This is a genomic window from Methylobacterium sp. JK268 (genome assembly GCF_054052225.1).
Window position 1 is genome coordinate 1 of record NZ_JBSVZN010000016.1, and the last position, 55,745, is coordinate 55,745.

The following is a 55,745-nucleotide window of genomic DNA, read 5'->3' on the forward strand; positions in this document are numbered from 1 at the left end:
CTCACCAGCGGTTGCAGCCAGAGGGGGCGCGGGAGCCGTCCGCCACGCGCGGGGACCGGCGGCCGCCGGTCCCCGCGCAGCCCTCATCACATCATCCAAAAGGGCCGGCTTCCAGATACAAGGGGGCGGTTCCGGATGTGGCTCCTTCGGAAGCGCCCCCTCACCTTCGGGCCGATCGCTGCGCGATCGGTGCGCCGCCTCGTCTCGCCCCCGGCAAGGGGGGCTCGACCCTCTCCCCGCACGCGGGGAAAGGGCATGCACCCGATCCGATATGGACGTCCGCAAGCCAGCAGGGGGGAGAGGGTCACCCGTGCATCGCTCCCGCCGTCGCCCTCGTCCTCGTCTACCGCTCGGCGATCCTCGGCGGCGACACGGCGCCCGCGACGGCGCTCGCGGCGGCCCTGCACGCGCGGGGGCTCGCCCCGGTGATCGTCGCGGTGTCGAGCCTGAAGGATCCGGAAGCCGTCGCCGCCCTGCGCGAAGTCGTCGCCGCGCAGAACCCCGCCGTGATCGTGGCGGCCACCGCCTTCTCGGCGCGGGAGGATGCGGGCTTCGTCCTCGACGCCGCCGGCTGTCCGGTCATCCAGGCCGTCACGGTCGGGGCGCCGCGGGCCGCCTGGGCCGCGTCGTCCCGCGGGCTCGGGGCGGCGGACCTCGCCATGCAGGTCGCGCTGCCGGAATTCGACGGGCGGCTCTCCGGCTTCCCGATCGCCTTCAAGGAGGCGCTGCCCGAGATCGACGGCTTCGCCGAGCGCCGGGCGGTGCCCGATTTCGCCGGCTGCGCCGCCGTGGCGGCCCGGGCCGCCGCCTGGGTCAGGCTCGGCCGCCTGCCGCGGGCGGAGCGCCGCCTCGCCCTCGTCCTCTCCGATTATCCCGTCCGCGGTGGGCGGGCGGGCTACGCCGTCGGGCTCGACACTCCCGCGAGCGCGGTCACCATCCTCGACCTCCTGGCGGCAGAGGGCTACGGGATCGGCCCGCGCCCGGCGCCCGAGGTGTTGATGCGGCGCCTCACCGAGGACGTGCCCGGCTTCGCGGTGTCCCTTGCCGCCTACCGGGTCTGGCACGACCGGCTGCCCCGGGCAGCGCGCGATGCGCTCGCGGCGGCCTGGGGCGCGCCGGAGGCGGATCCGGCCCTGCGCGACGCCGCTTTCCACTTTCGCGCCGCGCGCGTCGGGCAGGTGATGGTCGCGCTGCAGCCCGACCGCGGCCGGGCGGCCGGCGATGCGGGTGCCCGCAAGGCCGGCTACCACGACCCCGACGCGGTGCCGACGCACGCCTACCTCGCCTTCCATCTCGGCTTGCGGGCCGAGGCGGACGCGCTGATCCATCTCGGCACGCACGGCACCACGGAGTGGCTGCCCGGCAAGGCGGTCGCGCCCTCGACCCTGTGCTGGCCGGCGCTCGCAATCGGTCCGCTGCCGGTGATCTACCCCTTCATCGTCGATGATCCCGGCGAGGCCGCGCCGGCCAAGCGCCGGCTCGGCGCGGTGACGATCGGGCACCTCACGCCGGAGACCGCGGCGGCAGGACTCGACCCGGACGCCGCCGCGCTCCGCGACCTCGTCGAGGAATACGCCGCCGCGACCGTCCTCCACCCGCGGCGGGCCGGGTTGATCGCCCGCGGGATCCTGGAGCGGGCGGAGGAGGCGGGACTGCTCGCCCCCGCCGGCATCGACCGCGACACGCCGATGGAGGAGGCCCTCACAGCCCTCGACGCGCATCTGTGCGACCTCGCGGAGGTCACGATCCGCGACGGGCTGCACGTCTTCGGGCAGGCGCCCGAGGGCTACGCGGCCTGTGCCGCGGGCGAGCGCGCCGGGCTGCTCGCCGCCCTCGACGGGCGTTTCGTGCCCCCGGGGCCGGCGGGTTCGCCCTCGCGGGGCCGGCGCGACGTTCTGCCGACCGGGCGCAACCTCACCACCCTCGACCCACGCGCACTGCCGACCCGGGCGGCGGTGCTGCTCGGCGAGAAGGCGGCGGCCGAGGTGGTGCGGCGCTACCTTCAGGACGAGGGCGAGTATCCGGCCCGGATCGTCATGGACCTCTGGGCCTCGCCGACCCTGCGCACCGGCGGCGAAGACGTAGCGCATGCGCTCGCGCTGATGGGCGTGCGGCCGACCTGGGACCACGCCTCGACCCGGGTGACCGGCTTCGAGGTGCTGCCGCTCGCACTCCTCGACCGGCCGCGGATCGATGTGGCGGTGCGGGTCTCGGGCGCCTTCCGCGACACCTTCCCGGAGACGCTCGCGCTCATCGACCGGGCGACGCGCGCGGTGGCGGCGCGCGAGGAGGAGGACGCGGACAATCCCCTGGCGGCGGCCCGACGCCGGGGCGATGCGGTGGCACGGGTATTCGGGGCGGCACCGGGCCGCTACGGCGCCGGCGCGGCGGGCCTCGCCCTCGACGGCGCCTGGACGGACCGGGCGGAACTCGGCCGCACCTACCTGGCTGCGACCGCGCAGGCGGCCGGGCCGGAGACGGAGGATTTCGCGGCGCTGGTGGCGCGGGCCGACGCCTACCTCCACGCCTTCGACGTCGCCGAGCGCGACCTTCTCGACGGCGACGCGGCGGCGGACGCGATGGGCGGCTTCGCGGCGGCGGCGGATCTCGCGGGCGCCTCGCCCGCCCTCTACAGCCTGGATGTCAGCCGGCCGGAGGCGCCGCGGGCGCGCACGGCGACCGAGGACGTGGCGCGGCTGGTGCGCGGACGCCTCGCGCATCCGCGCTGGATCGCGGCGCAACTGCGGCACGGCTGGCGGGGCGCCCAGGAGCTGGCGCAGGGCCTCGACGCCCTCTTCGTGCTGGCCGCGACGACCGACGCGGTGAGCGACGCGGATCTCGACCGGCTCTACGGCGTCTGGGTCGGCGATGTCGGGACCTTCGAGCGGATCGAGGCGGCGAACCCGGCAGTGGCGCGGGCGCTCCTCGACCGGTTCGAGGACCTGCGGCGGCGCGGATTGTGGCGGAGCCGGCGCAACTCGCTGGCGGCGCTGGACGCGCGTACGGACGGGACCCGGGAGGCGGCGGAATGAACCCGGCGCCCCGCCGCGGCTGGTGCCCCGGTGTCGCCCGGCCGATGCCGACCGGCGACGGGTTGCTGGTGCGCGTCCACCCCGCGGCGGGTGTGCTGACGGCCGCGCAGGCGCAGGCGATCGCCGCGGGGGCGCGGGCCTTCGGCAACGGGCAGATCGACGTGACGGCGCGGGGAAACCTGCAGCTGCGCGGCGTCACGGCGGCGACGCATGCCCGGCTGGCGGCGCAGCTCGACGCGGCGGGGCTCGGCGACCGGCGGCCGGATGGCGGGCCGCAGCGGCTGACGCTCGCCTCGCCGCTGGCCGGGCTCGATGCCGGGCTGGCGGCGCTGATCGCGACGGTGGAGAGGGTGGGTCTCGCCGTCGCCGCGCTGCCGGCGAAGGCGCTGGTGGCCGTGGAGGCGGCGGGGTGCGGGATCGGGCCGGTCGAGGCGGATCTCTGGATCCGGCGCATCGAGGGGGAGACGCGGGCGGATCTTTCGGCGTTTGAAACGTGGCCGTTCGGCGAGGGATCCGGGCTTCGACCTCCCGAAGACACTGTTGCTTCCAAGGAAGGCGGGGGACCCCCTCTCCCGGGTGGGAGAGGAGTAGGGGTGAGGGTGGCTCGGCATCAGGATTGGACGCCGGCGGTTGAGCTGCCGGCGGCACGGTCCGGGCTTTCTGCTGAACCCGAGCCACCCTCACCCCTACCCCTCTCCCACTCGGGAGAGGGGATCCCGCGCCTCATCCTGTCGCCGGACGCCGGTGGCTCCGTGGTGGAGTCTCCCGGCGACTACGCGCTTGCCATCGCCACGGCGGACGGGCCGCTCTGGACCCGGCCGATCCCCGTCCAAAGCCTCGATGATGCGCTCGCCACGATCCTCTCGGGTTTCGCGCGCAGCGGCGCTCGCCGCCTGCGGGCACTGGCGCCCGAAACGCGCGACGCCCTCCTCGCGCAGGCTGGCCTCGTCGCAGGCGAAAAGCCGGCGGACGATCCCCCGCCGCCCACCCCGGGCCTCCATCCGCTCTCCGATGGCCGCATCGCCCTTTTGGCCGAGTTCCCCTTCGGCCGCTGCGATGCCGAGACTCTCCTGCGCCTCGCTGCCGCCGCTGCGCGCGACGGCGACGGGATGCTGCGGCCGGGCTCGTGGCGCGGCGCGATGCTGGTCGCGCCCGACGCCGAACGGGCCGGTCGCCTGCGCCGCGAGGCCGCCGTCCTCGGCCTGATCCTCGACCCGCACGACCCGCGCCGCGCCGTCGCGGCCTGCCCGGGCGCGCCGGCCTGCGCCTCGGGCGGCACGGCGGCACAGGCCGACGCGGCCCGGCTCGCCGCGCGCTGCCCGGACCTCGCGCGGCGCGGCGTCCGGGTCCACGTCTCGGGCTGCGCGAAGGGCTGCGCGCATCCGGCGCCCGCCGACCTCACCCTGGTCGGGCAGCCTGATGGGCGCTACGGGGTGGTGCTCGCGGGACACGCGGGCAATGAGACCGTCCGGACGCTCCCTTTCGAGGTGGTGCTTGAGCGGCTAAACAGCGCCCGGACCGACACCGACCTGATCGAAGCCTTCCGGGAGCCCGCATGAGCACGCGCCTCGACTATATTCGCGACGGCGCCGCGATCTACGCGCGCTCCTTCGCGATCATCCGGGCCGAATCCGACCTGTCGCGGTTCCGCGGCGCGGCCGAGCGGGTGGTCGTGCGGATGATCCACGCCTGCGGCATGACCGACCTGCCGGCGGACGTGGAGGCCTCGCCCAGCTTCGCCGAGGCCGGGGAGGCGGCCCTGCGGGCGGGCGCGCCGATCCTGTGCGACGCCCGGATGGTGGCGGACGGCGTGACGCGCGCCCGGCTGCCCGCCGGCAACGAGGTGGTCTGCACGCTCGCGGATCCGCGCGTGCCCGGCCTCGCGGCGGAACTCGGCACGACCCGCACCGCGGCCGCGATGGAATTGTGGCGTGCGCGCCTGCCGGGCGCCGTGGTGGCGGTGGGCAACGCGCCGACCGCCCTGTTCCGGCTGCTCGAACTCCTCGACGAGGGGGTGGCGCCGCCCGCCGCGGTGATCGGCGTGCCGGTGGGTTTCGTCGGCGCGGCGGAATCGAAGGAGGCCCTGGCGGCGGACGGACGGGTGCCGTTCCTGATCGTCCGCGGACGGCGCGGCGGCAGCGCCATGGCGGCCGCGGCGGTGAACGCGCTCGCGAGCGAGGCCGAGTGATGGACGCGCTGACGGCACTGGCCGCGGAGCCCGGCTGCGCCGGGGAGAGGCCGGTCACGCGCGTCACCGGCACGCTCTACGGCGTCGGGATGGGCCCGGGCGATCCGGACTACCTGACGGTTCGCGCCGTGCGGGTGCTGGAGCACGCCCACCACCTCGTGCATTTCTGCAAGGCGGGCCGGCGCGGGAATGCCCGCACCATCGCCGACGCGGTGGTGCGCGACCCCGCCCGCGAATGGGCGCTCGCCTATCCGTACACGACCGAGCTGCCGCCGGAGGACCCCGCCTACGTGACGGCGCTGGCGCGCTTCTACGACGAGGCCGCGGCCGAGATGGCGCGGGAGCTCGGGGCGGGCCGCGACGTGGCGATCCTGTCGGAGGGCGATCCGTTCTTCTACGGCTCCTTCATGCATCTCTGGCGGCGCCTCAAGGACCGGTTCCCGGTCGAGGTGGTGCCGGGCGTGACCGGCATGTCCGGGTGCTGGACCCGGGCCGGCACGCCGATCACCTGGGGCGACGACGTCCTGACGGTGCTGCCCGCGACGCTGCCCGGCGCCGTGCTGGCGCAGCGCCTCGCCGAGACGGACGCGGCGGTGATCATGAAGCTCGGCCGCCACCTGCCCAAGGTCCGCGCCGCCCTGTCGGAGGCCGGGCTCCTCGGCCGCGCCGTCTACGTCGAGCGCGGGACCATGGCGGGCGAGCGCATCCTGCCCCTCGCCGAGAAGCCCGACGACGCGGCGCCCTATTTCTCGATGGTGCTGATCCCGGGCGAGGGCCGGCGGCCATGACCCGCGGCCCGTCCGGGTCCGTCTGCGTCGTCGGCCTCGGCCCCGGCGATCCACGCTACCTGACCCCCGCCGCGCGGGCGGCGCTCGATCAGGCCGAGGATCTGATCGGCTACGGCCCCTATCTCGACCGCGTGCCCGAGCGGCCGGGCCTGGTGCGGCACGCCTCCGACAACCGCGTGGAGGTGGAGCGGGCGCGGCACGCCCTCGCGCTCGCCGCGGCCGGACGCCGGGTGGCCGTGGTGTCGGGCGGGGATCCGGGTGTCTTCGCCATGGCGGCGGCCGTCTTCGAGGCGCTGGAGGGCGGCGAGGCGTCCTGGCGCGCCCTGCCGATCACGGTCGAACCCGGCATCACCGCCATGCTCGCGGCGGCGTCCCGGGTCGGCGCGCCGCTCGGTGGCGATTTCTGCGCCCTCTCGCTCTCGGACAACCTGAAACCCTGGGAGGTCATCACCGCGCGGCTGGAGGCGGTGCTGCGGGCCGATCTCGTCGTCGCCCTCTACAACCCGATCTCGCGGGCCCGCCCGTGGCAGCTCGGGGCGGCCCTCGGGCTCGCCGCGGAGCACCGCGCCGCAGAGACGCCCGTCATCCTGGCCCGCGCGGTCGGGCGGCCCGACGAGGCCGTGCGCATCCTGCCCCTCGCCGAGGCCCGCGCGGCCCCGGCCGACATGGCGACGCTGGTCATCATCGGCGCCTCGGCGACGCGGCTCGTGCCCCGGGAGGGCGGCGCCCCCTTCGTCTACACGCCCCGCCGGGTGGAGGCAGGCCGATGAGCCCGCAGCCACGCGAGGGCCGCGTCGGGTGTCTCCACCGCCTCGGTCGCGGGCCGGGGCGGCTGCCGGATGATCACCACCGGCAGGCCGAGGGCGCGCGCCGCCGCGATCTTGCCGTGGGTGGCCTCCCCACCGGAATTCTTCGTCACCAGGATCTCGACGCGGTGCGCCGCCATCAGGGCGCGCTCGTCCGGTTCGGCGAAGGGGCCGCGCGCCGCGATCGCCGTGAGGTCGGGCACCGGCAGGGCGTCGCCCACGGGCTCGATGGTGCGGACCAGATAGGCGTGGTGCGGCGCCGCCGCGAAGGCGGCGAGTTCGAGCCGTCCCACCGTCAGGAACACGCGGCGCGGCGCGGCGCCGAGGGCGGGCACCGCCTCGGCGACGCTGTCGACCTCGCGCCAACGGTCGCCCGGAACCGGTGTCCAGGGCGGCCGACGCAGCCCGAGGAGCGACACCCCGGTTGCGGCACAGGCCGCGGCGGCGTTGCGGGAGATCACTCGCGCGAAGGGATGCGTCGCGTCGACGACCGCCTCCACGCCCTCCGCCTGCAACCAGGCGGCGAGCCCCTGCGCGCCGCCGAAGCCCCCGATGCGCGTCGGGATCGGCGCGGCGGCGGGCGACGCGGTGCGGCCGGCGAGGGACAGGGTGGGGCGGAGGCCCGGATCACCGGCGAGGCGCCGGGCGAGGGCTGTCGCCTCCGTGGTGCCGCCGAGAAGGAGGATGCGCATGGACGCCTTCTCTCCTGAGGCGGCGGCCCTGTCGATCCCGGCGCCCTGGCTCGCGATCGTGGGAATCGGCGAGGATGGCAGGGCGGGATTGTCGCCGGCGGCGCGCCGCGCCCTCGACGGCGCCGGCCTCGTGGTCGGCGGGCGGCGGCACCTCGCGCTCGCCGGGCCGCTCGCCGCCGAGACCCTCGCCTGGCCGAGCCCGATGCAGGACGCCTATCCGGCGATCCTGGCCCGAAGGGGCCGCCCGACCTGCGTGCTCGCCAGTGGCGATCCCTTCCATTACGGCGTCGGGGCGGATCTCGCCCAGCTGGTGCCCGCCGCCGAGATGACCTGCCACCCGCTTCCCTCCGCCTTCAGCCTCGCGGCGGCACGGCTCGGCTGGCCAGTGAACGACTGCGCCTGCCTCACCCTGCATGGCCGCGCCTTCGAGCGCGTGGTCCCGCACCTGCAGCCGGGGGCGCGGCTCCTCGTCCTGTCCTGGGACGGGACGACGCCGGCCCGCCTCGCCGCCCTGCTGGTCGAGCGCGGCTTTCCGGAGTCGCGCCTGACGGTGCTGGAAGCCATGGGCGGCCCCCGCGAGCGGCGCCGCGCCGGGCCGGCCGCCGGCTTCGCCGAGACCGACATCGACCCGCTCAACACCGTGGCGGTCGACATCGTGGCGGGCCCGGAGGCGCGGGCGATCCCGCTGGCGCCGGGCCTCGACGAATCGTGGTTCGAGACCGACGGGCAGATCACCAAGGCCGAGGTCCGGGCGATCACCCTGGCGGCGCTCCGCCCGCATCCGGGTCAGCGGCTCTGGGACGTGGGGGCCGGTTCGGGCTCGGTCGCCATCGAGTGGTGCCTGCGGCACCCGGCCAACCGGGCGCTCGCCATCGAGGCGCGGGAGGACAGGGCGGAGCGGATCGGCCGCAACGCCCGCGCCCTCGGCGTACCGGACCTCGCGGTGGTGCGGGGCCGCGCGCCCGGGTGCCTCACCGGCCTGCCGACGCCGGACGCCGCCTTCCTGGGAGGCGGCGTCTCGGAGCCGGACCTCCTGCCGGCCGTGTGGGAGGCGCTGTCGTCCGGGGGACGGCTCGTCGCCAACGCGGTGACGCTCGAGGGCGAGGCGGCCCTGATCGCGGCCCATCACCGCCTGGGCGGCACGCTGCGGCGGATCGCGATCGCCCGCGCGGAGCCCGTCGGGGCACTGCGCGGCTGGCGACCGGCGATGCCGGTCACGCAATGGGCGGTGACGAAGCCGTGAGGGTCGGGCCGTGCCCCGCTCGGACGGTCCCGGCCGGCCTGATCCTGCGCGGCGTGCCCGATCCGCGGGCGGAAGCGCCCGCGCCGGACGCCGATGCGGGTGATGCTGCGGCGGCGCGCGACCGGCGGCCGGTCGTCGCGGGCGTCGGGTTCCGGCACGCGACCGGGCCCGACGAGATCGCGGCCCTCGTCCGGGACGCGCTCGGCCGCGCCGACCTGCCGGCGACCCGGCTCGCCGCCCTCGCCACCGCCGAGGACCGGGCCGGCGACGACGCCCTGCTTGAGGCCGCCGCGTCGCTCGGCGTCCCGGTGATCGGGATCACGGTCGCGGATCTCCGGGAGGCGGGCCGGCGGGCCGTCACGCATTCGGCGCGGATCGCGACGCTGCGCGGCGTCGGCTCGCTCGCCGAGGCGGCGGCACTGGCCGCCGTGGGGCCGGAGGGGCGCCTCCTGCTCTCCCGCATCGCCAGCCCGGGCGCGACCTGCGCGCTCGCCGCCACGGGAGACCCCGCGTGACCATCCACTTCATCGGCGCGGGTCCGGGGGCGCCCGACCTCATCACGGTGCGGGGCCGAGACCTGATCGCACGCTGCCCGGTCTGCCTGTATGCCGGCTCGATCGTCGCGCCCGAGATCCTGTCCTGGTGCCCACCGGGCACGCGCCGCGTCGACACGGCGCCCCTCGACCTCGACGCGATCCTAGCCGAGATGCGGGCCGCACACGCGGCGGGCCAGGACGTCGCGCGGCTGCATTCGGGCGACCTCTCGGTCTACAGCGCCGTGGCCGAGCAGATCCGACGCCTCGACGCGCTGGGCATCCCGTCCACGCTCACTCCCGGCGTCCCGGCTTTCGCGGCCGCCGCGGCCGCCCTCGGCCGGGAACTGACCGTGCCGGAGGTGGCGCAGACGGTGGTGCTGACGCGCACGAGCGGCCGCGCCTCCGCCATGCCGGAGGCCGAGCGCCTCGACGCCTTCGCACGGACCGGAGCTACGCTGGCGATCCACCTCTCGATCCATGTCATCGATGGGGTGGCGGCGACGCTCGTCCCCCATTACGGGGCGGATTGCCCCGCCGCCGTGGTCTTCCGCGCCTCCTGGCCAGACGAGCGGATCCTGCGCGGAACGCTCGCCGATATCGCCGCGCAAGTCGCCGCGGCGGGGCTGGAGCGCACGGCACTGATCCTGGTCGGCCGGGCGCTCGGCGCGGGCGATTTCCGCGAGAGCGCCCTCTACGCGGCGGGCTACGATCGCCGCTTCCGGCCGCGGAGTCCGGATTCCGGGGGATGAGTCCGGCCGAGGCCGGCCCCTCGTCGCACCCGTCTCACGGATCGCGGAAGGTCGACCGGACGACCTCGGAGATGCGGGTGAGCCACTCCTCCGCCTCGCTCGCCCGCTCCTCGGCCGCGGCGAGCTGCTCCTGCAGTCCCTTGATGGTCGTGTTCGCGCGCAGCTGCACCTCCTGCAGCTGCCGCTCCGCCGCGAGGGCGCGGGCGGTGGCGGCCGCGATCTCCCCCTTCATTCGGTCGAAGATCTCCCGCGCCTGCATCTCCTGCTGCTGGCGAGCCGTCTCGACCTCGTGGATGTATTCCGACGTCGCCTGGATGCGGTCGATCAGCGACGACCACTCGTCGCTGCCGAACCGCCGGGCGAGCAGGGGCGAGGCGTCCGGGACCGTCGGCTTCGTCACCGCCTGCAGGAAGCTGGCGCTCTCACGCGTCTTCGAGGCGATCAGCATACGGACGGATTCCGCGCGCTCCTCGAACACCTGGATCGTCTCTTCCGTCTTCACGCCCGTCCGCTCCCCTGCGATTCTCCCCGCGGGGAGCAGGACCACCACACGATCGAGGCGATTCCCCGGCGGGGCCTGCCGGAGCCACCGCCCCGCCCTGGATCGGATCGTCGCCCGGCCGGGCGGCGTCCCGCGCCGTCCGGCGGAACCGGACCGGTCGCCGCGCGCCATCCGCGGCGGACGGGGTCGGCCGCGCCCGTCATGATTCCTCCCGTCCGATCTCCGACGCGAGGGGCGGCCGGCGGAAGCTCGTGGTGATGGTGTCGTGCAGACGCGACAACCAGGATTCGGCTTCGCTCGCCCGAGCCTCCGCCGCGCGCGCCCGCTCGTCGGACTTGGCAAGGCGGCGCTCCAGCGTCGTGATCTGCAGTTCGAGCGCCTTGATCTGCTCGGTCGAGCGGGTCGTGAGCTGCTCGACCTGCTGATCGAGTTCCGCCGCCCGCTCCTCCGCCATCCGGATCGCTTCGCTCGCCTCCTTGATGAGGTCGATGGCCGACGAAAAGTCCCGGGACGATTGCGGGTCGCCGGGCCGCGGCGGTTCCGGGAAATAGGAGACGTTGCCGCGCTTCGAGGCCGCGAGCTCGGCCTCGCGGGTGCCCACCTTGGGGAGGGCCGGCTCCGGCATGTCGTCCATATGGGTCATGTGCATCGGCTCCATCGGAGCGCCTCCCGTCCCGTTTCGTCCTTCGCGTGATGCGTCAGCCCTCGCGCTCCGGCGGCGTGAAGAGCCTGACGTTGCTCTCCTCCGCGCGCTCGGGCCGCGCCTCCTGGCCCGGCAGGCCGGCGAGGGCCACCGCCTCGGCGCCATGCAGGTTGCGGACCGCGCGCTTGAGCGCCTCGTGCTGCTTCTGGAGCGTCGTGCGGGTCTCGCGCGCGATATCGAGCGCCCCCTGCGCGAGCGCCCGCTCGGAGCGCTCAGCCTGGAGCTCCTCGATCAGGCGGCGATTGGCAGCCTGGAGTTCGGCCTTGTCCGCCTCGTGCCGCCGCCCGAGCTGGTCGAGGCGGTCGGCCAGGGACGCGGCCCGCGTCTGCGCCTGGTCGAGGGCGGCCTCCTTGGCGGCGAGCGCCTTCGCCAGCATGTCGGCGCGCGCATCGGCCTCGCTGCGGACGCGCTGAAGGTCGGTGAGGCGCTCGGTCTGACGCTGCAGCTCGGCCTGGAGCCCTTCCAGTCGACGTTCCAGCGTCGTCTTCTCGATCGAGGCCTCCTTGAGGCCGCGCTCGATCGTCCGTCCACTCTCCTCGCGCTCCCGCAGCTGGTTGCGCGCCTGAGCCAGGAGCTGCTCCAGGCTGCCGGCGCGGCCGAGCGCCGCGTCGAGCTTCATGGCGAGGTTGGCGCGATCGGCCCGGGTGGCCGCGAGTTCGGCCTCGAACTGCCCCTCCGTCCGTTCGCGGGCGGTCGTCTCGGCCGCGAGCTGCGTCTCCAGGTCCCGGTTCCGGTTGCGCAGGCCCTCCACCTGCTGGGTGAGGTCGCCCCCGCGGGCCTCCGCCTCGGCGAGCCGCATCGCCTGGTCCTCGACCAGGTTCTGCAAGCGGCGGGCGTCCTGCTCGGAGAGGTTGAGCCGCTCGCTCACCTCGGTGAGTTCGCGCTCGGCCCGGGTGAGGGCCTGGTCGGCGGCCTGCGCCTCGACGCGCAGCGACTTATTCTCCCCGGTCAGCGCCCGCACCTGCTCGGTCTCGGCGAAGAGCTGGCGCTCCAGGTTCTCCGCCGTCACGGCGCGGTCGCGGATGCGCAAACGCAGCTCGTCGTTCTCCGCGTCGCGCTCCCGCAGCTGCGCCTCCACGCGCTGCAGCTCCACATGCGCCGCCGTGAGTTCGTTGGTGCTCGTCGCCGCGCGGCCGGCGAGTTCGGTCATCTCGCGGCGCATGGCGCCCGCCTGCTCCTGCTCGCGCAGCAGGAGCACCTCCAGTTCCGCGATGCGGATCTTCGCCTTAGGCAGCTCGTCCGCGAGGTCGGCGAGCGGTTCGAGGATCAGCGAGAAATCGTCCTGCAGGCTCTTCAGGTCGTCGAGCCGCTCCATCATCTGACTGATGCGCACGCGCACGGTCTCGTTGCGCTGCCCGATGGCGTCGAAGGCGGACGAGGGCTTCGGCGGGGGCGGCGCCTCCGTCCGGGGCGGCGGGGCGGGCGGGCGCGGCGGGCCCTGGGCCTGCGACAGGTCCCGCGCCGGGGGCGCCTCCCGCGACCCTGCCGTCTGCCCCAACAGCTGCCTGATCGGCATCCACGCCATCCGGCCCTCTCCTCGTGCGCGATCCAAGGCTCGATTCATCGCCATCCCGGTCGCGGGCGCACTCTATGATCTTGTATCGAACGACACCAGAACCAGAACTCGGACAATCAATCGCGTCCACCGGCCGCGCCGTTAGCTGATCACTATCGGAATGAGTGGCTTCAAAGCACCGACACGATCTGCCTATAACTCAAAAGTTATCATTTTTTAACCCAAAAAATAAATCCAAACTGCAGAATGAATCACTCATCATAATTCCTACATAAATACGACATTGACTGGCGAGGAGATACGGCGGCGCACAACTTGTATAGCCTGGATCTGAGTTATCCCGCTATCTGATCTGTATGATATCGATCGGATCTGGCTGCGTCTCATCGAAGACGCCACAAGTGAAAACTCCAGTTGTGCACCCAAAGCTATCGAGATTGCAGCGATGTGGCAGTATCTCCGGAAGGCCGTCCGCCTGCGGCCAGTGACCATGAACGATGTACTTTGCGAATTGATGTTGCTGTGGCGCGAATGGAGTTCTCGCCCACAACATCGTCACGTCGTCCTGCTGTGCCGTTTCCGCCACATCGGGCTGGATCGATGCGTGGACGAAGATGCGATGCTCATCCTCGACGTAGCGCAACAGGCCGCGGCGGATGAACTCGATGTAGCTCGACGGGATCTCGCTCGCACGCGCGACGCCGAAGCTTCTCAGCGTCTCGGCGCCGCCGTGATACTCCAGGTTCCAGGCGGAGCCGGGATTCCCGTCCGCCGCGGCGACCAGCATCACGTCGTGATTGCCCCGCAGCGCCAGCAGCACCGGGTGCTCGATCAGGTGGTCCAGGACCTTCTTTGAATCGGGTCCGATATTCACGTAGTCCCCCAGCAGAACGACGCGGCGAGGAGTGCCCTGCGCATGCTCCCCGATGCGGTCGAGGACCAGCCGGAGGCCGTCGTAGCAGCCGTGGATATCGCCGACCGCGTAGGTGATCATCGACCGGGACGTGCTCCTGTCGGCGCGCGCCCCCGTCGGCCGGACGGCTCGCGCTTTCGGCAATCATGCGCCGCCCGGCGCGCGCCCGGCAATCCGTGCGGCGAGCGGAACCTGTTCACCGACGCGGCCGCCCCCGTAAAGGACAGTGACGGGCAAGTCTCCACCCGCCCGCTGCCACCGGACGACTGATGCGGGCACGGACGATCGACGGCGCCGGCCTGCGTAAATCCGCCGCGTGGCGAATTCGACTGTCGAAAGCCGGGGATGCTGGTGAATGCGTCGCCCGTTGCAAGCCGGCGACCCCACGTCTCACCCGCGCTGCGGGCAGCCGGCCTCGCTCAGGCCCGTGCGAAGGGCGCCCGCCCGACCAGGCCGCCGTCGCGGTCGAACACGATCACTTCGAGATCGATGCCGGCGCCGCGCAGGGGCGCGACCGCACTCGCCCAGGCATGCCGCGCCACGACATCGCCGAGCGGGAGATCCTCGGCCGCGGCGAGGCGCAGCACCTCCAGGGCCGTGTTGGCGCCCGCCGCCCGCGCGGCGAGGGCCGCGTCGCCCCCCGCCTCCCGCAAGCGCTCGGCGAGCCACGCCAGGTCGACCGGCCCGGCCCGGGAATGGAGGTCGAGGAGCCCCTGGCCGAGCTTCGTCATCTTGGCGATGCCTCCGGCCACGGTCACGCGCGGCACCGGGTGGCGGCGCAGGTACTTCAGCATCCCGCCCGCGAAGTCCCCCATGTCGATCAGCGCTTCCGGCGCGAGCCCGTGCAGGCGCTGCACGGCGGCCTCGGAGGTCGCCCCCGTGGCGCCGGCCACGTGGCCGAGCCCGCTCGCCCGGGCCACGTCGATGCCGCGGTGGATCGTGTCGATCCAAGCGGCGCAGGAATAGGGCACCACCACCCCGGTCGTGCCGAGCACCGAGAGCCCCCCGAGGATGCCGAGCCGCGGGTTCAGGGTCTTGCGCGCGATCTCGGCGCCGCCGGGGATCGCGATCTCCACCACCACGTCGGGGAGGGGCGTGTCGGCGTCGATCTCGGCGAGCGCAGCGAGGATCATGCGGCGCGGCATCGGGTTGATGGCGGGCTCGCCGACCGGCAGGGGCAGGCCGGGCCGCGTCACGGTGCCGACGCCGGGACCGGCGCGGAAGACCACGCCCGTGCCCCGCGCGCCCCGCGTCACAGTGGCGAGGACGAGCACGCCGTGGGTGACGTCCGGGTCGTCGCCCGCATCCTTGACGATCCCGGCCTGTGCGCCCTCCGCCAGCCGCTCGCTCACCGCCAGCGCGAAGGCGGGGCGCAGGCCCCCGGGAAGCGGGATCTCGACCGGATCCGGGAAGGCGCCGCCCCGCAGCGCCGCGTAGGCCGCCTTCGCGGCCGCGGCCGCGCAGGCGCCCGTGGTCCAGCCGCGCCGGAGGGGGCCGCTCGGTCGGGTCTCGTCCATGGCGCGTGGTATCATCCCGCTCCGCGCCGGGAAAATCGGCGTGCCGGAGAGGTTGCCCGTGAATCATCCCGCCGCCCGCGGCCTGCTCATCGCCGCCCCCCGGTCGGGGTCGGGCAAGACCACGGTGACGCTGGCGATCCTGCGGGCGCTCGCCCGGCGCGGCGTCGCGGTGGCGGGCGCCAAGTGCGGGCCGGACTACATCGACCCGGCCTTCCACGCCGCCGCCACCGGGCGGCCGAGCTTCAACCTCGACAGCTTCGCCATGGACGGGCCGCTGCTCGACGCCGTGGCGGGCCGGGCCGGCGAGGGGGCCGAGATCCTGATCGCGGAGGGGTCGATGGGCCTGTTCGACGGGGTCGTGGCCGAGGAGGGGCGCAGCGGCGCCAATGCCGACATCGCCGCGCGCTACGGATGGCCGGTGGTGCTGGTCCTCGACGTGTCCGGGGCGGCGCAATCGGCGGCGGCGGTGGCGCTCGGCTGCCGCCTGTTCGACCCGCGCCTCGCGGTGGCGGGCGTGATCCTCAACAAGGTGGCGAGCGACCGCCACCGCCGCCTCGTCGAGGCCGGGCTCGCCCGGGCGGGGCTCCGGGTGCTCGGCGCCCTGGCGCGCGACGCGGCCCTGGCGCTGCCCGAACGCCATCTCGGCCTCGTGCAGGCGGAGGAGACCGGCGACCTCGCGGCGCGCCTCGACCGCCTCGCGGACCTGGCGGAGCGTGCCCTCGACCTCGACGCGCTCTGCGCCGCGGCGGCAGGACGCGTCCCCGGCGCGTCCCCCGCCGCTTGGCCGAAGCCGCCCGGCCAGCGCGTCGCGCTCGCGCGCGACGCCGCCTTCTCCTTCGTCTACCCGCACATGGTGGCCGGCTGGCGGGCGGCCGGAGCCGAACTGGTTCCGTTCTCGCCGCTCGCCGACGAGCCGCCACCGAAGGGTTGCGACGCCTGCTGGCTGCCGGGCGGCTATCCGGAACTGCAGGCCGGCCGCCTCGCCGCGGCGCGCACCTTCCTGAACGGGCTGCGGGCCTTCGCCCGCGACCGGCCGGTCCACGGCGAGTGCGGCGGCTACATGGTGCTGGGCGAGGGGCTGGAGGATGCGGAGGGCGGGCGCCACGCCATGGCGGGGCTGCTGCCGGTCGCCACCTCCTACGCCCGGCGCAAGCTCCACCTCGGCTACCGCATCGCCACGCTGCTCGCCGACGGCCCCCTCGGGCCGGCCAGCCGCATCGTGGTCGGCCACGAGTTCCACTACGCGAGCGAGGTCACCGCGGCGCCGGACGCCGATGCGGCGCTCGCCAGGATCACGGACGGGGAGGGGAGGCCGCTCGGGCTCGCGGGGCACCGCGCGGGCCGCGTCAGCGGCAGCTTCTTCCACCTGATCGGACCCCGGTAGCGCCGATCCGGGACGGCCGTCCCCGGGGACCTCAGGCCCGCGCGGGTGCGGCGGTTCGCGAACGGCTCCGACCCGGATCCCCGATCACTCCGCGCTGCCGTTCGCATGGGTCGCGGGCCGGCTCAGGCGCGCGGCGGAGCGGACGATCGCCAGCACCTCGCGACGGAGCTGGTCGTCCTCGATCTGGACGTAGGCGCGCAGGACGTCGATCGCCCCCTGGGTGCTCAGGAAGCCGAACACGTTCTCGTCGCGGCTCTGGCCGTCGTTCGGATCCTCGAAGAACGCCGAGACCGGCACTTCGAGCAGCCGGGCGATCTCCCGCAGCCGTCCCGCCCCGACGCGGTTCTGCCCCTTCTCGTATTTCTGGACCTGCTGGAACGTGACTCCGACCGCGTTGCCGAGGGCGGTCTGGCTCAGGCCCTTCGCCTTGCGCAAAGCGGTGATGCGGATCCCGACGAGGCGATCGACCTCGGTTGTCTGCTTGGGCATGTGTCTCGACACTCTGATCTATACCCGCGCCGGATGCGGCGTCCTCCCCGGACCCGACCGCGCGATCCCACCCCTCCCGCACGGTGCCGGAGCAACCTCCGGCCGCGCACGGCCCCTGATTCCGCGCATCGACCACGACGACCCGCCGGACCGCGATGAACGATCGGACCCGTCCGACCGATCCCATCCCGCGTTCGAGCATGGCAGCGCTGCCGCTTGACGCGACCGGATGCCGCCACCGGCGTCGCCGCCGAGCCGAGCGCAAAGCTGCGCTCGATCGATCTGCCATGCAACCGCACCGGCGTCCACTCACAAACTAGGATTTCCCAAGAGGAATACAGAAGAAAGGATTACCGAGAAGCCGGACAAGCAACACCCGCATCCTTCCTGACCCGCTCGACGGCGCCGGAGGCCGCCTTGATCGAGGGCAGGAAATCGCATTCAGTCGGCATCGACACCGGGACGGCCGAGTCCGGCCGTTTCGGCAGCCAAGGAACTGTCGCATGTTCATCGCCATGAACCGCTTCAAGGTCTACAAGGACGCGGCGGCCGAGTTCGAGGAGGTCTGGCTCGGACGGGACAGCCACCTCGGCGAGATGCCCGGTTTCGTCGCCTTCCACCTGCTGCGCGGGCCGGAGGCGGAGGACCACGTCCTATACGCCTCGCACACGGTCTGGGAATCGCGGGCGGCCTTCGAGGCGTGGACGCGCTCGGAGCAATTCCGCAAGGCGCATAGCCGCGCGCCGAGCACCAAGCCCCTCTACCTGACCCACCCGCAATTCGAGGGTTTCGAGGCCGTCCAGTCGCTGGGTCGCGCGGCCGCGGCGGAGTAACCCCCCGGGACGCGCAGGCGGCGCGGCGGAATCCCGTCGCTCCGACCCGCCACGCCGGCGCCGGAACGCGGGCGGTCAGACCCGGCCGGCCCCGGCGTCCAGCCGCGGCAGGAAGACGGCGAGCAGGCCCACCGCCGGCAGGAAGGCGCAGAGACCGTAGACGAACTCGATCCCGGTGTGATCGGCGAGTTCCCCCAGCACGGCCGCCCCCAGGCCCCCCATCCCGAAGGCGAAGCCGAAGAACAGGCCGCCCACCAGCCCGACCCGGCCCGGCAGCAATTCCTGCGCGTAGACCAGGATGGCGGGCATCGCGGAGGCGAGGATCAGGCCGATCGGCACGGTGAGCACGACGGTCCAGAACAGGTTCGCGTGCGGCAGCGCGAGCGTGAAGGGCAGCACCCCGATGATCGAGCCCCAGATCACCACCTTGCGCCCGAAGCGGTCGCCGATCGGGCCGCCGATCACCGTGCCGACCGCCACCGCCCCCAGGAACACGAACAGGAAGACCTGCGACTGCTGCACCGACACCCCGAAGCGGTGCAGCAGGTAGAAGGTGAAGTACGACGACAGACTCGCCATGTAGAAGTACTTCGAGAAGATCAGCACCAGCAGGATCCCCACCGTCAGGACGATGCGGCCGCGCGAGAGCCCGGTGCCCGATCCGCCGCCGCCGCGTGCGCGCCGCACCGCGCCCGCCGCGAGACGGTCCCGGTACCAGCGGCCGACCAGGCCGAGGACCACGAACCCGGCGAGCGCGGCGACGGCGAAGACGGCGACGCTGCCCTGCCCGTGCGGGACGACGATGAAGGCCGCGAGCAGGGGGCCGGTCGCCGTCCCGGCATTGCCGCCGACCTGGAACACCGACTGGGCGAGGCCGAACCGCCCGCCGGAGGCGAGGCGGGCGACCCGCGACGCCTCCGGATGGAAGATCGCCGAGCCGGTGCCGACGAGGGACGCGGCGAGGAGGAGGGCGGGGTAGCTCGCCGCCTGCGACAGGAGGATCAGGCCCGCGAGCGACAGCAGCATCCCGGCGGCGAGGGAGAAGGGCTGCGGGCGCTTGTCCGTCGCGAGGCCCACGACCGGCTGGAGCAGCGACGAGGTCAGCTGGAAGGCGAGGGTCAGGAGACCGATCTGACCGAAATCGAGACGGTAGGCCGTCTTCAGCAGCGGGTAGATCGCCGGCAGCAGCGACTGGATCAGGTCGTTGAGGAAGTGCGACAGGCTCAACGAGCCGAGAACCGCGAGGGACGGCCCGGCCGGCCGCGTGGCCGCCCCGCTCGCTCCGCCCTCGCCCGCCCGCGCGTCCATGACCGCTCTCCCCGCCTCGCCGGGCCGTCCTTCTAGCATCGGATCGCCCGGCGGGGGCCGGGCCTGCCGCAGGCCGGGGTTGCGCGGGCGGGAGGGAAAGGGCCGGAGCCCGAAGGCGGTCCGGAGCTTGCTCTTGTCGCTAGGTCATGTGCAGGACGGGAGCGTTCCGTATCATCCCGGCACGGATAGCGCGCGAGACCGAGCCGAGGCGGGACCCCTTCCCCTCGAGGCTCAACACGGAATCAGCCACCGGTATGCAGCACGAACCCCACACCCCTCCGCGGACGAGAGCCGCGTCGGCCGCCGCGCCGCAGGCGATCTGGACCGGGCTGCTTCCCCGGCGCCATCGCGGGGTGCTGCGGACGGCGATCGGCGCCGGCGCGGCCCTGGCGAAGTTCCTGGCCATGCTCGGCACCATGATGACCGCTCAGGCGGTCTACCACGCCCTCGTGCTTCAGGCGGACGTCCCGGTCGACACGGCCGTCGGCGCCGGCCTTCTCCTCGGCCTGTTCGTGGTTCTGCCGAACGCCCTGCGCGGGGAGTACAGCGTCGAGTCCCACCTCGCGGGCGGCCCGCTCCTGCGCCGCAGCGTGAGCCTGTGGCTGGGCGCCTGGGCGCTCCTGCTGCTGGTCGGCTTCCTGACCAAGACGACCGGCGACGTCTCGCGCGCGGCCGCGGTGGCGGCCTTCGTGGCGGGGCTGCCGGTCCTCGTGGCGACGCGCGCGATGTCGGTCGCGGTCGTTCGGCGCCTCGTCACGCCGCGCTCCGGCACGGCGCGGCGGGTGCACCTGATCGGCTACGAGGACGACATCGCGAGCTTCTACGCCAACCAGGATGCCGGCACGCTCGGGCTGCGGGTGATCGGCGCGAGCTACCTGCGGCCGGTCCCCGGCGAGGGCGGTCCGGAGGCGCGCCAGCGGCAATTGCGCGAGGATCTCGACCTCGCGGTCTCGGTCGTGCGCTTCCTGCGGCCCGACGACATCTTCGTGCTGGTGCCCTGGGCGGAGGTGGAGGACGTGGAACTCTGCGTCGACGCCTTCCTGCGGGTTCCCGCCGCCCTGCACCTGCGGCCCGGGAAGGTGATGGACCGCTTCTCGGACCTGCGCCTGGAGCGGGTCGGCCGCCTCACGGGCCTCAATGTCGGCCGCGCGCCCCTGACACCGGTCGAGGTGGCGGTCAAGCGGGGGTTCGACCTCCTGGTCGCCGGGTTCGCCCTGGTGGTGCTGTCGCCGCTGCTCGCGATCATCGCGCTGCTGATCCGGCTCGACAGCCCCGGGCCCAGCCTGTTCCGGCAGAAGCGCTACGGCTTCAACCAGGAGGCGTTCTCCGTCTTCAAGTTCCGCACGATGCGGGCCGAGCCGGAGGGCACCTTCCGCCAGGCGACTCGCAACGACGCGCGGATCACCCGGATCGGGCGGATCCTGCGGCGGAGCAACCTCGACGAACTGCCCCAACTCCTCAACGTGATGCGGGGCGACATGTCCCTGGTCGGGCCGCGCCCGCACGCAGTGGCGCACGACCGCAGCTTCGAGGGGCGGATCGCCCTCTACGCGCGCCGCCACAACGTGCCGCCGGGCATCACCGGCTGGGCGCAGGTGAACGGCCTTCGCGGCGAGACGCAGACCGACATCGCGATGCAGCGGCGCGTCGAGTACGACCTCTACTACATCGACAACTGGTCGTTCTGGTTCGACCTCAAGATCCTGGCGATGACCCTCGTGGCCCCGAGCGCCTTCCGCAACGCGTATTGATGGGTCGCCGGACCAGATCCGCCCGGAAAATCGTCTGGACGGTCCCTCACCCCAGGAGCGGCAGGGGCGGCCGCGCGGCGGAGCCGGGGGGCTCCAGCAGGGGCCGCGCCCGCGTGAAGCTGCGCCGGCCCGCCCGCAGGCCGAAGAGGGGCGGGGCCAGGGTGGCGACGGCCTCGGCCGGGTCGCGCGCGTCCAGCACCACGAGGTCCGCCCGCCGCCCCGGTTCGATCCCGTAATCGGAGAGGCGCATCAGCCGCGCGGCCGATTCCGTCACGAGGTCGAGGCAGGACGCGAGGTCCTCGGGCGCGGCGAGCTGCGCCACGTTGGCGTAGAGGTTGGCGATGCGCAGGAGCGAGCCGTCGCCGAAAGGCGTGAACGGGTTGAGCACGTTGTTGGTGGCGATCGAGCAGGTGACGCCCGCCCGCGCCAGGCGGTGCGCCGGGCTCACGCCGCGCGGCACGTTGCGGTCGGCCTCGCGCCCCATCAGGAACAGGTCCGTCGCCGGAAGCACCGTCACGGCGACGCCCGCCCCGGCGAGCCGCCCCGCGGCCGCGGCGAGCGCGTCGGGCGCCAGCGCCGAGAGCTTGGTGACGTGGCCGATCGCAACCCTTCCGCCCCAGCCGGTCCGGTCGGTCCAGCGGCAGACCTCGTCGAGGCGCATCCCGGCCGGATCGAGGTCGAAGTCGAGGTGCAGGTCGATGTCCCGGTCGTAGCGCTGCGCCAGCGCGAAGATCCGGGCGATCTGCCCGTCGGGATCCGCATCCACGTAGGGAGCGCCCCCGACGAGGTCGGCGCCCTCCTCGAGGGCCGCCACCAGCACCGCGTCGCAGCCGGGATCGTCGAGGAGGCCCTCCTGCGGGAAGGCGCAGAGTTCGAGGTCGACCGCCCAGGCGTAGTCCGCCTTGAGACCCCCGAGCGCCCGGAAGCCGCGCAGCCCGATCCGCGGATCGACCTCGACATGGGTGCGGATCCGCGTCGTGCCCTGCGCGACCGCGTGCTCCAGTGCCCGGCGGGCGCGGTCGTAGACGTCCTCCTCGGTGAAATCCCGCTTGGCCCGCGCCACCGCGGCGATCGCCTCGCGCAGCGGGCCTCCGCAGGGGCACCGGCCGAGGAGGCAGGCCTTGTCGAGATGGAGATGCGTCTCGACGAAGCCCGGGATCACGAGGCGCCCGCCGAGATCCTCGCCGGGCTCGCCGGGGGCCAAGTGCGGCCCGACCGCGACGAAGCGGCCGTCGCGGATCGCGAGGTCGACCGGCTCGTCCCGTCCCGGCAGCCTCGCGTGGCGGAACAGGTGATCGAACGCCATCGGCTCAGGCGCCGAGGCTCGGGTCGAGCAGGCGCTCGGCGCTGTCATTCCAGACCTCGTGGCTGACGATCAGCCCGCCGCGCACCACGAAGCGATCGACGTAGCGGTTGCCCTCGAACGGCCGGCCATCCGGCCATTCCCCGTGCAGCGTGCCGAGGTTGTAGATCACGGTCTCCTCCGTCCCCGGCACGACGTCGTTGCGCAGGATCCGCTTCTTCACCCAGCGGTAGCGGCGCGCGTTGAAGGCGGTCGCGTCCCGCGGATGCGCGAAGACCCGTCCGCCCGTGAACACGATGCGCACGCCGGGCGCCATGAAGGCGGCGGCGGCCTCCGGGTCCGGACGCATCGAGGCGTCGAGGAAGGCGTCGACGACGCGAACGGCCTCTGCGGCGGGATCGGTTTCGGGCATGACGGGTCTCCGGCCAGGTGGGGAGATAGGCCAGTCCCGCGCCGCGCGAAGGGGCGGCCGCGCGCGTTGGGCCCGCCGCGGCAGCGGATCGTTAAGGATGACGGTCCTAGGCTGCGGCTCCCGTCCGGATGGGAGCAGCCCGTGTCCCTGCGTCTCCACCTCGCCGTCGGCTCCCTGGCCGTTCTGGGCTTCGTCACGGTGTGCGCGGTCTCGGCCGTCAACCTCGACCGCCTGCCGACGGCCGCGCCGGTGGCCCAGGTGGCGGTGGCGCGCGCACTCCCCGAGGAGCCCGTCGTCACCGGATCGATCGCCCCGGCCCCCGCGCCCATCCCCGCTCCGGCGAAGCCGCGCGCGCGGACCGCCAAGGTCGAGACGCGCGACCCCGCCTTCGATTCCGAGCGGCTGGTCCAGCTCCTCAACGCGGCCGCGGCCGGCACCGCCAAGCCCATCGGGCGCTGAGCGGAGACGCGCGGGCTCCGCGCCGCTCCCCGCGCTTGACTTGCCGCCCGCTGCGTGAATGGGTGCGCCGACCTGCGCCCGAGGGGCCGCGCCCGCGCGCGCCGCCTCTCGCGTCACCCGTACACGCCGGTAAAGAAGCCCAGAATGCATCGCTATCGTACCCACACCTGCGGCGCGCTCCGCCCGTCCGACGTCGGCGCGACGGTCCGGCTCTCCGGCTGGTGTCACCGCATCCGCGACCACGGCGGTGTGCTGTTCATCGACCTGCGCGACCATTACGGCGTGACGCAGTGCGTGATCGACGCGGATTCGCCGGCCTTCCGCACCGCCGAGACCCTGCGCTCCGAGTGGGTGGTGCGGATCGACGGGCGCGTGCGTCAGCGCCCCGCCGGCACCGAGAACGCGGACCTGCCGACCGGCGCGGTCGAGGTCTACATCACGGACCTGGAGGTGCTGGGCCCGGCGGTCGAATTGCCGATGCCGGTCTTCGGCGACCACGACTACCCGGAGGAGACGCGGCTGCGCTACCGCTTCCTCGACCTGCGCCGCGAGAAGCTCCACGCCAACATCATGAAGCGCGGGGCGATCATCGACTCCCTGCGCCGGCGCATGCGCGACGGCGGCTTCTTCGAGTTCCAGACGCCGATCCTGACCGCCTCCTCGCCGGAGGGCGCGCGCGACTTCCTGGTCCCGTCGCGGCTGCATCCGGGCAAGTTCTACGCGCTGCCGCAGGCCCCCCAGCAGTTCAAGCAGCTCACGATGATCGCGGGCTTCGACCGCTACTTCCAGATCGCGCCCTGCTTCCGCGACGAGGATGCCCGCGCCGACCGCTCGCCCGGCGAGTTCTACCAGCTCGACATCGAGATGAGCTTCGTCACGCAGGAGGACGTGTTTCAGGCGGTGGAGCCGGTGCTGCGCGGCGTGTTCGAGGAATTCGCCGAGGGCTGGCGGGTCACCAAGACCTTCCCGCGCATTCCCTACGCCGAAGCGATGCTGAAATACGGCGTCGACAAGCCGGACCTGCGCAACCCGCTGATCATCGTCGACGTCACCGAGGAATTCTCGGCCGAGGCGGTGACCTTCAACGCCTTCAAGAACGTGATCAAGGCCGGCGGCGTGGTGCGGGCGATTCCGGCGCCGGGCGCCGGCGCGCAGCCGCGCTCCTTCTTCGACAAGCTCAACGACTGGGCGCGGGGCGAGGGCGCGCCGGGGCTGGGCTACATCGTGTTCGAGGGGGAGGGCGGCGTGCTCTCCGGCCGCGGGCCGATCGCCAAGTTCGTGCCCGCCGAGGTCCAGGCGGCGATCGCCGCCAAGGCGGGCTTGAAGGCGGGCGACGCGGTGTTCTTCTCGGCGGGCACCGAGGCCAAGGCGGCGGGCCTCGCCGGCAAGGCCCGCATCCGCGTCGGGGACGACCTCGGGCTGTCCGACAAGGACCAGTTCGCCTTCTGCTGGATCACCGACTTCCCGATGTACGAGTGGAACGAGGACGAGAAGCGGATCGACTTCTCGCACAACCCGTTCTCGATGCCGAACTTCGACCACGACGGGTTCCTGGCTCTCGACCCGGCGGATGCGGACACGATCCTCGGCATCAAGGCGTTCCAGTACGACATCGTCTGCAACGGCATCGAGCTGTCCTCCGGCGCGATCCGCAACCATCGCCCGGACGTGATGGAGAAGGCCTTCGCCATCGCGGGCTATGGCCGGGACGTGCTGGAGCAGAAGTTCGGCGGCATGCTGAACGCGCTGCGGATGGGGGCGCCGCCCCACGGCGGCATCGCGCCGGGCGTGGACCGCATCGTCATGCTCCTCTGCCACGAGCCGAACATCCGCGAGGTGGTGCTGTTCCCGATGAACCAGCGCGCCGAGGACCTGATGATGGGCGCGCCCTCGGAGGTCACGACGAAGCAGCTGCGCGAGCTGCACATCCGCCTGAACCTGCCCGAGAAGTCGGCCTGAGGACGGTGGAGCGGGCGCCCCTCATCCGCGAGGTCCGCGACGGCGATGTCGCGGGCCTCGTGGCACTCTGGCACGCCGCCGGCGTGGCGCGGCCCTGGAACGACCCGGACACGGATATCGCCTTCGCGCGGGCGGCGCCGCACGCCACGATCCTGGTGGCGGAGCGGGACGGGGCGGTGGTCGGCTCCGCGATGGTCGGCGAGGACGGTCACCGGGGCTGGATGTACTACGTGGCCGTCTCGCCGGATCTCCAGGCATCGGGCATCGGTCGCGCCATCGTGCAGGCGGCCGAGATCTGGCTCGCCGCGCGCGGGATCTGGAAGGTGCAGCTGCTCGTGCGGGCCGACAACGCGCGGGCGGTGGGGTTCTACGAGCGGCTCGGCTACCGGGACGTCGGGACGACCTGCCTGCAGAAGGTGATCGCGCCGGCGGGCGATGGTGGCGCGCCGTAGAAGGCGGCCCTCGACTACCCTCCCCCCTCTGCGGGGGAGGGTGCCCCACGGAGTGGGGCGGGAGAGGGGAACCACGCTTCCTGTTAGAGCGGGACCATGGTGCGGGGCGCCGGACTCATCAGCGTCACGCCGGCCCCTCTCCGGGCCTACTCCGGAGGCCACCCTGTCCCACTCGGGCTAAAACATCCACACGTCGCCGGATGAAGCGCGGGTTTCTCCTCGCCCCGCGTGCCTTGCCTGTTCCCACAATCCGGTTTTCGGCGCGTCGGCTGGACGTGGCCGGGTGTCGCAACATTCCTCATGCTGAGGTGCCGCGGAAGCGGCCTCGAAGCACCACGGAACGGTCAATCCCAAGCGGCCTTGGCTTGGATCTGTGGTCAGGGGTGCTTCGAGGCCGCTTCCGCAGCACCTCAGCATGAGGAAGGGTGTGACTTCCAGGGGCGTTCAGTCCACGAAGCCACGACTGAGACGTCTGACCCTGCAAACTGCCAGCGAGGAGCGGGCATGCGCACGACCCGACGTGTGAATCCGCCGACCCGCTGAGGTGGGGGAGGCTCCACCCCTCGCGCGCCTCAGCCCCGCGGCTCCGGCCCGATCGCCCAGTGCAGGTCCGGCGTCGTCGGGAACAGCCGCCGGTGCTGGTTCACCGCGTAGTTGTCCGTCATGCCGGCGATGTAGTCGGCCACCCGCCGCTTCGTGCGCGGGTCGTCCGGCCCGGAAAGGCCGCTGCGCCACTCCTCCGGCATCCGCGCCGGATCGGCCGTGAAGGCCCGGAACAGGTCGTGGAGGATCTGCGCGGCCCGCTCGCGCACCGCCAGGACGCCCGGATGGCGGTACATCCGGGCGAACAGGAAGGCCTTGATCGTCCGGTCGGCCTCGGCGATCCGCTCGGAGAAATCGGCGATCGGGTGCCCGGCCCGCCGGATCGCGTCGGCATCGGCCGGCCGCAGCGCCTCCAGGCGCCGCTCGGTCTCGGCGATCACGTCCTCGACGAAGCGGGTGATCACCCGGCGGGTCAGTTCGTGGATGGTCCTCGACGCTTCGAGGCCGGGATGGCGCGCATCGATCTCGTCGAGGAGGCCCGCCAGGAACGGCACCTCGCGCAGGTCGCGCAGCGCGAACAGCTCGGCGCGCAAGCCGTCGTCGAGGTCGTGGGAATCGTACGCGATGTCGTCGGCGAGCGCGGCCACCTGGGCCTCGAGGCCCGGATGGGTGTCGAGGGCGAGATCCTGGACCGCGTTGTACTCGAGGATCGCCACCGGCACGCCCTGGCGGGCGTAGCGGGGCATCGGCGTGCCGTCCGGCCGCAGCAGCGGGCCGTTGTGCTTGACCAGCCCCTCCAGCGTCTCCCAGGTCAGGTTGAGCCCGTCGAAGGCGGCGTAGCGCCGCTCCAGCCGCGTCACCACCCGCAGCGTCTGGGCGTTGTGGTCGAAGCCGCCATGCCCCTCCAGGCAGGCATGCAGCGCGTCCTCGCCCGTGTGGCCGAAGGGCGTGTGGCCGAGGTCGTGGGCCAGCGCCAGCGCCTCCGCCAGATCCTCGTCGAGGCCGAGGGCCCGGGCCAGCGCCCGTGCGATCTGGCTGACCTCCAGCGTGTGCGTCAGGCGGGTCCGGTAATGGTCCCCCTCGTGGTGCACGAACACCTGGGTCTTGTGCTTGAGCCGCCGGAAGGCCGCCGAGTGCACGACGCGGTCGCGGTCGCGCTGGAAATCGGTGCGCGTCGGCGAGGCGGGTTCGGCGATCAGCCGCCCGCGCGACGCTGCCGATTGGCTGGCATAGGGCGCCCGCCAGCGCTCGCCTGTCCGTCCCCGCACGCCCCCACCCTCCATCGCCGTGCCCGTCCGTCCCGGTTGCGGCCGACGCCGCCCGTTCTTATCTTGCGAAGCACCATTTCGGCCTTTCCGCTAGAGCTGCCGATGCCCGACATCATCCTCACGCCGCGCGCCGCCCGGCGCATCAACGAGATCATGGGGGCCGAGCCGCCCGGCTCGATGCTGCGCATCAGCGTGAACGGCGGCGGCTGCTCCGGCTTCCAGTACGCCTTCGACATCGCGCAGGACCGGGCGGGCGACGACCTCGCGGTGGAGCGCGACGGCGCCACGGTGCTGGTGGACCCGATGTCGCTGGAGTACATGCGCGGCGCGACCATCGATTTCGTCAACGATCTGATCGGCGAGTCCTTCAAGATCGAGAACCCGCAGGCGACCGCGTCCTGCGGCTGCGGCACCTCCTTCTCCCTCTGATTCCCCGCGCTGGAACCGACGCCATGACCCGCTGGATTCGAACGGGCATGGCCCGGACCCTGCTCCGCGCCGCTCTCGGCGCGACCCTGCGCGCCGCGCTGCTCGGGACGGCGGCCATCCCGGTGGCGACGCTCGCCGTCTTCCCCGTCCGCGCCGGCGATGCCGCGCTGGACGACCTGACGCTGCGCTTCGGCTCGACCCTCGTGAAGGTGCCGCACCTGGAACTGCGCGGGACCGGTCTGAGCCAGGACGAGCTGCGGGCGATCCTGGATCCGGCCGGAACGGAGCCCTGGGCGAGCCGCCTGAAGCGGCTGTCCGGCGACACGCTGGCGATCCCGGCTTTGCGCGTCGAGCAGGCCGTGGCCGATCAGGTTCAGGTCGTGGTCTACCGGGATGTCCTCGCGCGGCGGATCGTCGAGGGAAAGATCGGGAGCCTGGAGGCGGCGGGCGCGGTGCTCACGCTGGAAGGGAGCGGTAAGCCGGGGGCGGGCGCCTACGGCCACATGGCGGCGAGCGACCTCGACCTCACCGGCCTGGCGCGCCTCCTCACCGAGCGCGGCGGGCCCGATGCGCCGGCGATCCGCGTCTACGGCGCGGTTACGATGGACGACGTGGCGCTCACCGGGGCCAAGGGCGAGACCTTCCGGATCGGCCACCTGGAGGGGCGCGACTTCGGCGGTCGCCCGACCGCGACGCCCTGGGGCGAGACCGCGGCGCTGCTGGCGGCGGGGGACCCGGCCAAGGCGCCGCCCGACCAGCGCGGCCGCATCGCCGGTCTGGCCGCCGACCTCCTCGACGCCGTGACGATCGGCCCCTTCGAGCTGCGCGACATCTCGGCCACCGATCCCGGCGACGGCAAGCCGACCCGCGTCGCCCTGACGCGGCTGAGCTTCGCGCCCGAGAACGGCGCCGGCACCCTTCGCTCCGAGGGGTGGGCGGTGGAGGGCCCGGCCCTCAAGGCCGCGCTGCGCACCCTCAGCCTCTCGGGGATGTCGCTGAAACCCACGGTGGAGGGATTGCGGCGGGGCGCCGTCGAGGCCATCGATCCGGCGGAGTTGCGCCGGTACGCGCCGCTCCTCGGCCGCGTGGCGCTCGACGGCCTGCAGATCGACCTCCCGGCGACGCCGTCCGACGATCCGGCGGCCCCCGAACCGCCGCTGCACGTCGACCTGCGCAACATTGCCCTCGACATGAGTGCGGTGCGGGACGGCGTCCCGACGACGGCGCGCCTGACCCTCGACGGGCTCGCTTTTCCGGTGCCCGCCAACGCGCCGGCCCTCGCTCCCCTGGCCGCCCTCGGCTACAAGGCGGTCGACCTCTCGGGCGTGCTGGATTCGAGCTGGAACGAGGAGCAACGGGAGGTCGCCATCCGCGAATTGTCCCTGTCGGGCAAGGACATGGGCAACGCCAAGCTCACCGCCACGCTGGGCGGGATCGGCCGCGAGATCTTCAACCCGGACGTCGCGGTCTCGTCGCTCGCGATGCTCAGCGCCACCGCCAAGGCGCTGGCCCTCACGGTGGAGAATGGCGGGCTGTTCGAGCGCTTCGTCGCCGATCAGGCGAAGGCCCAGAGCCTCAAGCCCGCGGAGCTGCAGAAGGAATACAGCACCGCGGCGCAGCTCGGCATCCCGGCGGTGCTCGGCAACTCGGCGAGCGCCAAGGCCCTGGGCCAGGCGGTGGCCCGGTTCGTGACCAAGCCCGGCCGCCTGACCGTGACCGCCGCCGCCAAGAACCCGGCCGGCCTCGGCGTCCTCGACGTGTCGGGCGCGCCGAGCCCCGGCAAGGTGTTCGACCGGCTCAACGTGACGGCGACCGCGGAGTGAGGCCTCCGCGGCCTCCCGCGCTTAGGTGACGGCTTCGGGGAAGATGCTCTTGCGCACCACCGCGTGGACGCCCCAGTTGCCGTCCACGACCTGCGTCACGCCGAAATCCACGGCCACCGACATCAGCGAGATCGCCTCGTCCTCGGTGAGCCCCTTCGCGGTCATCAGGAAACGGCGCATCTTCCGGAACGCGTCGCGCATGGCGAGGTCGACAGAGGACTTCGCGAAGATCTCCGATTGCGCCTCCGGCCCGAGATCCTTCAGGTAGTTCGGGAAGCTGAAGCCGTGGACCACCCAGTCCTGGGCGGTCTCGATCATCGGGAAGTCGAGGCCCTCCAGCGGCGTGCCGGCGAGGTCCGCCGCCTTGTGCAGGACGAGCTGGAACGTACCGGTCAGCGAGCACTCGATGGCGGTGCCGCAGAGCTCGGAATCACCCTGCGAGGCGTGCGGGTCGCCGACCGAGAACAGGGCGCCGGGCACGGCTACCGGGTAGTAGAGGGTGGCGCCCTTGCCGATGCGCCAGTTGTCGATGTTCCCGCCCGTGTAGCTGGGCGGGATGCTGTTGACCGCGTCGGCCTCCTTGGGCGCCACGCCCATGACGCCGAAATGCGGCCGGATCGGCACCCGGATGCCCTTCAGCACGTCGAACCTGCGCTCGGTCTTGGAGTGATCGACCGGCACGCCCGGATAATCGATGGTCGCGTGATGCACGCCGAACGGGTCGGTGACGCCCGGCCAGCGAAAATTGTAGACCGCCCGCGCCCAGTCGCGCGACCCCGTGGCGTCGATCTCGTAGATCGTGACCACCTCGCGCGGGCGGTCGCCGGTCAGCATGTCCTTGTAGTGGTAACCCCAGTTCGCCGCCGCGTTGCTGCCGAAGGCGAGTCCCTTGAACCTCGGGTTGGCGCAGGGCCGCGGCGCGACGTCGAGGATGCGCACCTCCAGCACGTCGCCGGGCTCCGCGCCGCGGACCGCGACCGGCCCCGTGCAGACATGGACCCCGAGCCCGCCGCCCGCCCCGATCTTCGCGTCCATCGGGCCGGCGCCGCGCCGGTCGACGCCCTTGCGGTCCTTCGTCCAGAGGAAGACGCTCTCGGCGCCTGGATCGCCCGTCACCATCCGCTCGGCATCGTCGTTGGCGTGGTGGGTCAGGGTCTCGATCGTCACGAGGTCGCCCGACCCGACCTCGACCTGCGGCGCCAGGAGGCGGCTGAAGAAGCCCCAGTGGACCGTCTCGGCGCTCGCCGGCAGGTGGTAGTGCGAGAGGCGGGCCGGCTGACGCTTCTGGCTGGTCTCGGCCAGCGCCGGCGTGACCAGGGACAGCCCGCCCGCCGCCAGCGCCGCGGCGCCGCCCGTGGCGACGAACCCGCTCTTCAGGAAGGCGCGACGCTCGGGCGCGAGATCCGCCCGGAAGCGGCGCCGATGCGCCTCGACGTGGATGCAGTTCGGATCGTCGCCCCGGCACATGCCCGTCTCCTCCCTCTCGTTTCCGGAGCGGGAGGATGCAAGGGCACGGCCACGTTGACCCTCTCACCCCCCGGGGGCAGATCCGGTGTCCTTGTCACGATGCATTCTTCAAGTCCTTCGCCGCACGCTTGAGCACGTCGTTCATTCGCGCTTGCCACCCCGGCCCGGTGGCGCGGAACGCGGCCAATGCGTCCGGGTCGACGCGAAGCGTCATCGAGACCAGCGAGCCCACCGCCGCCAGCGGCTCGCGGCGCGACAGAGCCTCGTACTGGGCAGGGGGCAAGATCTCGCTGGCGGGGCGCAGCCGGGCCAGCCGATCGTCGGTCAGATCAGGATTGGCCGGATCCTGCGCGATGGCGCCTGCGGGGGTGGATCACCGCACTTGGTTCAGAAGAGGACGAGGTTTCCGTCTTCGGCCGCCACGCAGCCTTCGGGCGTGCGCCCCAGCATGTCGGGACTCATGTGCGTGAGAAGAACGGACTTGGCGGCGATCTCCGGCAGGTAGCGGTGCAGCGTCGCGAAATCGAGGTGGTAGCGTACGGACCGCTCAGCCGTGTACGCTTCGGCGATGAGGAGATCAGCCCCACGCGCAGCAGGAATGAGCGCGTCCACCCATTCCGTATCGCCCGTGTAGCAGATCACCTTGTCCTCGCAGGTGAGCCGCAGCGCGTAGGATGGACCGCCGGACGGGTGTCTGACCGGGTAGGCGGTCACGTTGATGCCATTGACCTCGGTCGGGGTCTCCGGCTCCACCTCCACGAGGTGTGGCCCGAACTTGCGCTCGATGGTGGACGAGCCTGGGAACATGGCCTCCATCAGCGCGGGTAGGCGCTCGCGCAGACCCGGCGGCCCCGCGATGGTCAGAGACGATGTACGGCGGCTTACAAGCTGCGCGTCGATGATCAGGAACGGCAAGCCCCCGAAGTGATCCCCGTGTAGATGGGTCAAGAACACCGTCTCGATGCTGTTGGGATCGACCCCGAAGCGGCGCATCGCGACGAGCGAAGACGCGCCGCAATCGATTAGGAAACGCGTGGCCGTCGCTTCAACGAGGAAGCACGTGTTGAACCTTCCGCCTGAGCCGAAAGCGTCGCCGCAGCCAAGAACGCGAAGCTCCATTACTACGCCTCCTTGGCACCACCTCGATTTGCACAAAGCCCAGCTTTAGGACAGAGCTTGTGACTGCAGCGGGTCGGAGGCTATCCATCGCAGCCGATACCAAGTGTCAGATCTCGAACACTCGACCACCCGCATGGGCGTCACGGGATCATGCGCCGATGCTCTCCGGTGGCTCCTCAGCCCGAGGTCAGCGGCGTGCCCGCCTCGGCACTCGTCTCCGGCCGGGGTGTCGCGCCGGACCGCGCCTGCGCCTCGACCACGGCGGCGGCCGTGATGTTGACGATGCCGCGGGCCGTGACCGAGGGCGTGAGGACGTGGGCGGGCTTGGCCGGCCCGATCAGCAGCGGGCCCACCGGCAACGCGTTCGCCAGCATCTTCGCCATCTGGAAGGCGATGTTGGCGGCGTCCAGGTTCGGCATGATCAGGACGTTCGCCTCGCCCTTGAGACGCGAGTTCGGCAGCACCCTGTCGCGCACCATCTGCGAGAGCGCGGTGTCGGCGCCCATCTCGCCGTCCACCTCCAGATCCGGAGCCCGCTCGCGGATCAGCGCCAGGGCGTTGCGCATCTTGCGCGCGGACGGCGTGTCGAAGGAGCCGAAATCCGCGTGGCTCACGAGGGCGATCTTCGGGGTCAGGCCGAAGCGCCGGACCGTGTCGCCGCAGGCAATGGCGACATCCGCCACCTCCTCGACGCTCGGATCGGGCCGCACGTGGGTATCGGCCAGGAAGTAGGCACCCTGCGCGGTGACGATGAGGCTCAGCGCGGCCATGTCCTTGTAGCCGGGCGCCAGCCCGATGATGTCGCGGATCGCCCGCAGCTTGCTCTCGAACCGGCCCTCCAGGCCGCAGATCAGCGCGTCCGCCTCGCCCCGCTGCACCATCAGGGCGCCGATCACCGCCGTGTTGGTGCGCACCAGCGTGCGGGCCGCATCGGGCGTGATGCCCCGGCGTCCGGCGAGGTCCATGTAGGTCTGGACGTAGTGCCGGTAGCGCGGGTCGTCCTCGGGGTTGATCAGCTCGAAGTCGCGGTCGCGGCGGATCGAGAGGCCGAAGCGCTTCAGGCGCACCTCGACCACGTTCGGGCGCCCGACCAGGATCGGCTTGGCGAGCCCCTCCTCGACGATGGCCTGCACCGCGCGCAGCACCCGCTCGTCCTCGCCCTCCGCGTAGACGACCCGGCGGGGATCCTGCTTCGCCTGCGTGAAGACCGGCTTCATGATGAAGCCGGAGCGGTGGACGAAGCGGTCGAGGGACTCCGCGTAGGCCTGCAGGTCCGGCAGCGGCCGCTTGGCGACGCCCGATTCCATCGCCGCCTGGGCGACGGCCGGGGCGATGCGCAGGATCAGCCGCGGATCGAAGGGGCTCGGGATCAGCGAGTGCGGACCGAAGGGCCGCGCCTCGCCGCCATAGGCGCGGGCGACCACGTCGGAGGGCGTCTCGCGGGCGAGGCCGGCGATCGCCTTCACGGCGGCCGCCTTCATCTCCTCGTTGATCGTGGTGGCGCCGACGTCCAGCGCGCCCCGGAAGATGTAGGGGAAGCACAGGACGTTGTTGACCTGGTTGGGAAAGTCCGAGCGCCCGGTGCAGATCATGGCGTCCGGCCGCCGCTCCTCGGCGAGGTTCGGCATGATCTCCGGGTAGGGGTTGGCGAGCGCCAGGATCAGCGGCTTCTCGGCCATCTTGTCGAGGTATTCCGGCTTGAGGACGCCGCCCGCCGAGAGACCGAGGAAGATGTCGGCGCCCGGGATCACCTCCGCGAGGGTGCGCGCCGCGGTGTTCTGCGCGTAGGCCGACTTCCAGCGGTCCATCAGGCTGGTGCGGCCCTCGTAGACGACGCCCTCGATGTCGGTGACGGTGATGTTCTCGCGCCGCGCCCCGAGCGAGACGAGCAGGTTCAGGCAGGCGAGTGCCGCCGCGCCGGCGCCCGAGGTCACGATCTTGACGTTCGAGAGCTGTTTGCCGGCGAGTTCGAGGCCGTTGAGCACGGCGGCCGCGACGATGATCGCGGTGCCGTGCTGGTCGTCATGGAAGACCGGGATGTTCATCCGCGCCCGGCACTGCTCCTCGACCTCGAAGCATTCGGGCGCCTTGATGTCCTCCAGGTTGATGCCGCCGAAGGTTGGCTCCAGGGCCGACACGACGTCGACCAGCTTGGCGACGTCCTTCTCGGCCACCTCGATGTCGAAGACGTCGATGCCCGCGAACTTCTTGAACAGGACGGCCTTGCCCTCCATCACGGGCTTGGAGGCGAGCGGGCCGATATCGCCGAGGCCGAGCACCGCGGTGCCGTTCGAGATCACGGCGACGAGGTTCTGGCGGGAGGTGAGGGTGGCGGCCTCCTCGGCATCCGCGGCGATCGCCTCGCAGGCCGCGGCGACGCCCGGCGAGTAGGCGAGCGCGAGGTCGCGCTGGTTGCCGAGGGGCTTGGTCGGCTGGATCTCCAGCTTACCGGGCCGCGGGTTGCGGTGGTAGAACAGCGCGCCGCTCTTGAGGTCGTCCGAAATCGTCCCGCTCACCGCGTTCCCTCCCTCCGATGACCCCAGCCCGCGGCGATCGACCGCCGCCGCATCGAGCCCGGTCGCGACGGACGCGACCTTGCCCGTGTCCTGCACCTCCGGCGGCGGCCGTGCAACCCTTGCCGTAGCGGCGCGCGGCCGGTGCGCCGCCCCACCCGACGGAGCCCCCGTGACCCGTTCTCTTCCCGAGCACGCCGCCCCGACCGACGCCTCCGCCCGACGGGCGATCCCGCCGGTGATCTGCTACCCCGTCGAGGCGCTTCCGCCGCCGGACCTCGCCGCCTACCGGGCCGCGCGGGAGGGCTGGAACCGGAGGGACACCGTGACGGTGCCCCCGCGCGAGGCGCGCATGATCGCGGTGCCGGCGGGCTCCTTCCTGCGCATCGTCGGCACGGAGGGGCCGCAGGTCGGCGACCTCAACCTGTGGTCGGCGCACGATCTCGGCGAGCGCTTCTTCTCGGGCAAGACGCGGGCGCTGCACGGGACGCATGTCACGACCGGGCACCGGCTGTGGTCGAACCTGCCCCATCTCCGACCGCTCGCCACCATTACCGAGGACAGCCTCGACTGGTACGGGTTCGACGAGCATGGCGGCGGCGTGCACGACGTGATCGGCACGCGCTGCGATCCCTACACCCACCGGCTCCTGGCCGGCGGCATCTACCACCATTGCTGCCATTCGAACCTGACGCGGGCGCTCGCGGAGCACACCGGCCTGTCCCTCGCCGAGGCCGAGCCGCACGTGCACGACGTGCTCAACGTGTTCATGTGCACGGGCTTCACCCGCGACACGCACCAGTACTTCATGAAGGCGAGCCCGGTCCGCCCGGGCGATTTCCTGGAACTCTTCGCCGAGATCGACCTGCTGGCCGCCCTCTCGGCCTGCCCGGGCGGCGATTGCGGCGCCGAGCATTCGAGCGACGCGGCGCGCTGCCACCCGCTGCTGATGGAGGTCTACCGGCCGGCCGCACCTCCGGCCGGGTGGGTCTCGCCGCGGCGGAGCGATGGGGAGTTGTGACGGCTGCGACTGAACCCTCCCCCCTCTGCGGCGGAGGGTGCCCCGCGGCGAGCGCGAAGCACTCGTGCCGGGGCGGGAGAGGGGAACCCCGGTTCCGGATAGAGCGGGAGCGTGGTGACGGGCGCCACATCCTGAAGCGTGGTTCCCCTCTCCCGGCCTGCTCCGCAGGCCACCCTCCCCCCCAGAGGGGGGAGGGTTCACGCGCGCGGCGTTCCGTCCTCCCGGCGCAATCCGAAGAACACGTCGCGGTCGCGCTCCACCACCGCGTAGATGTGTTCCGCCACCGCCCGCACGCGGGCGAGGTCACGGCTGTCGGCATGCATCAGTAGCCAGAAGCTGCGCGTGAGGCAGATCTCCTCCGGCAGCACGCAGACGAGCCCGGGATGTTCCGCCGCCATGAAGCAGGGCAGCACCGCGAGCCCGATCCCGGCCGCCACCGCCTGAAGCTGCGCGTTGACATTCGCGCTGCGCAGGCGCGCGCCGATGCCCGGCGAGACCTGCTGCAGGTAGTCGAGCTCGGGCGTGTAGAGCAGCTCCTCGATGTAGCCGACGAAGCGGTGCTGCTCGAGGTCGCGCCGTGCGGTGATCGGGGCCGCCCGCCGCAGGTAGTCGGGCGACGCGTAGAGCTTCAGTTCGTAGTCGGTCAGCTTGCGGCCGACCACGCGGCCCTCCTGCGGCAGGCTCAGCCCGATGGCGATGTCCGCCTCGCGCTTCGACAGGCTGAAGAGGCGGGCAGTGGCGACGAGCTGGATGTCGAGGTCCGGGTGGCGCTCCACCAGCCCGGTCAGGCGCGGGGCCAGGAAGGTGCTGCCGAACCCGTCCGGCGCGCCGATCCGCACCGTGCCGGTGAGCCGTGCCGCCGACCGGCCGACGAGACCCTGGCCGTTGATGATCGCGGATTCGACCGCGTCCGCCGTGGCGGCGATCGCCTGGCCGGCCTCGGTCGGGAGATAGCCGGAGGCGCGGCGGTGGAAGAGGCGCTCGCCCAGCAGCCGCTCCAGCCGGTCGATGCGGCGGATCACCGTGGCGTGGTCGACGCCGAGCCGCCGCGCCGCCGCCGACACCGTCCCGGTGCGGAACACCGCCAGCGCGAAGCGGTAATCGTCCCAGTGGCCGCCGTCGGGTTCCCGCATCCGCGCACATCCGTTCCGCGTTCACGCGCATTCCTCCCGGCATTAAAGCAGGGCAGAGTGTCGGCAAACGAGTCTTCAGGGAGAGAGCGCATGCGCGAGGTCGGGCATTTCATCGGGGGTGAGCACGTGGCGGGCCGCTCCGGCCGTCACTCCGACATTTTCCAGCCGATGACCGGCGAGGTGGTGGGGCGCCTCGCGCTCGCGAGCGCCGCCGAGGTGCGCGCCGCGGTCGAGAACGCCGCGACGGCGCAGCGCGCCTGGGGCGCCACCAACCCGCAGCGCCGCGCGCGGGTGATGATGCGCTTCCTCGACCTCGTCGCCCGCGAGATGGACAGCCTCGCCGATCTCCTCGCCCGCGAGCACGGCAAGACGGTGCCCGACGCCAAGGGCGACATCCAGCGCGGCGTCGAGGTGGTGGAGTTCGCCTGCGGCATCCCGCACCTGCTCAAGGGCGAGTACACGGAGGGGGCGGGCCCCGGCATCGACATGTACTCGATGCGCCAGCCGCTGGGCGTGGTGGCCGGCATCACGCCGTTCAACTTCCCGGCCATGATCCCGATGTGGAAGTTCGCGCCCGCGATCGCCTGCGGGAACGCCTTCATTCTCAAGCCCTCCGAGCGCGACCCGGGCGTGCCGATGCGCCTCGCCGAGCTGATGATCGAGGCGGGCCTGCCGGCCGGCATCCTCAACGTCGTCAACGGCGACAAGGAGGCGGTGGACGCGCTCCTGGACGACGACCTGATCCAGGCGGTGGGCTTCGTCGGCTCCTCCGACATCGCCCAGTACGTCTACGCGCGGGCGACGGCGACGGGGAAGCGCGCGCAGTGCTTCGGCGGTGCCAAGAACCACATGATCATCATGCCCGACGCGGACCTGGATCAGGCGGTCGACGCCCTGATGGGCGCCGGCTACGGCTCGGCGGGCGAGCGCTGCATGGCGGTCTCGGTGGCGGTGCCGGTCGGCGAGAAGACCGCCGACGCGCTGATGAAGAAGCTCATCCCGCGGGTCGAGGCGCTGAAGATCGGCCCCTCGACGGATCCGAGCGCCGATTACGGTCCGCTCGTCACCAAGGCGGCGCTGGAGCGGGTGCGGGGCTACGTCGATCTCGGCGTGCGCGAGGGCGCCAAGCTCGTGGTCGACGGCCGCGACTTCAAGATGCAGGGCTACGAGAACGGCTTCTACCTCGGCGGCTGCCTGTTCGACCACGTCACGCCCGAGATGCGCATCTACAAGGAGGAGATCTTCGGACCCGTCCTGTCGGTGGTGCGCGCGAAGGACTACGCCGAGGCGCTGCGGCTGCCCTCCGAGCACGAATACGGCAACGGCGTCGCGATCTTCACCCGCGACGGCGACGCGGCGCGCGACTTCGCCGCGAAGGTGACGGTCGGGATGGTCGGCGTGAACGTGCCGATCCCCGTGCCGCTCGCCTACTACACCTTCGGCGGCTGGAAGCGCTCGGGTTTCGGCGACCTCAACCAGCACGGGCCGGACTCGATCCGCTTCTACACCAAGACCAAGACGGTCACGGCGCGCTGGCCCTCGGGCGTGAAGGAGGGCGCGCAGTTCTCGATGCCGATCATGCAGTAGGCGCGATCGGATCATCGGCTCCGCCCGGCTGTCCGGACAGAGCTGTCGACAGCGCGCGACGCCGCACCGGCGCGCGCGGGATCCGCACTCCCGAGTGGGAGAGGGGTAGGGGCGACCGGAGATCGCGCGGGGTGGCTCGGCTTCAGGATTGAACGCCGAAGGTCGAGCTGCCAGCGGCACGGTCCTGTCTTCTTGCTGAAGCGTCCGTCCCTCACGCGGGATCTCCGATCCCCCGGCCCCTCTCCCACGCGGGAGAGGGGAGAAGGCGCCTTTTCCGACCAAGGACATCGCCGTGAGCCTGTTCGCGCTGCCCGAGGATCAGATCGCCATCCGCGACATGGCGCGCACCTTCGCCGCCGAGCGCATCGCGCCGCGGGCGCTCGACTGGGATGCCGAGAAGCACTTCCCCGTCGACGTGTTGCGCGAGGCCGGCGCCCTCGGGATGGGCGGGATCTATGTCGGGGAGGAGCACGGCGGCTCCGGCCTCACCCGGCTCGACGCGGCGCTGATCTTCGAGGCGCTGGCCACCGGCTGCCCGACCGTGTCGGCCTTCCTGTCGATCCACAACATGGCGACCTGGATGATCGACCGGTTCGGGTCGGACGCTCAGCGCGCGCGCTGGCTGCCGGACCTGTGCCGGGCCGAGCGGCTGGCCGCCTACTGCCTCACCGAGCCCGGCTCCGGTTCCGACGCCGCGGCGTTGCGCACCAGCGCCCGGCGCGAGGGCGACACCTACATCCTCGACGGCACCAAGCAGTTCATCTCCGGCGCGGGCGCGGTCGACCTCTACGTGGCGATGGTGCGCACCGGCGAGCCGGGGCCGCGGGGCATCTCGACGCTGGTCGTGCCGGCCGACGCGCCGGGCCTCTCCTTCGGGGCCAACGAGCGCAAGATGGGCTGGAATGCCCAGCCCACCCGGCAGGTGATCTTCTCCGGCTGCCGCGTGCCTGTCGGGAACCGCCTCGGCGAGGAGGGGATCGGCTTCCGCATCGCCATGGCGGGCCTCGATGGCGGGCGGATCAACATCGGCGCCTGCTCGCTCGGCGGCGCCCAGAATGCGCTGGACAAGGCGCTCGGCTACATGCGCGAGCGGCGCGCCTTCGGACACCGCCTCGACGAATTCCAGGCCTTGCAGTTCCGCCTCGCCGACATGGCGACCGAGTTGGAGGCAGCCCGCCTGATGATCTACGCGGCCGCCGCCGCCCTCGACCGCCGCGACCCGGACGCGACGCAGCGCGCCGCCATGGCCAAGCGCTTCGCCACCGATATCGGGTTCAAGGTCGCCGACGAGGCGCTGCAGCTCCACGGCGGCTACGGCTACCTGTCGGAATACGGCGTCGAGAAGATCGTCCGAGACCTGCGCGTCCACCAGATCCTGGAGGGCACCAACGAGATCATGCGGCTCATCGTGGCGCGGGGGCTGGTGCAGCCGTGAGGATGCAAGACGCCCGCACTTTAACGCGGCTTTGCGTCGAGTGCCCGTCGAATACCTTCCGGATCGTGCGCGATGACGGTCAGATAAGCGCGCGCAGGTTGGTCGGGCACCGTGCGCCCCTGCTCCCAGTCGCGAAGCGTCCCGATCGGGATGTGGTAGCGCGCGGAAAATTCCTCCTGCGTCAGGTCGAGAGCACGGCGCAGGGTACGGATCCGGGGAATTCGGCGAGCCACGTCGAGTTCGTCCGGCGACATCGGCCGCGCATCCGGGTCGCCGGCCGCCGCGGCGGCGACCTCGGCTTCGGTCATCGGACGCATCGGCGGCAGGTCGAAGGGGATCTCGCTCCCATCCGGCTCGCACTTCACCGCGACCCCGTCAGGGCGAATTCTCGCGGAAATAATGGTGTTGCTCATGACGCTCCGCTCGCCGAGCCGAGATCAGGCGGACGGCTCCGCCGCGTTCCGTGTAGGTGACATGCAGGACAACGCCCATGCAAAGACCGAGAAGGTTCGCGCGCTCCTCACCATAATCGGCTCGGTCGTCGATCCACTCCACCGCGAAGGGATCGCGAAAGGCCGCGATGGCCACCTCGAACGCGACGCCGTGCCGGCGCAGGTTGATGACCGCCTTTTGCGGGTCCCATTCGAAGCGGACCGACATGGTTGTACGGAGTTTCCGTAGGAGACTCAAGCGACCCAAGAGTACCACATCGACACTGGGAGGATCGGACGTGACGCAGATCGCCTTTCTGGGCCTCGGCAACATGGGCGGGCCGATGGCCGCCAACCTCGTGAAGGCCGGGCATGCCGTCGCCGGCTACGACCTGGTCCCGGCCGCCCGCGAGGCGGCGCGGGAGCAGGGAGTGCGCATCGCCGAGTCGGCACCCGCGGCGGTGGCCGACGCCGAGGTGATCGTCACCATGCTGCCCGCGGGCCGGCACGTGCTCTCCCTGCTCGACGAGGTCCTGCCCCAGGTCGCGGCGGGCGCCCTCGTCGTGGACTGCTCGACCATCGATGTCGCGAGCGCCCGGGAGGCCCACGCCAAGGCCGCCGCGCGCGGGCTCGCGAGCCTCGACGCACCGGTCTCGGGAGGGGTCGGCGGCGCCAAGGCCGGGACGCTCACCTTCATGGCGGGCGGGTCGCCCGAGGCCTTCGCCCGCGCCGAGCCGATCCTCGCCCGGATCGGCCGCAAGTCCGTGCATTGCGGCGAGGCCGGCGCCGGGCAGGCGGCCAAGATCTGCAACAACATGATTCTCGGGATCTCGATGATCGGCGTCGCCGAGGCCTTCGTCCTCGCGGAGAAGCTCGGCCTGTCGCACCAGGCGCTGTTCGACGTCGCCTCGACCTCCTCGGGCCAGTGCTGGTCGCTGACGAGCTACTGCCCGGTGCCCGGACCGGTCCCGGCCTCGCCCGCGAACAATGATTACCGGCCGGGCTTCGCCGCGGCGCTGATGCTGAAGGATCTGCGGCTGTCCCAGGAGGCCGCCGCCGCGACCGGCGCCGCGACGCCGCTGGGCGCCCACGCGGAGGCGCTCTACGCCGCCTTCGCGGCGGCCGGGGAGGAGGGCACCGACTTCTCGGGCATCATCCGGCACCTGCGTGCGGCGACCCGCGACGCCTGACCCCACCCCTGTCCCTTCCCCGCCCACGCTTGCAGGGAAGGGCCGCCCCGTGAGATGAGCCCGGTTTCGGCACCGGCGCCGCGCATCGGCGCGCGCCGGCGACGCCCGGTCCCAGTCTTCGGTCGCGACCCATGAACATCTTCGCCGCTTTCGAGGAGCGCATCGGCGAGGCGCTCGCCCATCTCACACGCGCCGGGCACCTGCCCGAGGGGCTCGACCTCTCCCGCGTCGTGGTCGAGCCGCCGCGCGACGCGAGCCACGGCGACCTCGCGACGAACGCGGCGCTCGTCCTCGCCAAGGAGGCCCGCGCCAACCCGAAGGCGCTGGCCGAGCTCATCGCCGCCGAGCTGCGCCAGGATCCGCGCGTGGTGGAGGCGAGCGTCGCCGGGCCGGGCTTCCTCAACCTGCGCCTCGCGCCGGAGGTCTACGGCGACGTCGTGCGGGCGGCCTTGCGCGCGGGCGAGGCCTACGGGCGCGGGCCGGCGCGGCCCGGCCTCGTCAACATCGAGTACGTCTCGGCCAACCCGACCGGGCCGATGCATGTCGGGCACGGGCGCGGGGCGGTGTTCGGCGACGCGCTGGCGAGCCTGCTCGTCGCCGCCGGCCGGCAGGTCGTGCGCGAATACTACGTCAACGACGCGGGCGCGCAGGTCGACGTGCTCGCCCGCTCCGCCTTCCTGCGCTACCGCGAGGCGCTGGGCGAGACGATCGCGGCGATCCCCGAGGGGCTCTACCCGGGCGACTACCTGAAGCCCGTCGGCCGGGGACTCGCCGAGACCTACGGGGCGAGCCTGCGCGACAAGCCCGAATCCGAATGGCTGCCGGTGGTGCGCGCCTTCGCGATCGCCGCGATGATGGACCTGATCCGCGACGACCTCGCGGCTCTGGGCATCCGGCACGACGTGTTCTTCTCGGAGCGCACGCTGCAGGGCGGCGGCAATGGCGGCGCCGTGGCGGCGCTGCTCGACGACCTGCGCCGCAAGGACCTCGTCTATGTCGGCCGCCTGCCGCCGCCCAAGGGGCAGCTCCCGGAGGATTGGGAGGACCGCGACCAGACGCTGTTCCGCTCCACCGCCTTCGGCGACGACATCGACCGGCCGCTGCTGAAGTCGGACGGGTCCTACACCTACTTCGCGTCGGACATCGCCTACCACGCCTCCAAGGTGGAGCGGGGCGCCAGCGAGCTGATCGACGTGCTCGGCGCCGATCACGGCGGCTACGTCAAGCGCATGCAGGCGGCGGTGCGGGCCGTCTCCGACGGGCGCGTCGCCCTCGATGTGAAGCTCTGCCAGCTGGTGCGCCTCCTGCGCGGCGGCGAGCCCGTGAAGATGTCCAAGCGCTCCGGCGAGTTCGTCACCCTGCGCGAGGTCATCGACGAGGTCGGGCGGGACCCCGTCCGCTTCATGATGCTCTACCGGAAGAACGACGCCACCCTGGATTTCGACCTCGCCAAGGTGGTCGAGCAGTCGAAGGACAACCCGGTCTTCTACGTGCAATACGCCCATGCCCGAACCGCGAGCGTGTTCCGGCAGGCCCGCGAGGCCTTCCCCGAGGACGATCTCTCGCCGCAGGCGCTGGCCGAAGCCGACCTCGCCCTGTTGAGTGATTCGGGCGAAGCGGAGATCATGCGCCTGATCGCGCAATACCCGCGCGTGATCGAATCGGCCGCGGGCGCCCACGAGCCGCACAGGCTGGCCTTCTACCTCTACGAATTGGCCAGCGCGTTCCACAGTTTCTGGAACAAGGGCAAAGACTTGCCGCAATTACGGTTTGTTAATCAGACCGATCGAAAGTCCACCCGGTCGAGGCTGGCGCTGGTCGCGGCTCTCCGGGGCGTCCTCGCCTCGGGCCTCGGGGTTCTCGGCGTCACTGCGCCGGACGAGATGCGGTGACGCGCCGGGGCGGAGACGCGGGCGGGGCCTCGGCGTGGTAGGATGCGCCACGACCCGGGCGGGGCGCGGCAGCGCCGTGCCGGGATCGAGCGATCGCGGCGAGGTGACGCAGGCGTGAACAGGATGGGGCTGCCATGACGACCAACGCTTCCCGGATCCCCGTCGATTTCGACGGGTTCGCGCCGGATCGGCAGCCTCCCTCCGAGACGCAGGGCGCCGCCCGCGCGGCGGACGGACGGGGCGACCCGCTCGCCGAACTCGCCCGCATCGTCGGCCAGGACGATCCCTTCCGGGCCCTCCTCGCCGCGAAGGAGAGGGGCCGGGCCACGAGCGCCGACGAAGGGCGGGGACGCGTCGAGCCGCTGCTGCCGCTCTACGGCAGCGAGCCGGACGAGCCGGCGCGCGGCCCCTCGCTCGACGCCTTCAACCAGTATCTCTCGGCCGTCCAGCGCGAGCCGGATCCCGAGCCCGAGCCCCTCGACGAGCCGCACATCGTCCCGGCGGAGGAGCCGGCGCCCGAGAAGCCGCGCGAGCGGCGTCGTCTCGCCCTGGTCGGGACGGCGCTCGGCATCGTGGCGGTCGCGGTGGGCGGTGCCCTGACTTGGCGGGCCGTGCATCCGAGTCGCGGCTCCGGGGCGCCGATCGTCGTCATGGCCGACCAGGCTCCGCTCAAGATCGCGCCAGAGAATGCCGGCGGCGTTGAGATCCCGGACCAGAACAAGCAGATCTACGAGCGCAACGCCAAGGACGGTCAGATCAAGATCGTCAACCGCGAGGAGCAGCCCGTCGACGTGAAGCAGGCGGCGAAGGCGCTCACCAGCGACGCCTCCACGGCGGGCACGCCGGCTCCGGCGCCGAGCGCGCCCGTGAACTTGCTGACCGAATCCCTCGGGGAGCCGCGGCGCGTGCACACGGTGACGGTGCGCCCGGAGCCGCCGCCGGCCGAGATCCAGCGCGCCGCCCAGGCGCAGAACCCGGCCCCGGCCCCGGCGCCGGTCCCGACCATGACGCTGCCCGACACGGCGGGGGCCGCCACGCCGGCGCCGTCGACGCCGCGGGCGGTGACGCGCTCGATCCAGGCGGCGACGACCCCGGCGCCAGCCGAGCCCAAGGCCGTCGAGACGGTCGCCTCGACCACGGTCTCGGCGCCGAAGCCCCGGCCGAAGCCCCCCGCGCCCCAGCAGGTCGCCTCGGCCGACGCGGCCAAGCCCGTCGCCGAGGTCGTGAAGGCCTCGCCCGCGACCACGGCGCCCGTGGGCGGCTTCTCGGTGCAGCTCGGCGTGCGGGCGAGCGAGAAAGACGCCCGCGCGGCCTTCGCGCAGGCCCGCGAGCGCTACGCCGACGCGCTCGGCGGCCAGTCGCCGCTCATCCGGCAGGCCGAGGTGAACGGCAAGACGATCTTCCGCGTGCGGGTCGGACCGATGTCGAAGGAGAGCGCCAACAGCCTGTGCAGCAAGCTGCAGGGCGAGGGCGGCACCTGCTTCGTGGCGAAGAACTGAGCGGAGCGCTCGCGACGCTGCCTCTTGCGGGCTGGCGGATCCACAGAACGCGAAAACTACAAACAGGGCACAGACTTACGTCGAGACACAACGGTTCCCAGATGTGGCGCGGGGAACCCCTCTCCCGTGCGGGAGAGGGGCAGGGGATCGGAGATCCCGCGTGAGGGTCCAGGTGGTTCAGCAAGTATTCTGACGTGTCCCGCTGCCAGCACGACCGTCTTCGCTTGATGACGGCAGGGTCCGGGACCCTCACCCCCACCCCTCTCCCGCACGGGAGAGGGGATCCCGCGGGTCTCCTCGGTTCCGTTCGAGCGTTTGCGAAAGAAAGGCTTTTTCACGCCGACAGCCGAGGTGTGAACACCCTCCCCCGCAGAGGGGGGTGGGTCGGGACCGCCGCCCGCCAGAGGACATCCGAACGAGGAATAGCCCACCGATGACCAGCCGTGCCCTCATCCTCGGCTGCGCCGGGACCGCCCTGCACCCCGACGAGGTCGCGTTCTTCCGGGACGTGCAGCCCTGGGGCTTCATCCTGTTCAAGCGGAATATCGGGACGCCGGACGAGGTCCGCGCGCTGTCCGACTCACTGCGCGACACGGTCGGCCGCGCCGACGCGCCCGTCCTGATCGACCAGGAGGGCGGGCGCGTTCAACGCATGGGGCCGCCGCACTGGCGCGCCTACCCGTCCGCGCGGACCTACGCGCGGGCCGGCGGGCGCGAGGAGGGGCCGGCCCTCGCTCGCCTGGGCGCGCGCCTGATGGCCCACGATCTCGCGGCGGTCGGCATCACCGTCGACTGCGCGCCCATCCTCGACGTGCCGGTCCCGGGCGCCAACGCGGTGATCGGCGACCGCGCCTACGGCACCGATCCGGACACCGTCGCGGCGTTCGGCCGCGCGGTCGCCGAGGGCCTGATGGAGGGTGGCGTGCTGCCGGTCGTCAAGCACGTGCCGGGGCATGGGCGCGGCAACGCCGACAGCCACCTCGCCCTGCCGGTGGTCGAGGCGGACCGCGCGAGCCTCGACGCCCACGACTTCGCGCCGTTCCGGGCCCTCCGCGACCTGCCGCTCGCCATGTCGGCGCACGTGGTCTTCGCCGCCCTCGATCCGGAGCACCCGGCCACCACCTCCGCGCGGGTGATCGGCGAGGTGATCCGCGGGCAGATCGGCTTCGACGGCCTGCTGATGACCGACGACCTGTCGATGAAGGCCCTGTCGGGAAGCTTCCGCGGGCGGACGGAGGCCGCTTTCCGGGCGGGCATCGACGTGGCGCTCCACTGCAACGGCGACCGGGACGAGATGGAGGGTGTCGCCGCGGCGGCGCCGATCCTCGCCGGGGCCGCGCTCCGGCGGGCCGAGGCGGCGCTGGCGCGCAGGACGCCGCCCGCCCCCTTCGACGTGACGGAGGCTGCCGCCCGCCTCGAGGCCGGCCTCGCCCGCGCCGCCACGGCCTGACGCGGACGGGCAGGATGCGGGACGCGCCTGCGTTCGAGGAGGCGGCCGGGTCCGATCCGAAGCTCGTCGTGGACGTGGACGGGTTCGAGGGTCCCCTCGATCTCCTGCTCGAACTCGCGCGGCGGCAGAAGGTCGACCTCACCCGGATCTCGATCCTCGCCCTCGTGGAGCAGTACCTCGCCTTCATCGAGGAGGCGCGGCGGCTGCGGCTCGAACTCGCGGCCGATTATCTCGTGATGGCGGCCTGGCTCGCCTACCTGAAGTCGCGCCTTCTCCTGCCCACGCCCCCGCGCGGACCGGAACCCAGCGCGGACGAACTCGCGACGATCCTCGCCCTTCGGCTGCGACGGCTCGAAGCGGTCCGCGCGGCGGCGGACCGCCTCTTCGCCCGCGCCCAGCTCGGCCGCGACCTGTTCGGGCGCGGAGAGGCCGCGCGCGCCGAAGCCGTGCCGGCGGCCGTGCAGGGCGCGCCCTTCGCCGCGACGCTGCACGACCTGCTCAGCGCCTATGCCCGGCAGCGTCAGGAGCGCGCCCTGGCGCGGATCTCACTCGCGCCGCGCCAGGTCTGGTCGCTGGTCGAGGCGCGCGAGGCGCTGGAGCGGCTGATCGGCCCGCGCGACGACTGGACCGACCTCGACACCTACCTCGCCCCGTTCCTCGCCGCGCCCTCCCGCCGGGCGAGCGTGCGGGCCTCCGCGCTCTCGGCGGTGCTGGAACTCGCCCGCGAGGGGCGCATCGTGCTGCGCCAGGACGCTCCCTTCGCGCCGCTCTGGCTGCGGCCGGCCGGGGAGGAGTGATGTCCCGCAACGCCCCCCTCGCGCTGCTGCCCGGAATCGCGGCCGAGCCGGATGCCGCGGCCGTGCGCCTCGCCGAGGCGCTGATCTTCGCGGCGCACAGGCCCCTCGACGCCGCCGCCCTCGCGGCGCGCCTGCCGCCCGGCACGGATGTCGAGGCCGTGCTGGCATGCCTGCGCCGCCTCTACCTGCCGCGCGGCATCAACCTCGTGCGGGTCGCGGGCGGCTACGCCTTCCGCACGGCGCCGGACCTCGCCGCCGCCCTGCGGGGCGGCGCGCCCGAGCCGCGCCGCCTGTCTCGGGCCGCCGTCGAGACCCTGGCGATCGTCGCCTACCATCAGCCCGTCACCCGGGCGGAGATCGAGGAGATTCGCGGGGTTTCCACCTCGAAGGGCTCCCTCGACCTGCTTCTCGAGACCGGCTGGGTGCGCCTGCGCGGACGGCGGCGCACGCCCGGGCGGCCCGTGACCTACGGCACCACCCCGGCCTTCCTGGAGCAGTTCGGCCTCGATTCCATCGGCGACCTCCCCGGGCTCGACGAACTCAAGGGGCTGGGCCTCCTCGACGGGCGCCTGCCGCCGGGCTTCGGCGTGCCGGTCCCTTCCGACGCCCCCGCCCTGCATCTCGACGAGGACGACCTCGCCGGGGGCGCCGACGAGGCGTGAGCCGTTCCGCGGCTGTTGGCACCGCCCGGAAGCGCTTGTTTTCGCTTCCCGTGGTCCTTAGGTTCCGGCCAGCATCAAGTGACCACCGCGCGGAGCCTCGCCCCTGCGGTGCGGGAGACAGCCATGGGTGGCGCAAGCATCTGGCACTGGATCGTCGTCGGCGTGATCATCATGCTGCTGTTTGGGCGCGGCAAGGTGTCCGACCTGATGGGCGACGTGGCCAAGGGCATTAAGGCCTTCAAGAAGGGCATGGCCGAGGACGAGCAGGCGCCGCCGCCGGTCGTCACCCCGCCGCCCCCGGTGAGCGCGGCCGAGCCGGTGCGCACGCTGCCGCCGCATGAGCCGCTGCCGGCGGCGACGACGCCGGTGGACCGCAAGGTCGGCTGAGCCGGCGGGATCGATCCACCCGGGATCGCCGTATCATCGTCGCGCCGGGCCGGCCGGCGGGATCGCGGCCCTCGCGGCAAGCCTGTGGCGTCGCGGCCGCATCCGTGCTTGAGAGAGCCCGTCGTGGGGCGCCCGAGAGGGGCCGCCGCGCAAGTTGCAGGGCCGTGACGCCATGTTCGACATGAGTTGGGGCGAGGTGATGCTGATCGGCGGCGTGGCGCTGATCGTCATCGGCCCGAAGGACCTGCCAAAGGCGCTGCGCACCGTCGGGCAGATGACCGCGAAACTCCGGCGGATGGCGGGCGAGTTCCAGGCGCAGTTCAACGAGGCCATGCGCGAGGCGGAGCTCGACGAGGTGCGCCGGGAGGTGGAGGGCATCAACCGCTCCGTCTCCGCCGCGACGACGTCCTTCAATCCGATCCAGTCGATCCGCAACGAGATCCGCGGCGCCGTCGAGGCGCCGGCCGCCGTGACCCCGGCGCCACCGCCGCCGCCGGAGGCCCTCGCGGCCGCCACCGCGCAGCTTCACGAGGCGCAGGAGGCGGCCCAGGACGCGGCGCATACGGAGGCCCGCGCGGACGCTCCGGCGCCGCCGCCGAAGAGTGAGGCCGCCCTGCCGGACCCCGCTCCGGCGCCCCACGACGCCCCGTCCGCGCCGCCGAGCCCGCCCAGCACAGGCCACACTCCATGACCACCGATGCCGACGAAGCCGAGATCGAGGCCTCGCGCGCACCGCTCCTGGACCATCTCATCGAGCTCCGGTCGCGACTGATCAAGTCGCTGCTGGCGTTCGGGGTGATGTTCTTCGTCTGCTTCTTCTTCTCGCAGCACATCTACAACGTGCTGATCCACCCCTACGTGCAGGTCGTCGGGGTCGAGAACGCGCGCCTGATCGCGACCCACTTCCTCGAACAGGTCTTCACCAACATCAAGCTGAGCGTGTTCGGGGCGGGCTTCCTGGCTTTCCCGGTGGTGGCGACGCAGATCTACGCCTTCGTGGCGCCCGGCCTCTACCGCAGCGAGCGCCGGGCCTTCCTGCCCTACCTCATTGCCACGCCCGTCTTCTTCCTCCTCGGCGCGCTCGTGGTGTTCTTCATCGCGATGCCGATCCTGATCAAGTTCTCGGTCAGCCTGCAGCAGATCGGACAGCCGGGCGAGGCCACCATCCAGCTCCTGCCGAAGGTAGACGAGTACCTGTCGCTGATCATGACGCTGATCTTCGCGTTCGGGATCGCGTTCCAGATGCCGGTGATCCTGACCCTCCTGGGCCAGATCGGGCTGATCGACTCGAAGTTTCTGGCCGAGCGGCGGCGCTACGCGATCGTGCTGGTGTTCGTGGCGGCCGCGGTGCTGACCCCGCCGGACGTGATCAGCCAGCTGTCCCTCGCCGTGCCGATGCTGCTCCTCTACGAGGCCTCGGTCTGGTCCGTGCGCCTGATGGAGCGGCGGCGCCAGCGCGAGGAGGCCGCGGCGGCGGAGTAGGGCCTGTCCCGGAACCCTCCCCCCTCTCCGGGGGAGGGTTCGCGACACGCGGCCCCCCTCACGCCTCCAGCTGCTTGCCCAGCCGCCCCGCCAGATCCTGGATGTACTGGTAGGCGGTGCGCCCCGAGCGGGAGCCGCGGGTGGTCGCCCATTCGAGGGCCTCGGCGCGGAGCTGGTCCGGCGGCAGGTCCAGCCCGTAGCGGCCCACATAGGCGTCGATCATCGCCAGGTACTCGTCCTGCGAGCACTTGTGGAAGCCGAGCCAGAGGCCGAAGCGGTCGGAGAGGGAGACCTTCTCCTCCACCGCCTCGCCGGGATTGATCGCGGTCGAGCGCTCGTTCTCCACCATCTCCCGGGCGAGCAGGTGGCGCCGGTTCGAGGTGGCGTAGAACAGCACGTTCTCCGGCCGTCCCTCGATGCCGCCGTCGAGCGCCGCCTTCAGGGACTTGTAGGAGGTGTCCTGCCCGTCGAAGGAGAGGTCGTCGCAGAACACCACGAACCGGTGCGGATCGGTCCGGAGCAGCCCCATCAGGGCCGGCAGCCCCTCGATATCCTCGCGGTGGATCTCGACGAGCTTCAGCGGCCGCTGCCCGGCCTCGCGCCGCGCGTTGATCTCGGCGTGGACCGCCTTGACGAGCGAGGACTTGCCCATGCCGCGGGCGCCCCAGAGCAGCGCGTTGTTGGCCGGCAGCCCGCGGGCGAAGCGGTCGGTGTTGTCGAACAGCGTGTCGCGCATGCGGTCGATGCCGCGCAGCAGGCCCATCGGGACGCGGTTCACCTTCGGCACGGGCTGGAGCCTCTGCTCCGCCAGCCACACATAGGCGTCCGCCCCGCCGAGATCGGGCGCGGGGGCGGCCGGGGGCACGGCGCGGTCGAGAGCGTCGGCGATCCGGTGCAGGAGCGGCAGGAGGGCGGCGAGGTCGGGCGCGGGAGCGGTCGGGGCGGTCATGGCGGCGAGCTAGCAGAAGCCGTCCCCCCGCAGAAGCCCCTCCGGCGCCGGCCGCCCGCGCGCCGGCGGCCGCGATCGCGCTCGGGTGCCGCGACGGACCGATCCCGCCGGGTCGGGCCGTTGCCGATCGGACCCGCGCCGCGCGCGACGGAACGGTCCTCGGCGACCGGGGAGCGGCGCCGGGCGCGGGCCCAACCGCCGCAGCCGGCGCGCCGTTGCTTTCGGGTCGCCCCTGGCTATAGTCCGCGCGCTTTTGCAAGGCCGCCGGATGCCCGCGCGGCCCGTTTTCGTCTTGTACCGGGAGACCTCCACGTGATCACGCCCGCCTTCGCGCAGGGAACCGGGGCCGCCGCCGGCAGCACGGACGTCATCTTGCAGGTCGTGCCCTTCGTCCTCATCTTCGTGATCATGTACTTTCTGATCTTGCGCCCGCAGCAGAAGCGCGCGCGCGAGCATCAGGACATGGTCAAGAACGTGCGCCGCGGCGACACGATCGTCACCACCGGCGGCATCGTCGGGCGGGTGGCCAAGGTGACCGACGAGGCGAGCGAGATCGAGGTCGAGATCGCCGAGGGGGTGCGCGTCAAGGTCGTGCGCACGATGATCTCCGAGGTCCGCGCCAAGGGCGAGCCGGTCAAGGCCGCCTGAGGCGGACGAGGCCCGACATCCACGAACTGGGATCGCGATGCTCCGTTTCTCCACCTCGAAGCTCGTCGGGACGCTGGCGGTGATCATCATCGGCCTCGCGCTGGCGATCCCGAGCTTCTTCTCCCCCGAGCAGCGCAAGGCCTTCGTGGCCGCGGCGCCGTCCTGGCTCACCGCGGTGATCCCGACCCGGGCGATCGTGCTCGGCCTCGACCTGCAGGGCGGCTCGCAGATCGTCCTCGAGGTCGACCGGGCCGACCTCGTCCGCGCCATGTCCCAGCAGCTGCGCGACGACGTGCGCCGGGCCCTGCGCGAGGAGGGGGTGCAGGCGGATGGCGGCATCCAGATCACGCCCCGCGGCGTGCAGCTGCGCATCTCCGACCCCGGCAACCGCGCCAAGGCGATGCCGAAACTTCAGGCCCTGTCGCAACCCGTCACCGACGCGGTGCTGGGCCAGACCGGCTCGCGCACCCTGGATGTGCGCGAGGACCCGAACGGCACCATCCAGCTCGCCTTCACGGAGGCCGGCACCACTGCCCGCGTGCGCCGCGCCGTGCAGCAGGCCATCGAGGTGGTGCGCCGCCGCGTCGACCTCGGGGGCACCACCGAGCCGTCGATCCAGCAGCAGGGCGCCGACCGAATTCTGGTTCAGGTGCCGGGCCTGCAGGATCCGCAGCGCCTGGAGGAGCAGCTCGGCAAGACCGCCAAGCTCGAATTCCGCATGCTCGCCGACAACCCGGCGGGCGACGTCGACCTGCTGCCCTCGCGCGATTCGAACGGCCAGAAGGTGCCGGTCGAGCGCCGGGTGATGGCGGATGGCGCCGACCTCACCGACGCCCAGCCGGGCTTCGACCAGAAGACCAACGAGCCGATCGTCAACTTCAAGTTCAACCTGCGCGGCGCCCAGCGCTTCGGCCAGGCCACGAGCGAGAACGTCGGGCGGCCGATGGCCATCGTCCTCGACAACGAGGTGGTCTCCGCCCCGCGCATCCTGCAGCCGATCACCGGCGGCCAGGGCCAGATCTCGGGCCGCTTCACGGTCCAGCAGGCCAACGACCTCTCGGTGCTGCTGCGGGCCGGCGCGCTACCGGCCAAGCTCAACATCATCGAGCGCCGCACGGTCGGCCCCGGCCTCGGCCGCGATTCGATCGAGGCCGGCAAGCTCGCCACGATCGTCGCCACGCTCCTGGTCGTGACGATGATGTTCGCCTGCTACGGCGTGTTCGGCCTCTTCGCCAACATCGCGCTGCTGGTCCATGTCGGCCTGATCCTGGGGCTGATGTCGGTGCTGGAGGCCACGATGACGCTGCCGGGCATCGCCGGCATCGTGCTCACCATCGGCACCGCGGTCGATTCGAACGTGCTGATCTACGAGCGCGTGCGCGAGGAGGTCCGGGCCGGCCGCTCGATCCCCTCGGCGCTGCAGGCGGGCTTCGACCGCGCCTTCGCGACCATCATCGACTCGAACTCGACCATGGCGATCGCCGCCATCATCCTGTTCTTCATGGGCTCGGGCCCGGTGCGCGGCTTCGCGGTGGTGTTCATCCTCGGCATCATGACCACCGTCATCACCGCCGTGACGCTGACCCGGATGATGATCGCGGTCTGGTACCACCGGTTCCGGCCGAAGGTGCTGCCGATCTGACGGTTCCCCCGCGCCGCCACGGGCGGCGCCCGCCGGGGTGGTCCGCCGCCCCGCCCCGAGACCGACCCACCGAGACCCGCGATGCGCCTCCTCCGCCTCTGGCCCGACCAGTCCCACTTCGACTTCATGCGCCTGCGGCGCTTCAGCTTCCCGCTCTCGGCGCTGATGTCGGTGGGGACGCTGGTGCTGTTCCTCACGATCGGGCTGAATTTCGGCATCGACTTCAAGGGCGGCACGCTGATCGAGCTGCGCCCGAAGGCCGGACAGTCGGACGTGGCGGCGGTCCGCCACACCGCCAACGGCTTCGGCTTCGGCGAGACCGAGGTGCAGGAATTCGGCAATCAGGGCGCGATCTCGATCCGCTTCCCGCTCCAGCGCGGCGGCGAGGGCGGCCAGACCACGGTGATGCAGAAGGCTCACGACGCCTTCGATAAGGATTACGTCTTCGATCGCGTCGAGACCGTCGGCCCCCGGGTCTCGGGCGAGCTGGTGCAGTCAGGTACCGTCGGCGTCGTCCTCTCGGTCGTGGCGGTGCTGCTCTACCTGTGGTTCCGGTTCGAGCGCGAACTGGCGCTCGGCGCGATCGTCGGCACGCTGCACGACATCGTGCTCACCGTCGGCGTCTTCGTGATCTCGCGGATCGAGTTCAACATGACCTCGATCGCCGCCATCCTGACCATCGTGGGCTACTCGCTCAACGAAACGGTGGTGGTGTTCGACCGCACCCGCGAGCTGATGCGGCGCTACAAGACCATGCCGACCGAGGAACTGCTCAACCTCTCGATCAATTCGACCATGTCGCGCACTGTGATGACCGCGACCTCGACCGGCCTGTCGCTGGTGGCGCTGGTGCTGTTCGGCGGCGAGGCGATCAAGGGCTTCTCGGTGGTGATGCTGATCGGCGTGCTGATCTGCACCTACTCGGCGATCTTCATCTCCTCGCCCTTCCTGATCTACATCGGCCTGCAGGCCGGCGGCGGGCATCGCGCGACCGGACGGGACACCGCGGCCCTGCCGCAGGCGGCCGAGTGAGCGGGGCCGAGCGCCCGCGCGAGGGCTTCGTCCCGGGCCGCCACCTCATCGACGCCTACGGGGCGGGCGGCTTCCGCTTCGCGGAGATGTCGCATCGCGGCTCCATCCTGGCGCTGCCCTCCGGCATCCAGGCCTGGGCGGTGACCGAGGCCGCCGGGATCGACGCGGCGAGCCTCGCCCCCGTGCTGGCGGAGGCGGATGCGATCGACATGCTGCTGATCGGCACGGGCGCGGAGATCACCTTCCTGGCCGAGGCGCTGCGCCAGCGCCTGCGGGCCGCCGGGATCGGCCTCGACGTGATGCAGACCGGGGCGGCGGCGCGCACCTACAACATCCTGGCGGCGGAGAACCGCAAGGTCGCGGCGGCCCTGATCGCGGTGCCCTGAGGAGCCGATGAGCGCCGAGACGCCGAGCCGCGACCTCGCCTTCGCCTACGCGCATTGCGAGGAACGGGTCCGCGAGGGCGATCCCGACCGCTACGTGGCGGCCCTGTTCGCCCCCGCGGAGAAGCGCCCGCATCTCCTCGCGCTGGCGGCGTTCAGCCTGGAGGTCGCCCGGGTGCGCGACGCGGTGTCGAACCCGATGCCCGGAGAGTTGCGCCTGCAATGGTGGCGCGACGCCCTGCAGGGCGAGGCCCGCGGCGACGTCCGCGCCCACCCGGTCGCGGCCGCCCTCGACGACACGCTGGTGCGCCACCGCCTGCCGCGCCAGCCCCTGGTCGCGCTGGTCGATGCCCGCGTCTTCGACCTCTACGACGATCCGATGCCCACGACGGGGGACCTCGAGGGCTATTGCGGCGAGACCGCGTCGAGCCTGATCCGTCTCGGGAGCCTCGTCCTGGCCGACGGCGCCGATCCGGGGGGCGCCGCGGCGGCCGGTCACGCGGGCGTCGCCTACGCGGTGACCGGGCTGCTGCGCTCGCTCCCCTGGCACGCGCGGCGGGGACAGGTCTACCTGCCGGCCGACCTGCTGGGCCGCCACGGGGTCACCCGCGAGGACATCGTGACGGGACGCGGCGGGCCGGGGCTGGAGGGGGCCTGCGCGGACCTGCGGGCGCTCGCCCGGCGGCACCTCAATGCCTGCGCGAAGGCTCTCGGGACCATCTCCGGCCCGGCCAAGGCCGCCTTCCTGCCGGTGGCGCTGGTCGATCCCTACCTGCGCGCCATGGAGCGGCCGGGCTACGATCCCCTGCGGAGCGTGATCGAGATGCCGCGCTGGCGCCGCGTGCTGCGGCTGTGGCGGGCGGCGCGGCGGTAGGGCGCGCCCGGACGGCTGCCGATGCCGAGCGCGAGCGCGGAGCTCAGCACCCGGCCAGCCGGGCGATGGACTCGGTGCCGATCGTTGCCGCGCCAACGCGGCACCCATCGGCTCAGGGGCCGCCGGCTCCGCCCAGCGTCCGACGCATCCGCGACCTCAGCGCCTGGGCACTCCTGTAGCCGACGGCGGCGGCGACCTGCCGGGGATCCCTCCCCTCGGCGCCGAGCGTCAGGGCGCGCACGATGCGGGCGCGGGCGCGCCAGGCGCCGAAGCTCATCCCGGTCTCCGCGCGGAACCCGCGCGTGAAGGTTCTCCGGCTGACGCCGGCCTGGTCGGCCCAGGCATCGAGGTCGAGGTCGGCCGACGGCTCCTCGATCAAGCGGAGACAGGCCCGCCTCAGGCGGCGGTCGCTCGGAAGGGGGAGGGTCAGCGGCGTCGCGGGCGCGCGCCGGATCTCGTCCAGCACCAGGGCCGCGAGATGGCCGCCGCGCCCGGCCTCGTCGTACAGGAGCGGCTCCTCGGCCAGCGCCGCGAGCAGGGCGGCGAGGAGCGTC

General features: G+C 72.5%; 53 protein-coding genes (1 of these 53 running past the window's edge). 33 read left to right on the plus strand and 20 right to left on the minus strand.

The genetic code is table 11. The annotated features are described in order from the left end of the window. Positions 1-137: 137 nt before the first annotated feature. Genes cobN through cobJ form a run of 5 tightly spaced genes read left to right on the plus strand, consistent with a single transcriptional unit; the run spans position 138 to position 6,778 of the window. On the plus strand, positions 138-3,032 hold the full coding sequence (gene cobN, locus ACW9J6_RS18445; protein WP_457117959.1) for a cobaltochelatase subunit CobN: 2,895 nt from the start codon (positions 138-140) through the stop codon (positions 3,030-3,032). Then, positions 3,029-4,591 carry a nitrite reductase gene (locus tag ACW9J6_RS18450; protein ID WP_457117960.1) on the plus strand — a complete coding sequence of 521 codons (1,563 nt, stop codon included), beginning with the start codon at positions 3,029-3,031 and terminating at the stop codon, positions 4,589-4,591. The genes cobN and ACW9J6_RS18450 overlap by 4 nt, the downstream gene beginning before the upstream one ends. After that, positions 4,588-5,220 carry a precorrin-8X methylmutase gene (locus ACW9J6_RS18455; RefSeq protein WP_457117961.1) on the plus strand — a complete coding sequence of 211 codons (633 nt, stop codon included), beginning with the start codon at positions 4,588-4,590 and terminating at the stop codon, positions 5,218-5,220. Before ACW9J6_RS18450 ends, ACW9J6_RS18455 begins: the two co-directional genes overlap by 4 nt. After that, entirely contained in the window at positions 5,220-6,008 is a 789-nt protein-coding gene (locus tag ACW9J6_RS18460; protein WP_457117962.1) for a precorrin-2 C(20)-methyltransferase, read from the plus strand. Before ACW9J6_RS18455 ends, ACW9J6_RS18460 begins: the two co-directional genes overlap by 1 nt. Beyond that, complete coding sequence (gene cobJ, locus ACW9J6_RS18465) at positions 6,005-6,778, plus strand: precorrin-3B C(17)-methyltransferase (RefSeq protein WP_457117963.1); 774 nt, start codon at positions 6,005-6,007, stop codon at positions 6,776-6,778. Before ACW9J6_RS18460 ends, cobJ begins: the two co-directional genes overlap by 4 nt. Here cobJ and ACW9J6_RS18470 read toward each other — a convergent pair. Then, complete coding sequence (locus ACW9J6_RS18470; RefSeq protein ID WP_457117964.1) at positions 6,745-7,506, minus strand: cobalt-precorrin-6A reductase; 762 nt, start codon at positions 7,504-7,506, stop codon at positions 6,745-6,747. The two genes, cobJ and ACW9J6_RS18470, sit on opposite strands and share 34 nt — an antisense overlap. Here ACW9J6_RS18470 and cbiE point away from each other — a divergent pair. Genes cbiE through cobM form a run of 3 tightly spaced genes read left to right on the plus strand, consistent with a single transcriptional unit; the run spans position 7,505 to position 10,034 of the window. Then, entirely contained in the window at positions 7,505-8,749 is a 1,245-nt protein-coding gene (gene cbiE / locus ACW9J6_RS18475; RefSeq protein WP_457117965.1) for a precorrin-6y C5,15-methyltransferase (decarboxylating) subunit CbiE, read from the plus strand. The two genes, ACW9J6_RS18470 and cbiE, sit on opposite strands and share 2 nt — an antisense overlap. Next, the gene (locus tag ACW9J6_RS18480; protein WP_457117966.1) at positions 8,746-9,264 is read left to right on the plus strand and encodes a cobalamin biosynthesis protein; all 519 of its coding nucleotides are present in this window, start codon (positions 8,746-8,748) and stop codon (positions 9,262-9,264) included. The genes cbiE and ACW9J6_RS18480 overlap by 4 nt, the downstream gene beginning before the upstream one ends. Then, entirely contained in the window at positions 9,261-10,034 is a 774-nt protein-coding gene (gene cobM, locus ACW9J6_RS18485) for a precorrin-4 C(11)-methyltransferase (RefSeq protein WP_457117967.1), read from the plus strand. The genes ACW9J6_RS18480 and cobM overlap by 4 nt, the downstream gene beginning before the upstream one ends. A 34-nt stretch (positions 10,035-10,068) precedes the next feature. On the opposite strand, the gene ACW9J6_RS18490 is transcribed toward cobM, so the two are convergent. The 5 genes from ACW9J6_RS18490 to ACW9J6_RS18510 all read right to left on the minus strand — a co-directional run bounded on the left by ACW9J6_RS18490 (position 10,069) and on the right by ACW9J6_RS18510 (position 15,185). Beyond that, on the minus strand, positions 10,069-10,536 hold the full coding sequence (locus ACW9J6_RS18490) for a hypothetical protein (protein WP_457117968.1): 468 nt from the start codon (positions 10,534-10,536) through the stop codon (positions 10,069-10,071). 199 nt (positions 10,537-10,735) lie between these two features. Then, positions 10,736-11,194, minus strand: coding sequence for a hypothetical protein (locus tag ACW9J6_RS18495; RefSeq protein WP_457117969.1), 459 nt, complete (start codon positions 11,192-11,194; stop codon positions 10,736-10,738). Between the two features lie 40 nt (positions 11,195-11,234). After that, positions 11,235-12,755, minus strand: coding sequence for a chromosome partitioning protein ParA (locus ACW9J6_RS18500; protein WP_457117970.1), 1,521 nt, complete (start codon positions 12,753-12,755; stop codon positions 11,235-11,237). A gap of 343 nt (positions 12,756-13,098) precedes the next feature. Beyond that, positions 13,099-13,749 (minus strand): metallophosphoesterase family protein, encoded by a 651-nt coding sequence (locus ACW9J6_RS18505; RefSeq protein WP_457117971.1) that lies wholly within the window; start codon positions 13,747-13,749, stop codon positions 13,099-13,101. 338 nt (positions 13,750-14,087) lie between these two features. Then, a complete protein-coding gene (locus tag ACW9J6_RS18510) occupies positions 14,088-15,185 on the minus strand; it encodes a cobalt-precorrin-5B (C(1))-methyltransferase (RefSeq protein ID WP_457117972.1) in 1,098 nt (365 codons plus the stop codon). 58 nt (positions 15,186-15,243) lie between these two features. Between ACW9J6_RS18510 and ACW9J6_RS18515 the strand changes: the two genes are divergently transcribed. Then, positions 15,244-16,569 (plus strand): cobyrinate a,c-diamide synthase, encoded by a 1,326-nt coding sequence (locus tag ACW9J6_RS18515; RefSeq protein ID WP_457117973.1) that lies wholly within the window; start codon positions 15,244-15,246, stop codon positions 16,567-16,569. An 84-nt stretch (positions 16,570-16,653) separates the two neighbouring features. Here ACW9J6_RS18515 and ACW9J6_RS18520 read toward each other — a convergent pair whose 3' ends face one another. Beyond that, entirely contained in the window at positions 16,654-17,058 is a 405-nt protein-coding gene (locus ACW9J6_RS18520) for a helix-turn-helix domain-containing protein (protein WP_457117974.1), read from the minus strand. A gap of 503 nt (positions 17,059-17,561) precedes the next feature. Between ACW9J6_RS18520 and ACW9J6_RS18525 the strand changes: the two genes are divergently transcribed. Further along, entirely contained in the window at positions 17,562-17,891 is a 330-nt protein-coding gene (locus ACW9J6_RS18525; RefSeq protein ID WP_457117975.1) for an antibiotic biosynthesis monooxygenase family protein, read from the plus strand. 75 nt (positions 17,892-17,966) lie between these two features. On the opposite strand, the gene ACW9J6_RS18530 is transcribed toward ACW9J6_RS18525, so the two are convergent. Continuing rightward, on the minus strand, positions 17,967-19,199 hold the full coding sequence (locus tag ACW9J6_RS18530) for an MFS transporter (RefSeq protein WP_457117976.1): 1,233 nt from the start codon (positions 19,197-19,199) through the stop codon (positions 17,967-17,969). 254 nt (positions 19,200-19,453) lie between these two features. Here ACW9J6_RS18530 and ACW9J6_RS18535 point away from each other — a divergent pair, with 254 nt between their 5' ends. Beyond that, on the plus strand, positions 19,454-20,950 hold the full coding sequence (locus tag ACW9J6_RS18535) for an exopolysaccharide biosynthesis polyprenyl glycosylphosphotransferase (RefSeq protein WP_457117977.1): 1,497 nt from the start codon (positions 19,454-19,456) through the stop codon (positions 20,948-20,950). Positions 20,951-20,996: 46 nt separating this feature from the next. Here the strand turns inward: ACW9J6_RS18535 and ACW9J6_RS18540 are convergent, their stop codons facing one another. After that, the gene (locus ACW9J6_RS18540; RefSeq protein WP_457117978.1) at positions 20,997-22,256 is read right to left on the minus strand and encodes an amidohydrolase family protein; all 1,260 of its coding nucleotides are present in this window, start codon (positions 22,254-22,256) and stop codon (positions 20,997-20,999) included. A 4-nt stretch (positions 22,257-22,260) separates the two neighbouring features. Beyond that, the gene (locus ACW9J6_RS18545; RefSeq protein ID WP_457117979.1) at positions 22,261-22,665 is read right to left on the minus strand and encodes a nuclear transport factor 2 family protein; all 405 of its coding nucleotides are present in this window, start codon (positions 22,663-22,665) and stop codon (positions 22,261-22,263) included. Between the two features lie 141 nt (positions 22,666-22,806). On the opposite strand from ACW9J6_RS18545, the gene ACW9J6_RS18550 reads away from it, so the two are divergent. The 3 genes from ACW9J6_RS18550 to ACW9J6_RS18560 all read left to right on the plus strand — a co-directional run bounded on the left by ACW9J6_RS18550 (position 22,807) and on the right by ACW9J6_RS18560 (position 25,535). Next, positions 22,807-23,124 (plus strand): hypothetical protein, encoded by a 318-nt coding sequence (locus ACW9J6_RS18550; protein WP_457117980.1) that lies wholly within the window; start codon positions 22,807-22,809, stop codon positions 23,122-23,124. 144 nt (positions 23,125-23,268) lie between these two features. Continuing rightward, a complete protein-coding gene (gene aspS, locus ACW9J6_RS18555; RefSeq protein WP_457117981.1) occupies positions 23,269-25,083 on the plus strand; it encodes an aspartate--tRNA ligase in 1,815 nt (604 codons plus the stop codon). Positions 25,084-25,088: 5 nt separating this feature from the next. Continuing rightward, a complete protein-coding gene (locus tag ACW9J6_RS18560; protein ID WP_457117982.1) occupies positions 25,089-25,535 on the plus strand; it encodes a GNAT family acetyltransferase in 447 nt (148 codons plus the stop codon). A gap of 572 nt (positions 25,536-26,107) precedes the next feature. Here ACW9J6_RS18560 and ACW9J6_RS18565 read toward each other — a convergent pair. Then, positions 26,108-27,361, minus strand: a complete 1,254-nt coding sequence (locus ACW9J6_RS18565; protein WP_457117983.1) for a deoxyguanosinetriphosphate triphosphohydrolase — start codon at positions 27,359-27,361, stop codon at positions 26,108-26,110. A gap of 87 nt (positions 27,362-27,448) precedes the next feature. Between ACW9J6_RS18565 and erpA the strand changes: the two genes are divergently transcribed. Both erpA and ACW9J6_RS18575 read left to right on the plus strand, forming a co-directional pair. After that, positions 27,449-27,775 (plus strand): iron-sulfur cluster insertion protein ErpA, encoded by a 327-nt coding sequence (gene erpA, locus ACW9J6_RS18570; protein WP_457117984.1) that lies wholly within the window; start codon positions 27,449-27,451, stop codon positions 27,773-27,775. Positions 27,776-27,822: 47 nt separating this feature from the next. Next, positions 27,823-29,598, plus strand: coding sequence for a hypothetical protein (locus ACW9J6_RS18575; protein ID WP_457117985.1), 1,776 nt, complete (start codon positions 27,823-27,825; stop codon positions 29,596-29,598). 21 nt (positions 29,599-29,619) lie between these two features. Here the strand turns inward: ACW9J6_RS18575 and ACW9J6_RS18580 are convergent, their stop codons facing one another. The 4 genes from ACW9J6_RS18580 to ACW9J6_RS18595 all read right to left on the minus strand — a co-directional run bounded on the left by ACW9J6_RS18580 (position 29,620) and on the right by ACW9J6_RS18595 (position 34,700). After that, positions 29,620-31,065 (minus strand): acetamidase/formamidase family protein, encoded by a 1,446-nt coding sequence (locus ACW9J6_RS18580; protein ID WP_457117986.1) that lies wholly within the window; start codon positions 31,063-31,065, stop codon positions 29,620-29,622. A 94-nt stretch (positions 31,066-31,159) separates the two neighbouring features. Further along, positions 31,160-31,420, minus strand: a complete 261-nt coding sequence (locus tag ACW9J6_RS18585) for a BrnA antitoxin family protein (protein WP_457118127.1) — start codon at positions 31,418-31,420, stop codon at positions 31,160-31,162. A gap of 32 nt (positions 31,421-31,452) precedes the next feature. After that, complete coding sequence (locus tag ACW9J6_RS18590; RefSeq protein ID WP_457117987.1) at positions 31,453-32,184, minus strand: MBL fold metallo-hydrolase; 732 nt, start codon at positions 32,182-32,184, stop codon at positions 31,453-31,455. Positions 32,185-32,360: 176 nt separating this feature from the next. Then, positions 32,361-34,700 carry an NADP-dependent malic enzyme gene (locus ACW9J6_RS18595; protein WP_457117988.1) on the minus strand — a complete coding sequence of 780 codons (2,340 nt, stop codon included), beginning with the start codon at positions 34,698-34,700 and terminating at the stop codon, positions 32,361-32,363. A 169-nt stretch (positions 34,701-34,869) separates the two neighbouring features. Between ACW9J6_RS18595 and ACW9J6_RS18600 the strand changes: the two genes are divergently transcribed. Further along, the gene (locus ACW9J6_RS18600; protein ID WP_457117989.1) at positions 34,870-35,718 is read left to right on the plus strand and encodes an urea carboxylase-associated family protein; all 849 of its coding nucleotides are present in this window, start codon (positions 34,870-34,872) and stop codon (positions 35,716-35,718) included. Between the two features lie 197 nt (positions 35,719-35,915). On the opposite strand, the gene ACW9J6_RS18605 is transcribed toward ACW9J6_RS18600, so the two are convergent. Beyond that, complete coding sequence (locus tag ACW9J6_RS18605; RefSeq protein ID WP_457117990.1) at positions 35,916-36,851, minus strand: LysR family transcriptional regulator; 936 nt, start codon at positions 36,849-36,851, stop codon at positions 35,916-35,918. A gap of 90 nt (positions 36,852-36,941) precedes the next feature. Between ACW9J6_RS18605 and ACW9J6_RS18610 the strand changes: the two genes are divergently transcribed. Both ACW9J6_RS18610 and ACW9J6_RS18615 read left to right on the plus strand, forming a co-directional pair. Beyond that, complete coding sequence (locus tag ACW9J6_RS18610; RefSeq protein WP_457117991.1) at positions 36,942-38,438, plus strand: CoA-acylating methylmalonate-semialdehyde dehydrogenase; 1,497 nt, start codon at positions 36,942-36,944, stop codon at positions 38,436-38,438. Positions 38,439-38,730: 292 nt separating this feature from the next. Then, a complete protein-coding gene (locus ACW9J6_RS18615; RefSeq protein WP_457117992.1) occupies positions 38,731-39,873 on the plus strand; it encodes an acyl-CoA dehydrogenase family protein in 1,143 nt (380 codons plus the stop codon). Between the two features lie 20 nt (positions 39,874-39,893). Here ACW9J6_RS18615 and ACW9J6_RS18620 read toward each other — a convergent pair whose 3' ends face one another. Both ACW9J6_RS18620 and ACW9J6_RS18625 read right to left on the minus strand, forming a co-directional pair. Beyond that, positions 39,894-40,286 carry a helix-turn-helix domain-containing protein gene (locus ACW9J6_RS18620; RefSeq protein WP_457117993.1) on the minus strand — a complete coding sequence of 131 codons (393 nt, stop codon included), beginning with the start codon at positions 40,284-40,286 and terminating at the stop codon, positions 39,894-39,896. Continuing rightward, the gene (locus ACW9J6_RS18625) at positions 40,249-40,533 is read right to left on the minus strand and encodes a BrnT family toxin (RefSeq protein ID WP_457117994.1); all 285 of its coding nucleotides are present in this window, start codon (positions 40,531-40,533) and stop codon (positions 40,249-40,251) included. Before ACW9J6_RS18625 ends, ACW9J6_RS18620 begins: the two co-directional genes overlap by 38 nt. A gap of 70 nt (positions 40,534-40,603) precedes the next feature. Here ACW9J6_RS18625 and mmsB point away from each other — a divergent pair, with 70 nt between their 5' ends. The 9 genes from mmsB to tatC all read left to right on the plus strand — a co-directional run bounded on the left by mmsB (position 40,604) and on the right by tatC (position 49,663). Continuing rightward, a complete protein-coding gene (mmsB, locus tag ACW9J6_RS18630; protein ID WP_457117995.1) occupies positions 40,604-41,494 on the plus strand; it encodes a 3-hydroxyisobutyrate dehydrogenase in 891 nt (296 codons plus the stop codon). A 131-nt stretch (positions 41,495-41,625) separates the two neighbouring features. After that, on the plus strand, positions 41,626-43,386 hold the full coding sequence (gene argS, locus ACW9J6_RS18635) for an arginine--tRNA ligase (protein WP_457117996.1): 1,761 nt from the start codon (positions 41,626-41,628) through the stop codon (positions 43,384-43,386). A gap of 134 nt (positions 43,387-43,520) precedes the next feature. Continuing rightward, complete coding sequence (locus tag ACW9J6_RS18640; RefSeq protein WP_457117997.1) at positions 43,521-44,885, plus strand: SPOR domain-containing protein; 1,365 nt, start codon at positions 43,521-43,523, stop codon at positions 44,883-44,885. Positions 44,886-45,318: 433 nt separating this feature from the next. Continuing rightward, positions 45,319-46,335 carry a beta-N-acetylhexosaminidase gene (nagZ, locus tag ACW9J6_RS18645; protein WP_457117998.1) on the plus strand — a complete coding sequence of 339 codons (1,017 nt, stop codon included), beginning with the start codon at positions 45,319-45,321 and terminating at the stop codon, positions 46,333-46,335. A gap of 14 nt (positions 46,336-46,349) precedes the next feature. Further along, the gene (locus ACW9J6_RS18650) at positions 46,350-47,132 is read left to right on the plus strand and encodes a segregation and condensation protein A (RefSeq protein ID WP_457117999.1); all 783 of its coding nucleotides are present in this window, start codon (positions 46,350-46,352) and stop codon (positions 47,130-47,132) included. Then, entirely contained in the window at positions 47,132-47,794 is a 663-nt protein-coding gene (scpB, locus tag ACW9J6_RS18655) for an SMC-Scp complex subunit ScpB (protein ID WP_457118000.1), read from the plus strand. Before ACW9J6_RS18650 ends, scpB begins: the two co-directional genes overlap by 1 nt. 123 nt (positions 47,795-47,917) lie before the next feature. Then, on the plus strand, positions 47,918-48,181 hold the full coding sequence (locus ACW9J6_RS18660; protein WP_457118001.1) for a twin-arginine translocase TatA/TatE family subunit: 264 nt from the start codon (positions 47,918-47,920) through the stop codon (positions 48,179-48,181). A gap of 172 nt (positions 48,182-48,353) precedes the next feature. Then, positions 48,354-48,872, plus strand: coding sequence for a Sec-independent protein translocase protein TatB (gene tatB, locus ACW9J6_RS18665; RefSeq protein ID WP_457118002.1), 519 nt, complete (start codon positions 48,354-48,356; stop codon positions 48,870-48,872). After that, positions 48,869-49,663 (plus strand): twin-arginine translocase subunit TatC, encoded by a 795-nt coding sequence (tatC, locus tag ACW9J6_RS18670; protein WP_457118003.1) that lies wholly within the window; start codon positions 48,869-48,871, stop codon positions 49,661-49,663. The genes tatB and tatC overlap by 4 nt, the downstream gene beginning before the upstream one ends. A 58-nt stretch (positions 49,664-49,721) precedes the next feature. Here tatC and ACW9J6_RS18675 read toward each other — a convergent pair whose 3' ends face one another. Then, positions 49,722-50,612 (minus strand): ATP-binding protein, encoded by an 891-nt coding sequence (locus ACW9J6_RS18675; RefSeq protein ID WP_457118004.1) that lies wholly within the window; start codon positions 50,610-50,612, stop codon positions 49,722-49,724. A gap of 312 nt (positions 50,613-50,924) precedes the next feature. Here ACW9J6_RS18675 and yajC point away from each other — a divergent pair, with 312 nt between their 5' ends. From yajC to ACW9J6_RS18700, 5 genes are all read left to right on the plus strand, one after another. Next, positions 50,925-51,260, plus strand: coding sequence for a preprotein translocase subunit YajC (yajC, locus tag ACW9J6_RS18680; protein WP_457118005.1), 336 nt, complete (start codon positions 50,925-50,927; stop codon positions 51,258-51,260). A gap of 37 nt (positions 51,261-51,297) precedes the next feature. Further along, positions 51,298-52,902 carry a protein translocase subunit SecD gene (secD, locus tag ACW9J6_RS18685; protein ID WP_457118006.1) on the plus strand — a complete coding sequence of 535 codons (1,605 nt, stop codon included), beginning with the start codon at positions 51,298-51,300 and terminating at the stop codon, positions 52,900-52,902. A gap of 81 nt (positions 52,903-52,983) precedes the next feature. Further along, positions 52,984-53,934, plus strand: a complete 951-nt coding sequence (gene secF, locus ACW9J6_RS18690; RefSeq protein WP_457118007.1) for a protein translocase subunit SecF — start codon at positions 52,984-52,986, stop codon at positions 53,932-53,934. Next, the gene (locus ACW9J6_RS18695; RefSeq protein WP_457118008.1) at positions 53,931-54,320 is read left to right on the plus strand and encodes an Mth938-like domain-containing protein; all 390 of its coding nucleotides are present in this window, start codon (positions 53,931-53,933) and stop codon (positions 54,318-54,320) included. Before secF ends, ACW9J6_RS18695 begins: the two co-directional genes overlap by 4 nt. A 7-nt stretch (positions 54,321-54,327) precedes the next feature. Next, entirely contained in the window at positions 54,328-55,191 is an 864-nt protein-coding gene (locus ACW9J6_RS18700) for a phytoene/squalene synthase family protein (RefSeq protein WP_457118009.1), read from the plus strand. 112 nt (positions 55,192-55,303) lie between these two features. Here ACW9J6_RS18700 and ACW9J6_RS18705 read toward each other — a convergent pair whose 3' ends face one another. Then, positions 55,304-55,745, minus strand: the 3' portion of a protein-coding gene (locus ACW9J6_RS18705) for an AraC family transcriptional regulator (RefSeq protein WP_457118010.1). It continues 326 nt past the right edge of the window; the window shows 442 of its 768 coding nt (coding positions 327-768); the start codon falls outside the window, past its right edge — the gene reads right to left on this strand; it ends in the stop codon at positions 55,304-55,306.

Bases quoted from the DNA above. Each gene is read 5' to 3' on its own strand.
- ACW9J6_RS18450 (WP_457117960.1), top strand. From the start codon at position 3,029: ATGAACCCGGCGCCCCGCCGCGGCTGGTGCCCCGGTGTCGCCCGGCCG.
- ACW9J6_RS18455 (WP_457117961.1), top strand. From the start codon at position 4,588: ATGAGCACGCGCCTCGACTATATTCGCGACGGCGCCGCGATCTACGCG.
- ACW9J6_RS18460 (WP_457117962.1), top strand. From the start codon at position 5,220: ATGGACGCGCTGACGGCACTGGCCGCGGAGCCCGGCTGCGCCGGGGAG.
- cobJ (WP_457117963.1), top strand. From the start codon at position 6,005: ATGACCCGCGGCCCGTCCGGGTCCGTCTGCGTCGTCGGCCTCGGCCCC.
- cbiE (WP_457117965.1), top strand. From the start codon at position 7,505: ATGGACGCCTTCTCTCCTGAGGCGGCGGCCCTGTCGATCCCGGCGCCC.
- ACW9J6_RS18470 (WP_457117964.1), bottom strand. From the start codon at position 7,506: ATGCGCATCCTCCTTCTCGGCGGCACCACGGAGGCGACAGCCCTCGCC.
- ACW9J6_RS18495 (WP_457117969.1), bottom strand. From the start codon at position 11,194: ATGGAGCCGATGCACATGACCCATATGGACGACATGCCGGAGCCGGCC.
- ACW9J6_RS18500 (WP_457117970.1), bottom strand. From the start codon at position 12,755: ATGCCGATCAGGCAGCTGTTGGGGCAGACGGCAGGGTCGCGGGAGGCG.
- ACW9J6_RS18505 (WP_457117971.1), bottom strand. From the start codon at position 13,749: ATGATCACCTACGCGGTCGGCGATATCCACGGCTGCTACGACGGCCTC.
- ACW9J6_RS18510 (WP_457117972.1), bottom strand. From the start codon at position 15,185: ATGGACGAGACCCGACCGAGCGGCCCCCTCCGGCGCGGCTGGACCACG.
- ACW9J6_RS18520 (WP_457117974.1), bottom strand. From the start codon at position 17,058: ATGCCCAAGCAGACAACCGAGGTCGATCGCCTCGTCGGGATCCGCATC.
- ACW9J6_RS18525 (WP_457117975.1), top strand. From the start codon at position 17,562: ATGTTCATCGCCATGAACCGCTTCAAGGTCTACAAGGACGCGGCGGCC.
- ACW9J6_RS18530 (WP_457117976.1), bottom strand. From the start codon at position 19,199: ATGGACGCGCGGGCGGGCGAGGGCGGAGCGAGCGGGGCGGCCACGCGG.
- ACW9J6_RS18535 (WP_457117977.1), top strand. From the start codon at position 19,454: ATGCAGCACGAACCCCACACCCCTCCGCGGACGAGAGCCGCGTCGGCC.
- ACW9J6_RS18540 (WP_457117978.1), bottom strand. From the start codon at position 22,256: ATGGCGTTCGATCACCTGTTCCGCCACGCGAGGCTGCCGGGACGGGAC.
- ACW9J6_RS18545 (WP_457117979.1), bottom strand. From the start codon at position 22,665: ATGCCCGAAACCGATCCCGCCGCAGAGGCCGTTCGCGTCGTCGACGCC.
- aspS (WP_457117981.1), top strand. From the start codon at position 23,269: ATGCATCGCTATCGTACCCACACCTGCGGCGCGCTCCGCCCGTCCGAC.
- ACW9J6_RS18565 (WP_457117983.1), bottom strand. From the start codon at position 27,361: ATGGAGGGTGGGGGCGTGCGGGGACGGACAGGCGAGCGCTGGCGGGCG.
- erpA (WP_457117984.1), top strand. From the start codon at position 27,449: ATGCCCGACATCATCCTCACGCCGCGCGCCGCCCGGCGCATCAACGAG.
- ACW9J6_RS18575 (WP_457117985.1), top strand. From the start codon at position 27,823: ATGGCCCGGACCCTGCTCCGCGCCGCTCTCGGCGCGACCCTGCGCGCC.
- ACW9J6_RS18580 (WP_457117986.1), bottom strand. From the start codon at position 31,065: ATGTGCCGGGGCGACGATCCGAACTGCATCCACGTCGAGGCGCATCGG.
- ACW9J6_RS18590 (WP_457117987.1), bottom strand. From the start codon at position 32,184: ATGGAGCTTCGCGTTCTTGGCTGCGGCGACGCTTTCGGCTCAGGCGGA.
- ACW9J6_RS18605 (WP_457117990.1), bottom strand. From the start codon at position 36,851: ATGCGGGAACCCGACGGCGGCCACTGGGACGATTACCGCTTCGCGCTG.
- ACW9J6_RS18610 (WP_457117991.1), top strand. From the start codon at position 36,942: ATGCGCGAGGTCGGGCATTTCATCGGGGGTGAGCACGTGGCGGGCCGC.
- ACW9J6_RS18620 (WP_457117993.1), bottom strand. From the start codon at position 40,286: ATGAGCAACACCATTATTTCCGCGAGAATTCGCCCTGACGGGGTCGCG.
- ACW9J6_RS18625 (WP_457117994.1), bottom strand. From the start codon at position 40,533: ATGTCGGTCCGCTTCGAATGGGACCCGCAAAAGGCGGTCATCAACCTG.
- argS (WP_457117996.1), top strand. From the start codon at position 41,626: ATGAACATCTTCGCCGCTTTCGAGGAGCGCATCGGCGAGGCGCTCGCC.
- ACW9J6_RS18640 (WP_457117997.1), top strand. From the start codon at position 43,521: ATGACGACCAACGCTTCCCGGATCCCCGTCGATTTCGACGGGTTCGCG.
- nagZ (WP_457117998.1), top strand. From the start codon at position 45,319: ATGACCAGCCGTGCCCTCATCCTCGGCTGCGCCGGGACCGCCCTGCAC.
- ACW9J6_RS18650 (WP_457117999.1), top strand. From the start codon at position 46,350: ATGCGGGACGCGCCTGCGTTCGAGGAGGCGGCCGGGTCCGATCCGAAG.
- scpB (WP_457118000.1), top strand. From the start codon at position 47,132: ATGTCCCGCAACGCCCCCCTCGCGCTGCTGCCCGGAATCGCGGCCGAG.
- ACW9J6_RS18660 (WP_457118001.1), top strand. From the start codon at position 47,918: ATGGGTGGCGCAAGCATCTGGCACTGGATCGTCGTCGGCGTGATCATC.
- tatB (WP_457118002.1), top strand. From the start codon at position 48,354: ATGTTCGACATGAGTTGGGGCGAGGTGATGCTGATCGGCGGCGTGGCG.
- tatC (WP_457118003.1), top strand. From the start codon at position 48,869: ATGACCACCGATGCCGACGAAGCCGAGATCGAGGCCTCGCGCGCACCG.
- ACW9J6_RS18675 (WP_457118004.1), bottom strand. From the start codon at position 50,612: ATGACCGCCCCGACCGCTCCCGCGCCCGACCTCGCCGCCCTCCTGCCG.
- secD (WP_457118006.1), top strand. From the start codon at position 51,298: ATGCTCCGTTTCTCCACCTCGAAGCTCGTCGGGACGCTGGCGGTGATC.
- secF (WP_457118007.1), top strand. From the start codon at position 52,984: ATGCGCCTCCTCCGCCTCTGGCCCGACCAGTCCCACTTCGACTTCATG.
- ACW9J6_RS18700 (WP_457118009.1), top strand. From the start codon at position 54,328: ATGAGCGCCGAGACGCCGAGCCGCGACCTCGCCTTCGCCTACGCGCAT.